The sequence below is a fragment of the Reichenbachiella sp. genome (assembly GCF_039969095.1).
Taxonomy (GTDB): domain Bacteria; phylum Bacteroidota; class Bacteroidia; order Cytophagales; family Cyclobacteriaceae; genus Reichenbachiella.
Genome location: NZ_JBDVOL010000010.1, coordinates 346028 through 403698 on the forward strand (window position 1 = coordinate 346028; position 57671 = coordinate 403698).

Below are 57671 nucleotides of genomic sequence, written 5' to 3' on the forward strand. Positions count from 1 at the left end.
TTGATTATCTCTGAGGATTTGGTGGAGGATTGAAAAAAGGCATTGATCCATGATGGGTCAATGCCTTTTTAATTAGCTAAACCGTATTTATCCTCTGAGTTTGAATGATACAGGCATGATCATTCTCACTTTTACTGGTTGGCCATCTTTTTGGCCTGGCGTCCATTTGGCTGCTGATTGCATGACTCTCACTGCTTCAGCATCACAACCGCCGCCTATACCTTTTATGGATTTTACTTCAGTAATGTCGCCAGTTTCATTGACGATAAACTGTACAAAAACTCTTCCTTCTATACCATCTTTTTTAGCTTGTGTTGGGTATTCCATCGTTGCTGCCACCCATTCATAAAAGGTAGTCATTCCGCCTTTAGGGCCAGGTTGCACGTCTACCATATCATACACTCCCTCAATGTTACCTATTTCATTTGCTATGGATTCCTGGTATTCAACAATGGTTTTGGCAGCCTCTTGATCGTTAAGACCACTAAGCTGTTCTGTGGCGTCTTCACATCCAAATACGATGACCAAGGCCAGTCCTAGAATGAAAGGTATGATTTGTTTGATTTTCATAATTTGATTGTTTTGTTGATTTAACATTTTAATTCTTTTTAGTGTGGATGAGTTATAAAAGGAGTGAGCCAATTCGAATCCATGCCTTGATAGGGTATGAGTCGCCAAGGTTTGTACATAGGTTTCCTTAGAGTATTTACACACTGCTTTGGCATCAGCCAAATATTCATGATTGGTTCTTACCCATTTTGTGATCAGGGGTAACATAGGATTAATCCAAAGGAAGGCACCTATAATTTCCAGCAATAATATATCTAGCGAGTGCAACCCCCGAGCGTGATTTTTTTCATGAGATAAGATCAGCTCTTTCTCTCTGTCTTTCAGTTGGTCGCCCAAATAAATCGTGTCTAAGAAAGTGTAAGCATCTAAACTTTCTTTGAGGTGATAGATTTTGTATCCCTTTATTGCAATTCCATCTTTCCGTTTAATGAGGAGGAAAACAATTTTGCGAGCCAATTTGATAAGAAGCAGGCCAACCACAATGCCATAAGCCCAAATCCAGTTGGAGACGGTAAAAAAGTTTGAGGTATTGGGGCTGGCACTAAGATCTGTGGTCTGCATCATGATGGTGCCCATCACAAAATCGGCAGGAACACTTTCCAGACTAAAATGAATTAGTGGTAGAAACAGAGACAAAACAACTGCACCTAACAGATAAAAGCGATTGAATACAAACGACTTTTCTTGTTTCAGAGCGAGTAAATAAAATAGACTGAAAGCGCCAAGTGCAAAACCTGATTCTAATAAGTAATTGAGAAAACTATTCATGGTCGTTTGGTTTTGAGTCTTGTTTGGCAATAGCTATCAATTCATTCAATTCATTAACATCCAAATTGTTCTCCTCGGCAAAAAAGGAAACCAAATTTTTAAAAGATCCACCAAAATAGCCGTCCATGAAGTTGGATAGGTAAAACTTAGAGTAGTCCTTTTTGGCAATGATTGGGAAGTACTCGTAGGTTTTGCCATAAGCTTTGTGCGAAACAAACTGTTTCGTTTCCAAAATTCTCACAATGGTGGAGACCGTATTATAGGCAGGCTTTGGCTCAGGCAGTTTGGCAATGATATCGTGCACTACGCCTCTTTCTATTTGCCAGAGTGCCTTCATTACTTGTTCTTCCGCTTTAGTCAGTTCTTTCATATTGTTCTAATTACATCACAATCTTATAACTAAATAATTAGTTATGAAACTAAAATAGTAAATATTTAACTAAATAATATTTAGATCATGTGCCGACGAGTGTACTATGGAGACCTCAGGAAATATTTCTATTCATGGCGAAGAGATTCTACTGGGTTCTTTGTTGAGACTTTGATTGTTTGCTGAATAATGCTAATAAGGCAAATGAAAGATGAAATAATAAGTGGAAGGAGAAAAAATTCTGCATTTAAACTTACTCGTAAGCTATAATTTTCCAGCCAGCTGCTAGCTACGAAATATAAAATAGGAATGGCCAGACAATAGGCGATACTGGTGAGTTTGAGATATTGAATAATAATCATCAACGATATATCCTTAGCCATGGCACCAAGGGATTTTCTAATTCCAAATTCTTTAGTCCGAATAGTGATAGCGAAAGATGATAAACCAAAAAGTCCCATTGCAGCAATCAGAATCGAAATGAATGAGAAAAATTTGAATAGTTTTCCAAACTTGATTTCTGATAGAAATTTTTGTTCAAACTCCGCGTCTAAGAATGTATAGTTGAATGAATTGCTTGGAAAACTTTCTTGCCAAAGATTTTCGATTTGAGCTATTTCTGATTGGACTACTTCTTGCGCGTTCTGACCTGAGTATTCCAACTTCACAATGAATTGTGTGCTGGCAAAACTGGCTGGAGTATACCTTCTTAGACTGAAAACCATTGGTGTGTTTTCATCCGTATAGGGTAATTGCTTGTGATCCGCTACAACGCCAATTATTTTTTTATCAAAATGATGATAGTTTGGTGAGTAGCGCCACCACATTGTTTTGTTCAGTATGTCATGAGGTTCATACCCCCACATTTTGGCCGCCGATTCGTTGATCACTAGCGTCGCACTATCTTGGAAAGTAGGGCTGAAAGACCTACCAGACAGAACCTTAAAGTCTAGTGCCTTTTCAAAGTCATACTCAACAAGGTTAACGGTCATATACTGAGTTTGAGTTGAATCTCCGTATACTTTAAAATTCGATTTCCAATAAATGTTATCTCCAGGTAGTAGCATTATGTTTGATACATTACTGATGTTTGGCGATTCCTCTAGCTTTTGTTTGAAGTAATCCTGTTTGAGGGACATATTAGATTCATTCACTCTTGGCCCACTTATGCTGAGCACTTTATCGACATTTACACCTATTTCTCGATTCATTAGGAAATTGGTTTGCTGATAAACAAGGACAGTTCCTCCGATCATGATTGGTGTAATGATAAATTGTAAGTACACTAATGCAGTTCTTAAATTTTTGCCTTTTTTAGAAATGTTAGGCCTTCCTTTGAGCACCTTAGCAGCCTTGAAATTGCTAACAATTAAGCTAGGGTATAAACCAATGAAAACACCTCCAAGAATTAATCCAATAAGAACTAGCCAAAATGAAGGGTCGATAATCCAAATAAAATCGAAACCAAGCCATATTGGGATTATTGGTAGCAAATTATGTAAGAGTAGGAGAGACAAGCCTAATGCGCACAAATTGGTAAACAGGAATTCCATTAGAAATTGATAGATAAGATTTGTCTTACTGGCTCCGAGTATTTTTCTTATACCTACTTCTTTTGTTCTTCCAAGAAATTTTGTTGTTGATAGATTTATGAAATTGATCCACGCAAGAATCAATGTCAACCACGAAGCTATACGAAGTGAAGTAAGCATACTGTGGTTTGTGCCTAGTTCCAATTCATTGAATGCTTCGGGGTGGGTGTGAATGGATCGAATAGGCTGAAGGTGAAAATTGAAATCGACATTTCGTTCTTTGTATAAATTGCCCCAAGTGTCCTGAGCTAGATGATTGATTTTTTCTTCTATTTCATCTCTTTTCTCACTAGGTATTTTGATATAAATAGGAAAGTCGTTCCATATCCAATTGGTTCTTACGGCCCAGTCAGGGTGAACAACATTCAAATAGGTATCAAATGAAAAAAGAAACTCAGGTTTGAAATGTGAATTGACAGGTGGATCAGCATATACTGCTGTGATTTGATAATTAACTTCTATTTGTCCAGTTGTTCTTAAAATTTTTCCAACTACATCTTCGGTTCCAAAATATTTGAGAGCAGACAATTGTGATATAGCGGCTTTTCTTGGTGCATCTAAGGCATGTATCTGGTCCCCTTTTATCACTTCAAATCCGAAAATTTCAAAGAAGTCTCTATCGGCGTAGTAAGCTTTTCCCTCTTCAAAAGCAGAGTTTGGGACTAATGGGTTTTGGACCGTAAAACTTCCATCATAATAAATCAAAGCATGCGAATTAAGGTCTCCGATGTGCTCTTCTATTAAAGGCATCAAAGGAGGCATTGCACCAATGTTTTTATGAAAGACTTCTCCATTTGCATATCTGGTAGTAGATACTCTGAAAATAGATTCACTATCCTGATGAAAATTGTCGAAACTATTTTCGAAAGCAATGTATCTATCGATTAATATGAAAATGAACATCCCTAATGCCAGCCCACAAATGTTGACTAGAACGATTAGTGGTTGCTTTTTGAAGTTTCGTAGAATTTGAATCCAATTTTTCATTATATAGAGGATTGTTTCTTAATGTTAACCACCTTTTATGATTGTTGAAACTCACTCAAGACAAACAGCAAATCGCTGACGACGTACGCACATTGTAGTACTGAAAAATTACTGTAGCGATTTTTATTTTGCCATTTTAATTAATGCAATTTTGTTGCATTAATGATTAATTTTACGACTATGGAAGCAACGAAAAGACAAGAGATTCTAAAAAAACACAGCCTGCGTATCACGGATTGTCGATTAGACGTGCTGGAGTTTTTTATCAATCAAAAGAGGGCTTTATCGCAAAAGGATTTAGAGGATACTCTGACAGACTATGATCGAGTCACACTTTATAGAACGCTACATAGTTTCATTGATAGCGGTGTATTACATAAAATCCCCAATGACAACGGAATTGCATCTTACGGGATTTGTTTTGATACCTGTAGCCCTGATTCACACCAGCATGATCATGTTCATTTTAAATGTACCACTTGTGGACAACTGGAGTGTATAGAGGAGCATATACAATTGCCAGCTTTCAAGCTTCCTAAGGACTATAGAGCACAGTCTGTTGACATTATTGTCAATGGTATTTGCCAAAAATGTGACCCTGCACCTAATTAGTCCACCACTTAAATGTCATTGATTGCCGCTCATCACAACCCATAAATTATTATTTGCAATAATGTTGCACATAATTTATTCAACTCTATATTTGCAACATCATTGCATTTAAAATTTCGACATGAATAAGCTTCTCTTATCTCTTTTACTATTTTATTCTTCTATCACATTTGGACAGGTCTTCAATGGGCAGGTCAAAAATGCTGACACAAATAAACCCATAGAATTTGCCAACATTTACATAGAAGAAACCCAAAGTGGAACCCGAACTAATGAGTCTGGTCATTTTAAGTTGGATGTTTCTATACTTACCAAAATGACCTTGCAAATTTCATACATGGGTTACAAGACATTGGTTCAGCATGTGGATATAAAACACTTGGACAATAATGTTTTTCAACTTGAACCTTCCCATTTGCAATTGGATGAAGTGGTGATAGCTGTGCCTGGCGGTAAGTTAGGAAGTGAAAATGTAGTGAGCATAGAACAACAATCTATGGTAGATTTGAATTTTAGTTCACCTCCCACTTTGGTGATGGCCATTACTCAGATTCCTGGTGTAGAGCAAATCAGCACCGGTTCTGGCATTGGAAAACCAGTGATTCGTGGTCTTACAGGTAATCGGATTGTGGTCTATTCACAAAATACACGTTTAGAAAATCAACAGTTCGGTGGAGAACATGGGTTGGGCGAAAATGCTTTAGGAATCGAAAGGGTAGAGGTAGTTAAAGGGCCTGCTTCTTTACTTTATGGTGCAGATGCGCTTGGTGGAGTATTGTACTTAGTAGATGAGCGATACACACAAGAGGATAAGATAGAAGGATTTGCTGCTTCGGGATATACGTCTAATACTAAGGGGTACAAAAGTAGCTTGGGTTTCAAAGTGAATAAAAACAGAATCAAGTGGAATTTATTTGGAGCCTATGGCAATCATGTAGATTATCAAATACCCAATGATCAGCGAGTGGTTAATACTAGGTTCAACGATATTTCCATAAAATCGGCCTTAGGTTATCATAGAAAAAACTGGGTAGGCAATATCCGTTACAGTTTTTTGAAAAACAACATTGGCATTCCTGAAGAAGCCTCATACTCTAGTGAAGTGGAACGCGAAATGGAGGCTCCTTATCAGGAGATCAGCCAACATATAATAAGTCTTGAAAACACTTTCTATTTGGGTGAAAATGAAATCAGCGCTATAGTGGGGTTTACAAGCAATCGTCGTAAAGAAATTGAAGAGCATCATGAGCATGAAGAGGAAGAAGGAGAACATGAAGAAGAAGAAGAAGAACACGATGAGCATGGAGAGGCTGAAGTAGCATTGGATATGTTGCTGAATACTTTTACTTACAATCTAAAGAGCAAGTTTGAACTGTCCTCTCACAAAACGTTTTTGACTACCGGTGTGCAAGGCATGTATCAAACCAATGAGAATTTTGGAGAAGAGATTCTTATTCCTGATGCGAGCACATTCGATTTTGGTATTTATTCAGTGGTCAATCACAGTTCTGAGAATGACTTTGAATGGCAAGGAGGATTTCGATTGGATATGAGAAAGTTGGACACTGAAACGACGGTAACGGAAGATGGCAGTATTCTAGCCTTCAACGAAACTTTCACAGGTTTCAATGGTTCCTTTGGTGTATCTAAAGCCTGGAATCAGTTGACATTGAAAACGAATGTTTCTTCAGGATTTCGTCCGCCAAATACGGCTGAACTACTTTCCGATGGCGTGCATCATGGCTCTCTTCGTTATGAGCGTGGCAATCGCAATTTGGAAAGTGAACGAGCGGCTCAAGCAGATCTGACATTTGAGTTGAATTCAGAGCATTTTCACATAGGTGTGAGTCCTTTCTTTAACTATATCAATAAGTATATTTATTTGCAACCAAGTACGGAAATAATTGAGGACTTTCCTGTTTTTGATTATGATCAAACCAATGCCAAACTGTATGGGGGAGAAGTGAGTTTACACTACCATCCACATCAGATTCATTGGCTACATATCGAAAGTAGTTTTAGTAGTGTAACGGCTGAAGATAAATATGGGGATCCTTTACCGCTTATTCCTGCCAACCGATTCAGCAGTAAAGTCAAAGCTGAATTCAACAATGAAGGTTGGGTAGAATTCAAAAATATTTTCATAGAGCATGTGTACAAAATGGATCAGGATCGGGTAGGTCTGGATGAAACACCTTCAGATAGTTACGGCTTGCTACATGCTGGAATCAACGTAGAAACCCCTTTCCAAAAAGGCGGATTAGTTTGGCAAATTGGGGTAAATAATATTTTAGACAACGAATACATAGATCACTTGTCCAGACTAAAAAGTGATGGAATTTTCAACCCAGGACGTAATTTCAGTTTCTCTATTCGATGGAATTGGAGCAGTTAAATGGTAATCTCAATCGTATTGCCTTCTGGGTCTGCCACTACGCTTTCGTAGTAGCCGTCTCCTGTGGTTCTTGGTTCTCCTAATATGGTATAGCCATCAGTTTTGAATTGATGAGTCAATTCGTCTACACGCTGCTTAGTTCCGACCGAGAAAGCTAAGTGTGCCATGCCATTGAATTTGACACCATTTTCTAGTTTCGGTAAATACTCAGGGTTGTGCATCAATTCAATTCGGGTTTTTCGATGATCAAACTTCAAGAAGTAGGAACTGAAGTTCTTAGCTGGGTTTTCATATTTAGAACCCTTTGTTGCTTGAAAGTATTTGGCATAAAACTCACTCATGCCTTCTAAATCTTTGACCCAGATGGCGGCATGTTCAATTTTGGTCTTGGGTTGGCGGGGACCGTTGTGTTTGAGTTTGAGTACAAGCAAGGCCAATTGCAAAGTGAAGACAATAGCATTCGTAATAATAATGGGTAAATCAATGATCAACACGCCATAAATCAGCCACGAACTAGACGAACAGACAAAAATGATCAAGGTCCAAAGTGACAAATCTTCCACTGATCTCGTTCTGAGCGACTGCCAAACCTGTGGAACAAAACTGGAGATGGTGAATACGACGGCTAGATAACCGAACAAGGGAGCATAAAAATCCATAAGTAAAATGATTAGACAGGGCAAATCTGATTGAAGAATTCATGAACCCATCAATTTTGCCAATATATTATTGATTAACCTTCAACTTCTACGCGAATTCCCTATTTTCGATGTTATGGATCGAAGAAGTTTTGTGAAAAAATCTGCTGTGGCCTCTGCGGCTTCCTTGCTCACCATCAATATGGCTAATGCCCAAACCAGTGAAGGTTTACAATTAATTAAACCCAAGGCCATAAAAAAAGGCGATACCATTGGTTTGATCACACCTGCTAGTGCAGTCACCAGACAAGCATTTGAAAAGGCAGTAGAGAATCTCGAGGCCATGGGCTTTGTAGTCAAGTACACGGACAACATGAGCGTGCGCAAAGGTTTCTTAGCTGGCACCGATCAGCAGCGTTTGGACGACTTGCATCAGATGTTCGGAGATTCCAATATCGACGGGATCGTTTGTGCGCGAGGAGGCTATGGTTCCGGTCGATTGTTACCCAATATCAACTATGACTTGATCAAAGCCAATCCGAAAGTATTGATCGGCTATAGCGACATCACTGCGTTACTTTATGGTATTCACCAAAAAACAGGTTTGGTGTGTTTTCATGGCCCCGTAGGCGCTTCGGAGTATTCGGAGTTTACCGAAAAGGGATTCGAACAAGTCTTGATGAAAGGCAAGGCTGCCAAATTTGAAAGACCGAAGGACTGGAAGGAGAATCAAGATCCAGCGTTCCAATCTTTGTCAATTGTAGAAGGTGTAGCCGAAGGTGCGCTGGTAGGGGGCAACTTAAGCCTGATGTGTTCCTTGATGGGCACGCCTTATGATATTGATTTTACGGATAAAATCGTGTTCATCGAAGATGTAGGGGAGTCGCCCTATCGCGTAGATCGTATGCTCACCCAATTACTCAACTCTGGCAAACTGGCGCAAGCCAAAGGCATCGCCATGGGCGTATTCAATGGTTGCGAAACCAAACCTGACGACCCTGATTTTGCTTTGTCCACCAGTTTGGAAAATGTTTTGAAAGATCGATTGGGTGATTTGAATGTGCCAGTGCTCTACGGCCTGCCCATCGGTCATATTGATGACAATGCTACTTTGCCTTTTGGAATACAAACTGAACTGGATGTGGAAAAGGGGAGTTTGAGCTTGTTAGAAGCAGGAGTGCTCTAGTCTAGGTGCCAGCTCTAAAATATGGAGGTGCATGGAGTTGTTTTCCTCCTTTGTAAAATGAAAATCTGTATAATTGATCTTCCATGATATTTAAATTCCCTAATAGGCATAAGCTCCTATCTTTTTCCTTACTCATCCTATTCTCATTTGGTGTTTATACGCCTCATGTTTCTGCCAACACAAAAATTTCACCTGATCAAAAGGAGTATCGGTCGATATACAAAAAAGGAATGTCAGAGTTGTCTAGTGGCAAGTATAAGAAGGGATACCAAGCGCTTGAAAAGGCTATCGAATTAGCGAGGCAAGATTGGCTCAAGAAGCCCTATGATTATTCTGAAGCCACGTATGAGCTGGCTTATAGACATTTTCGGAACAATGAGTTTGCACAGGCGACACTGCTGTATCAAGAATCTCTAAGGGTCTGGGAGGAAGCCAAAGGCAAGAATGAATCTGACAAGGTATACTATGCAGAGGGCTTATCAGACTGCTGTTTAGCCACTGGTAAATTTTCAGATGCTGAGCGATTGCTACTTTATTGCAAAGACTATTACCAAAAGCGGCTGCCTGAAGATGCACTGGAATACCTTCGGATTGGAGAGAATTTGGCTAGCGTATATCTGAAATTAGGAAATTACGAAAAAGCGATCGCTGAATACGAATCTCTGGAGAAGTCTGCGGAAGGTGGTATGGATCGGTCTCGACTCATGCAAGCGCAAGCTCATGTGTATTTAGCACTGCAAAAATATGACCTAGCTGAAAAACTGTACCAGCAAATACTGAATGATCTGCGGGATGAATTCTGGTCTGACAATTACTTTCATGCCTCTGCCTATATGGATATGGCTAGTTTTTATATCAGCCAAGGTAAATATGATCAGGCCGAAGAAAATAGCTTGAAGGCTATTGCGCTATATGAAGAAGGCTTTGCCAAAGGAAGTATTGAGCATGCAGGTGCCTTACTGCTACTCGCGGCTGTGCACGAATATCAAGAAAAGGAAGTGGAGGCGTTGCTGATCGAAGCGCTAGACATGGCCGAAAAGAGTATTGGTTCTGAGCATCGAGATTATGGTGTTTTTAGCACATTCCTTGCGGAATATTATGAATCTAATTCTCTTTTGGATCAAGCGATTGATTACTATTCGAAAGCTGAAAAGTGTTTGCGAGTGGCAGTAGGTACGAAGCACCCGGAGTATGCCATGGCCTTGCAAAATCTGGCACTGGTCCACGAAAAATCAGGAGATGTAGCAAAGGCCATCGAACTATTCGATGCAGCCATGCACATTTGGTTGGATCAGTTGGATGAAAACTTGAGCGGTTTGTCTGAGGCTGAATTGACCAAATTCTATGAATCGTTTACAATCAATTTCGAAATATTCCAGTCGTTCGTTTTGAGAAACCACCAGAAGCAGCCCGAACTGCTGGGATTGATGCTCAATCTGAGATTGGCCACCAAAGGATTTTTATTTCAAAATACACAAAAGATTGAAACAGCGGTGGTCAATAGTCAGGACAAACATTTGATAGCCAGTTATGCCCAATGGAAAGATCTGAAAAAGCGAATCTCACAGATTTATAACCTGTCACTAGATGAAAGAAAATCCTTAGCCGAGGAACTCCAAAGTTCGATCGAACTGGCCAATGAGCTAGAAAAGGAGCTGTCGCTGAAAGTACAGCCATTCAAGAAAAATAAATCCAACATGGATTGGCGATTACTGCAGGAGCAACTGCAGCCAAATGAAGCAGCTGCTGAATTGATCCGCTTGAATTATTACGAGAATCACCAATCGGATTCGGTTATTTATATAGGATTGGTGTATCAAAAGGATGGGCAGTTGCCAGCTCTTGTCGTGTGGCCTGATGGCGAGCGACTGGAAGGGGCATCATTGAAAAGATTTCAAGCTTCAATCCGATATAAGATGGAAGATGCGGAAAGTTATAAGACCTATTGGCAACCGCTCAAACAGAAAATGGGAGCCGCTGACAAATTGTACCTTTCAGCTGATGGGGTGTTTCATGTGCTCAGTTTGAGTGCCCTGTGGAATTCGAAAGATAAATCATATCTCTGCGATGAGCTGACTATCGAACTGGTGAATAACACGAATGTCCTTTTGGACGAGCAGGAGATAGCAACTGCTTCGGGCGCGGTATTGATGGGGTTTCCTGACTACGAGGACAATAGTGTGGGAGAACATAAATCCATTGCCAATGAGTATTTGGCCAGAGCCATCTATAGCGATACCACGATCAGGTTTCTCCAAAAAAATGGAAAAATCGCGCCGCTACCTGGAACAAAAAAAGAAATTGAGGAAATAGAAACCCTACTCCAAGAAGCAGTAGCTGATCTGGAAGTCTTTACTGCAACGAATGCTTCCGAACAAGTGATTAGGCAAGTGGCTAATCCTAGGATATTGCATATCGCCACGCATGGTTTTTTTCTAAAGGATCAGGATATTGAAAAGACGGCATCTTCTTATGGCTTGGATACAAAAGTCTATCAGCAAAATCCTTTGATGCGGTCAGGTTTGCTTTTGGCCAATGCTGAGCAAGCTTTGAAAGAAGGTGGTGATGGGGTTTTGACGGCTTATGAAGCGCAAAATTTGAATCTGGATCAAACCGAGTTGGTGGTGTTGTCAGCGTGCGAGACGGGTATTGGTGATATTAGAAATGGGGAAGGGGTGTATGGCCTGCATCGAGCCCTACAAGCAGCAGGAGCACGAGCCACAATCATGTCACTTTGGACGGTGTCTGATGCCGCTACGCAAAAGCTCATGACGCTTTTTTACCAATTTTGGATTCAAGAGCAAGTGCCAAAAAAGGAAGCCTTCCGTCGGGCACAAAACGAACTTCGAAACGAATATCCAGCCCCATACTTTTGGGCATCCTTTGTCCTGGTCGGTCGTTGAATTTAATTTAATATGGCTAGCTTTCATGGCTCTATTAGGAGGGTGAAAAAAACTATTGTGATTACAGACCTATTATATAAAATGAAAAATCAACTCTACTATTACCTGATTGCCGTATTTTCCATTTTTGTTGGGAGTCAAATGACAGAAGGGGTGCTACTCGTTCCGTATTGGCAATCCATGTCTTCGACTGAGTTTTACAGTTACTATCAGGAGTTCGGTCCTGCTATTAATCGATTCTATACGATACTGACGATTGTAGCCTTATTGATTCCGGTAGCACTTTCCGTTTACTTCTATAAAATCCAGTCTCAAGGATTTCGCTTTGCTTTAATTTCATCTGTATTTGCCATGTTGTTTGTCTTTTGTTTTTATGTCTACTTCAAAGAAACGAATCAAGCCTTCTTTCAATCTGCCTTTAGTGCAGCCGAATTGAAAAATGAACTAGTCACCTGGGCCAATTGGCATTGGGGGCGCGTGGTTCTGGAGTGCTTGTCTTTGGTTTTTTTAATCCTGGCTATTTCCAAAAAGGATTCTATTCCAAGATAACTTGCGTCAATTTCAATTTTCAAATCAATGGATTCGGTAACTCAAATAGTATTAGGCGCAGCTGTAGGTGAGGCTGTCTTGGGTAAGAAGGTAGGCAATAAAGCCATGCTCTATGGCGCTATAGCTGGTACCATTCCAGACCTGGACGTACTGGCCTCGCATGTGACAGATACGGTGACTGCGCTGGCCGTTCATCGTGGATTTACGCATTCGATTGTTTTCTCGGTACTATTTGCGCCCCTTTTTGGTTGGTTGGTGTCTCGGTATGAAAGCCTCAAAGATTTCAAAAGTTGGTCCTGGTTGTTTTTCTGGGCTTTTGTGACCCATCCGATTTTAGATGCACATACCACTTGGGGTACGCAGTTGTTTTGGCCTTTCGATCTGCGACTGGCCTTCAAAACCATATTCGTCATTGACCCGCTGTACACCTTGCCGTTTTTGGTGTTTCTGATTTTGGCGATGCTACAGAAACGCACGACAGAAAAGCGTCAGTTTTACAATCGCATGGGTTTGTATGTGAGCACCGCCTATTTGCTGCTTACCTTTCTACTGAAGTGGATCGCATTTGCGCAATTTGAATCTGCCTTGAAAACGCAAAATATCACCTATACTCAACTAGACACTCGACCGTCTCCTATGAATACCATCCTGTGGAGTGCGAATGTTGAAACTGAAAAGACTTATTTGCTGGGACATTATTCATTTTTTGATTCGCAACCCATCACTTTTGAAGCCTACCCGAAAAACCATGAGTTATTGGGAGACCTCAAAGAAAAAGCACCCGTGCAGCGTATGATCGCTATATCAGAAGGCTGGTACACGATCAGTTCTCAAGATGGAAAACTGTATTTCAATGATCTACGCTTTGGATTGTTGAGTTTGGACCCTCAGGCACAAGACTTTGTCTTTAAGTACCAAATCGAAGAAAACGATAACGGACAAGTCACCTTCACAGAAGTACCCAAAAACAAACGGGATGGTAAAAAACTACTTACCGAATTGTGGAGGCGTGTAAAGGGGAATTGATTTGATGATTTAGGCTAGGTTTTGCTAGTGCGGCAATCCCTATCGGGTTTTGCTGCTGTATCAGCCCGATGAGTACATAATTCCGCGCTTCGCTGCCAACTTGTGGGTGTTTTGTGCAGGGTGTTGAGAGCTTTATGCAGCCCTCCGAGACCTTCTTGCAATGCTCCGAGGGGTTATTGCAGCCCTCCGAGGGGTTTGTGCAGACTTCCGAGGGGTTCTTGCAGACCTCCGAGACCTCATTGCAGCGTTCAGAGGGGATGTTGCAGACCTCCGAGAGGTTATTGCAGCGCTTAGAGGGGATGTTGCAGTCTTCCGAGGGGTTATTGCAGAGGTCGGAGGGATTATGGTGTAGTCCTAAAAAAAAGTTGACAGGTTTTACACTATTATTGATGTTGCTCTATATTATATACAACCACGCCAAAACCCGTCATTCCGAAAACTTCTGGAACTCATCTTTTTCTTTATACCCACCATTTGAAGTTTGTGGGAATCCCTTGCTGGATCTGCGGTCGCTTGGGTAGGCGATGCCAGTATGTAGATTTGTCACTCACTGCAAGTGAGCGCCAGATGGAATTGTATTAACGACTCTGTATGGGTTTGTGCCCTTGGAGCCTCTTAAAAGTACTAAAGTAACCGATACGATCTACACAGCCAACCTCGGTCTTCTGGAATTCTGTTGATCCGAGAATGCTACGGATACAGTCTGCCAATTCCTCGGTATTCTACTGCTTCCGATCGGATCGGTGGAGCGTCTTCTGGCATTGATTCGGTAAGAGAGCATGGGCATAACCTATACAGCTTGTTAGCGATTTTTTAGAGTTTTTCTACTGAGCCAAAAACTACAAATAGAAGCTTGATTGACACTAATGTTCCAGCGAACATGGATACACTATACAGAACCCATAAAAGAATGCTTGGGATTTTACCTTTAGTTAGTCGATCAATATTTTCGAAACTAAATAGACCCGTTAAAGCCAAAATGAAGATTGGAATCAGAACTGTAAGCATCTCTTTACTTGTCGTTGTTCGACCAATTTGGAACTTACCGTATGTTGAATTCACCTTGGCTTCTAGGACAGTTTTCGAAAAATATCCAACGCCTAATACTGCAGAGTCACCTTTTAGGGTATTGTAGTATTGATTTTCATCAACTTCAATATGATCATTTTTGAAATATAGGAAATAGTCCCTTTTATATATTTTCTTTTCCTTGACTGCCACTTCTTTATATATTGGATTGATAAAGAATTCGCTAAAAATTAGTCCAATGCAGATTATTGGTATGATTGAGAAATAAGCTTCTTTTTGGAACATTGATGATGCTTGTGAATAATCGCTAACCTAGCTATGATGAGTGGGGATTAGAAAGCACTAACCTCTCGTCTCGTACATAGCCACGCCTTGATTTAAATTTATTACTTGTGGCGGACTTTCCAGACCCCACCAAAATATCCTGACCGATGAAACCCCATTCATTCATAGCATTTGTTACACACTTTTATCTGGCTGTTTCGTGCAATTTCGGTTCGGTAATTCCACGGTTGATCATGTTTTCTTTGTTCATCTCCCAATGACTTTCGGTCATTCTATTTAGATAGTCCACAAGAGGTTCTAATCCAACATCGGCTCTTCGTACATCTACATTCGCACTATCTTCTAAGGATTGGGGAATAGCTTGACCAAATCGATTATAAGTTACTTGTGTCCCGTAAATGAGTTTCTTTCCCATGTTCTTATTTACCCGATCGGTTAGATAAGCAAAGTTTCTTTTGTTGGCATTTTCCTTTGAGATTTGCGTTTCCATCGCTAATAGTACCTGTTTCTGAAATTCTGGGTCAAAGTCACAATGTTGAACGATTAACCAAAAATCGAATGAGCCTTGTTCGCCAACCAAATCAAATCCTGGATATCCATGTTCATTAAACATTTCTTCAGCTCTTTTCTTATTGGTTGTAAAAACACTGTCCTTGTAAGCTTGCCATTCTTCTCTACTATATTCTTTGAACCTTCCTTCTGGAATCCATGCGGCAGTTTGATCTACTTCGACCATTTGAGCCAGTTCGTTGGCTAATTCTTGATTGAACTCTACAATAGCTTTTTCTTTGTTCTGATCTTGATTTTTTGTGCAAGATCCAAAAAGGGCGATGATAGATAGTAAAATGATTCTTTGCATTCTTTGAGATATTGTGTACAACGCCACTGTATGTAGCGTCCGTTTTGATGAAGATAATGTTTCGAATTCAAAATAGCCAAAGCTGTGTTTTGGTCTATATCTTTTTTTGATTCACGATAGGCCAAAACGCAGTTTTGGTGGGGCTTCCAGAAACCAAAAAAACTCTCGTCTAGCAGATTTCAGGATGATATCATACAAATTGTTAGCGTTTCGATTCTAATAGTTATACTTCAAATTTATTTGCAGAGAATCAACTAAACTATCATTAACATAATACAATCCTAACCTTTTGGTTATATAACCCTCTGAATCAAATTCATAGTTAAATTTAATTGTAACCTTGTCTGTAACATCTTCAGATCGTAAATCAGGTGTTGGAAGTCCATAAAGATTTATTCTTCTCTGTTCAAAGTTCAATTTATTAGGTGTATTGGAATATTCTAATGTATGTTCGGTTTTTTGAGGTATTGAAAGGCTTGTATCATCATATTCTTGATAGAAATATTCGATATTACCTTTTTCATTTCGATCGTAGTAATAAATATAAGAGTGATTCTTACCAGTTATTTTTTCACTAAGTAACCTGTCATCAGGATAATAGAGATATTCAGAGTAAATAGTGTCCTGAGTTAGAAGGTTATACGAATAAGAATATTTCACGAACCCACTCTCATTTAATGACAACAAAGAAGTTTGTACTTTCTCATCATCTTTGCTATAAAAGTCTTCAGTCACGGCCATTTTTTCATACTGGTACAGGTAATATGCGCCATTTGGGTATGTTAAGCGTTGAAGTCTATTATTTTCATTATATGAATATTTGTAGGAAAGGTCCTCGATTTTGAACTCTAAAAGAAGTTTTTCTAAAGGATTAATTTCTGTTTCATTGCAACTGATCAGACTAAGAGCAGCTAAAATGATAAGAGAGTTCTTTATTTTCATTTCATTATTTATTTAGACGTGATCCATCAAAAATTAAGCCGAAAATGTATGGCACTGAACGCTAACGTAGTGATATAGTGACAAAGGTGACCATATATCTATTATGTATTTAGTTAAACGTTTAATAATATGCTTAATTTTTCTCAGAAGTGCTGCGGTTAGGCTTGTCTGCCGACAGGCATGGCCAACCCTTCGGCGGGCAAGGTCTAGCTGCTAAACAGACCAGTGTACAAAGTAGTGGATTTGCTAGAAAATTGCAAGGGGTTTGCAAGTGGGTGGCTTTTATTTCATCCGCCGTACCTATTCATAAACGACAGTTTGTCCCAGTACCCCCGCTGAAACTTGATCTTATCATCAATAACATGGAAAAAACCACAGCCCCTGAGCCCCATAGGGTCTTTCCACTCTAGGATGGCCCAGTCGCCATCTTCGAATAGATTCTCTGGAATGCAGGTCATGTCTGCCGCCTCAAACTCTGCGACAAACATAGCCTGAATGGCTGCTTTTCCTGCTACGGGTTCGTTGGCTACCTGATGGTTGATGGCATCCGTGTGATACAGCGCTGCGAGCTTTTCAGCATTTCCCTCATTGAAGGTTTCGATCCATTTGATGACTAGTTCTTTAGGTTTCATTTGACAGTGTTGGTTTGAAAACGCTTGAAAATCATGTACTGTAAATCTATAAAATCTTACCTTCAATGAAATAGATTTCTAGTTGTTGGCTAGCGCCATTTTCTTCTGTTTTTCGATCAATTTCCAAACCGCTTTGTTGTAGCCTTTTTGTGTGATGCCGGTGAGCTGCTCTAGTGCAGCATAGTAGTTGGCATTACCTTTTTCGAATGGTCCACAGTTCAGGAATTCCCAAACGCCTGCAAAGCCCTGGTCTTTTTCGATTTGCTGGACGAAGAGCGCATTCACCACGTAGTCGGCTATGAGATGCTCGGTTCGGGTTTCAGCGAAGTTTACCGGCTCTTCTTTGATTTGTGTCCAGTCCGTTTTTTTGTTGTTGGCTACTTTGTCGCAGAATTGATTGAAGATCTCTTCCCAGCTTAGTCCCCAGCTGCCAGCGTAGAGGTAGGCACAAGCTTCGTCGATGGGTTTGTTTACTTTCCTTCTAGAGATCTTTAGGCTTAGACGATCATGCCACAGATCATGCGCATCTGTATTTTGAAATGTTGCGTTGTCATTGCCCAAAAGGATAAGTTTTTTATCTCCCAGAGAAGAGCTGAAGTTTGCCTGACGAACACCATTGTAGTCCAATCGGTAATTCACGCCCATCAGTTGGAGTAGCGCCGTTAGGTTTTCAGTGCAGTAGAATTCGGTGATTTTGTTATCGACTTTGAGCTTTTCATCAAACGCTGCAGCCAATCGACCGAAGGTCTGCACATTTTCTTCGTTGATGGTTTTAGCGTAGTGAAAGATGTTGTTGTTCACTTTGGCCGTTTTCCAATCACGGGTGTTTCTTAAAAGGGGAGAGGAGAACAGAAAAGCATCGTCGGATTGGTGGGCGATAAGTTCGAAACTGGCTCTTAAATGGCTTTCATTGTCCTTGGTGCCTATGTAGGAAAGCTGGATAAGAAACTGACCTTTTTTGAGGGCAATCACATTATTGAGATAGGGTTGATAGAACTGATCATCCGCAAAAGCTTTGCTTTTCATGATGTCTTTGAATTCGTCGAGCAATATATGCGTTTCGATGCGTTGCGATGCTAGCACCCACTGGTTCTCTTCATTGGGTTTGGCAGCTGCAGCTAGAAAATCATTCAGTGCCTGGACTAGTTGCTGGCTGGTGAGGCTGTCTTGAGGCAATCGAATGTGCGGATGGATGGTCAATTCGCCCGTTTGAGCAAAAAGTAAAAAAGGTGCGAAGATTAAAAGGGTGATTAATTTGAGTTTCATGATTTGGTTTTTTATTGAAGCTCAAATAAAGCCAAGCCATGTCCCTTTGACTGTTAATATTTTCTTATCAATTGTTAATGAAAAGTTAAGAAGGTGGTTCCAATCTGGAAATCATCACATCAAAAAGCCAAGTATCAAATACATGATCAAAGTCACGCCACCTGCTGTCAAGGCATAAGGCAGCTGCGTGTTGACATGATCGACATGGTCACTCGCCGAGGCCATAGACGAGATAATCGTGGTATCTGAGATAGGAGAGCAGTGATCTCCAAATACACCGCCACCTATCGCTGCGGCGATAGCGAGATGTGGATCAGTGCCCATCGACTGAGCCATTGGTACAGCTATCGAAATCATAATCGCAAAGGTACCCCATGAAGTGCCTGTACTGAAGGCGATAAAACAACTCACTAAAAAAACAATAGCGGGCACTAGATTGGGCGAAAGCCAGGCCTTGGAAACCTCAGCTACGTACAGCCCTGTTTTGAGTTCCTTGCATAGACTACCCAGCGCAAAAGCAAAAACCATCAAGATGGCAAGAGATACCATACCTGACATGCCTTTGAGTGAAAGGTCTACCATTTCTTTGATCCCTAACAGGCGCTGTGCTTTATACAAAGCAATGGCTACTACAATTGAAGTGGTTACGGCTGTCAGTACAGAAGTAGAACCAGAGCCTTGTCCCATAGCTCGCAAAGCTAAATCTATGAAACCGCCCTCGGTAGATTCCAAACTGCCCCATCCAGTATAAACTAACATCACTGGCATCATCACGATCATAGTGACAATCGGAAGTATCATATTGAAGCTCCTATGAGCAATGCCTTCTTTTGCCTCTAACATTGAAACTTCATCTGAAATCATGGGAGTGGAGTCATCAGCGATCAGCTTGCCTTCTTCCTTTGCTCTTTTTTCTGCTTTTTTCATTGGACCGTAGTCCTTCCCAGAGTAGATGACATAACCCACAATGCCAAGCGCTAAAAATGGATAAAAGTTGTAAGGCAGAGAACTCATCATGGTGGCGAATGGTCGATCAAAACCTTGCATCACCAGCAGTCCCATAATGTACGCACCCCAAGCATTAAAAGGGAAGATGATGCAAGATGGAGCTGAACTGGAATCTGCCAGATACGCCAGTTTTTCTCTAGGTATTTTTAGATTGTCGAATATGGGTCTGTAGAGTGTGCCTACCGTGAGAATGGAGATGTTGGATTCTACGAAAATTACAATTCCTGTCAGGGAAGCAAAGAGTTGTACCAACTTCCGATTGTTTCTGTTTTTCTGTTCTTGTTTTTCAAGTATGTTCTTGACCGATTCGATGAAACCAGCTACACCGCCTGATCTTTGGATTAAGGCAATTAAAGCACCAATGAGTAGCGTGAATATGATGGTTCTGGTATTTCCCGCATCTTCGAATACCGCCACGAAGGCATTGAGTGTAGCAAACGATCCTGACAAGGGGTTGCCACCTTCAATAATCACCCATCCAATCCAAATGCCTAAAGTGAGTGAAAGAAAAACTTGTTTGGTTCTCAGCGCCAGACCAATGGCAACCAACGGAGGTACTAAAGACCAAAAACCATATTCACTCATATTAGTTTACTGCTCTTAGTGTCTTCAACATTCCTTCACTGTCCCATTTGACAGCGCCCGATATTTTTTGCGTTCGCTTGCCTTCCGTTGTGTAGATTTCTGTGGTAGGCAGCGATTGGATTTTGAGATCTTGTATTTTGCCATTCAGTTTAGCGAATGTGAGATTAAATCCTTTCTTCTTTTCGAAGTCTTTTATCTTTTCCATTTCTTGATCAGATACTAAAAAGAATACATAGTTTTCTTTTTCAAGAATTTCAGCTGCCGCTTGAATGTCTGGCATTTCAGCAATACAAGGCTTGCACCACGTGGCCCAGTAGTTGATGAATACTTTTTTTCCTTTGAGCTCCTCTAAATAATAATAAGTGCCATCAGTGGCCTGCATGTAATAATTGTCGTTTGGAGGAGGTGCAATTCCTGCAGTTTCATTGCTAGTTTCTGATTTGTTATTAGGGGTGGAGCACCCGATGGTGACTAAGGCAATGACACAGGATAAATAAGTGATCTTCATAAGCAAGCAGTGTTTATCAAATTCCAAACATACATATTTTTCATAGGTAATGTCTCTAAAAATGATTATATTCAATCAAACAAACATTAACCCAAAATGAGAAAAGCTTTTCTATTACTATTATCGATTTTTGTAGTTTATTCTGTTCAATCTCAAACCCGTTGGAAGGCCGATCCAGCACATTCCTCCATTCAGTTTGAGGTTTCACACATGACTATTTCTACGGTAACTGGGAAATTCACAGATTTCAGTTGCGAATTGGAGTCCAAAAAGAATTCATTCGATGGCGCAAAGGTAGAGGCGAAAGTAAAAGTAGAAAGCGTTTCAACGGAGAATTTAACCAGAGACAAGCATTTAAGAGAAGATGATTTTTTTAATGCCGCACAGTTCCCTCAAATGTCTTTTGTGAGCGAATCGTTTAAGAAAAAGGATGGAGATACGTACGAAGTAACTGGCACACTTACAATAAGAGATGTGAGCAAAAAAATAACTTTCCCTGCTACTTTTAGTGGTATGATTAATATGGGAAATCGAACTATTAGCGGATTCAAAGCCGCCTTCACCATCAACCGTTTTGATTATGAATTGAAATGGGATGACACTTTAGATACAGGTAGTCTGGTGGTAGGTGAAGATGTGGACGTTAAGTTGAATCTCGAACTCGTAAAAATTTGACGAGTAAATTAATTATTTGAATTGGTAGAGGTCTTCGAGAGAAGACCTCTTTTTTTGGTACTATTTTTCCTAATACTCCGCAGATATAACTATTCTTTTTTTCTGTCAGTTTTTTCCATAATATTGGCGAATCTTATAACTCCGATCTGTCTTCAATCAGATCGAATTTGACTGAACAACGACCAATTTATGACTCAAACAGATCAGTTTAGCAATCGATGGGGAATCGTACTTGCCTCCTTAGGTATGGCGATTGGAGCCGGCAATCTCTGGCGATTTCCGAGATTAGCTGGACAATATGGTGGCACCTTTATTATCCTTTGGATTTTATTTTTATTCATTTGGTCCATTCCTTTATTGCTTGCTGAGTTTTCTATTGGTAAGAAATTCAAAAAAGGTGTTATAGGTTCATATGCTCAATTGGCTGGTAAAAAGTATACGTGGATGGGCTTTTTTATAACCATCTGTACGTTAGGAATTGCCTTTTATTATTCCATAGTGACGGCCTGGGCATTGCGCTACTTAGGTTTTTCTATTGCTAATTTATTCTCAAGTCAGACCCTGGGTGAGAAGCTCGTCGAAAATCCAGAATACCTCAATCAATTTTGGAATTCAATTTCGAATGGCAATTGGATGACCATTGGACTCTATATTTTAAATGTACTTCTAGGCGTATTTGTATTGTCGAAAGGCATCCAAAAAGGATTGGAAAAAGCCAATCGCATTTTGATTCCTAGTTTGTTTGTGTTGCTCTTGATCATAGCAGCAATAGCCCTCAATATGGAAAATGGTGTTCTCGGATTGGAATACATGTTTTCGGTCAATTGGGATGATTTTTCAAATTCCAGAATTTGGATAGAAGCCCTGACGCAATCGGCATGGTCGACCGGAGCGGGCTGGGGTTTGATGATGACTTTGTCTTCCTACTCTAGAAAAAATGAAGAGGTCACATTAAATACTTTCATTAGTGCCTTTGGCAACAATACAGCTTCACTGGTGGCTGGAATAGCCATACTACCAGCAGTTTTTGCGCTCGCCCCTTCTTATGAAGGCGCGGTGTCTTATTTGCAATCTGGCAATCAGGCGTTGACTTTTACCATTATCCCTATGTTGTTTTCTACCTTTCAGGGCGGTGGTATTTTGGCGATAGTCTTTTTTACGGCTTTGTTTCTCGCAGCGTTTAGCTCGTTATTGCCCATGATTGAGTTGTTTACCCGCAATCTGAATGACCTGGGATTTTCTCGTAAAAGTGCGATGACGCGGGTAGTCATTTTCTTTATCATTTTCGGTTTTCCTTCAGCATATTCTCTTGACTTCTTTACTAATCAGGATTGGGTTTGGGGAGTGGGACTCATTGTGACTGGGCTATTCATTCTTTTCGCAGTAGTCAAATCAGGAGCCAAGAAATTCAAAGAAGAGTTGGTGGATGAAGATTCTGATTTCAAAGTTTCTACCAAATATTTTGTGATTTGTATGAGTGGAAACATCGCTCTGGCATTGTTTCTTATCTACTGGTGGTTGTCGCAGGGTTATAGTGAATATCCTTGGTTCGATGCCAATGGCCATTGGAATTTCTTTGATGTTTATAGCAATGCTTCTATCCTAACTCAATGGGGAGGGGTGATGCTGATTGGCTTCCTGATGAATAAATTTTTGTATAACAAATTCGCTTCTAAAAAATGAGTACTTCAGCAATAATCGGAATGATCGTGATCCTCGGGATTGTAATTGGCGGGTTTGTGTACTTCTTATCTCTAGCCATCCGAAACGAATCGAAAAAGAAAGAATAGATACTTTTCCACATTTTTTGGGATTTAGGTACTGAATGAAGAATTTCGAGTTTTCGATTTTTCAAAAGCAACAATCAATTTCATGGAAAAGATAGATTCACTCAATCAGGTAGCAGAGTTTCATAAAACTTTCAAACATCCTATAGTAGATGCCCCTGCTATTCCGGACGCCAAACGGTGTGCATTGAGAGTGGAATTGATCTCCGAAGAGTTGAAAGAACTACAAGAAGCCATCGACAACAATGACTTGGTAGAAGTAGCTGATGCCCTTTGCGACATTCAATATGTCTTGTCCGGTGCAGTTTTGGAGTTTGGTTTGGGAAACAAATTCGTTGAGCTATTCAACGAAGTACAGCGCTCGAATATGAGCAAAGCCTGCAAAACTAGGGAAGAGGCTGAAGCCACTGTAAAGCACTACAAAGAAAACAAAGACACCGACAGCTACATCAAAGAAGCGGATGGCTTGTTCCTCGTTTACCGAAAAGAAGATGACAAGACTTTGAAATCTGTAGCGTATTCCCCTGCTGATTTGAAAGGGATATTAGGGGAGTAGATTTCCAAAACGTACCATCATTCCGAACAAATCCAATAGCGCAGTGAAGCAATCTTAAGCTTAATTACAGAAGCAAACTTTGAGATCGCTTCGCATGGCTCGCGATGACGTTATTAAGTTTGTTTTTCCCCCATCACCATTTCATACACCTCAAACACCTGATTGGTGATATGCTCCCATTCGTAGGTTTTGGCTTCAGCAATTCCCCAGTCCGACATTTCTTTTCTGACGTCTTCGTTGAGGTAGAGTTTTTCGATTTTCTTGGTCAATGTATCTAAATCCCTCGGAGTAGGAAAGTACTCATCCCAGGGCGATTTGATGACATTCAGATAGCCTTCGTTACCGAAGCCTGCTACCGGTGTACCGCAAGCCATAGCTTCGAGTAAGACAATACCAAAGCTTTCGCCATAGATGGCAGTTGCGAGTAGCACATCAGCCGTTCGAATCAAATTGGCCTTGATTTCTTCGTCTATGAAGCCTAAGAAAACCACATCCTTCAGTTGGTTGTCAGCTACATAGTCCAGTGCCTCTTGCTTTTGTTCGCCATCTCCTGCGATAAGTAGACGGATATCTGGGTATTTGGATTTTAGTGTTTTAAATGCTTTGAGTGTATAGAATAGCCCCTTACGTTCTTCAAACCTACCAAGAAATAGGAGGTTGAATTTGCCATCTTTGTATTCCTCGATGGGTTCAAATGAAGTGTTGAATTGATCTGGGTTAATTCCATTCGGAATGATGGTAGGATCTTTGGCTAGAAAGGACTTCACATATCTGGCTTGTGACTCAGAAACAGAGATCATGTGATCAGCCACTTTCCAAACCAGACTGGCTGCCAGTGGCATCAATATAGGCCCTACGAATTTTTGCATTAAGAAATTATCGGCTGGTGTATCGTGAAAGGTACCAATGTGTTTTGCCTTAGAATAATACCGCACCTGATAAGTCATGAATGGCGTCCAGCCATTATGAAAATGAAGTAAGTCAAATTGCTCTGCTTTGAGATATCTTTTCAGTTCCTCTACTTCTTCGCCTTTGGCGATATTGATGTCAATCTCAGTGCCTCCCCATAGCGTAGTGCTTCTTCCTTTTCCGATCAATTTGACGTTTGGGTCGTTGATCTGATCAGCGTTTACATTCGGAGCTATGATTTTGACTTCATGTCCCATTTTTCTAAGATAGATGGCCAAATTTTCGATATGAGCTTTTACTCCACCGGGTCTGGACCAATCATACGGACATACTTGTGCGATCTTCATAGAAATGGGTACTTAGTTTGGACGCAAAAAAACAATATTTTAAAGAGTACCAAGCATGAGTTGGCATTTTTTAGCATTAGTCAGCTAATTTTGCAACTTTCAAATTCATTGATTGATACATGACAGGACAGGTATTGGTAGATTCGGATGCGTTCAAAAACCGATTTGAATCATTAGCCGCCAAGGCGCAAAAAAGTATTTATATCCAAGCCATGTCTTTCGAAGGGGATTCGGTAGGTGAATGGCTGATTGACACCTTGATTGCTTCGCCAGCCAATGACATTCAACTGTGCCTGGATTCTTATTCCAAATTTGTGATCAACGATCGCTTTATTTACAGCCTGGGTTATTTTAAGGACGAAGCTTTTCGTAAGGAAGTAAAGAATACCTCGGCTATCATTAAAAAGGCTCGTCAAAACGGCATCAAAGTCAAATACACAAATCCTTTGGGTTTTTTGTTCTTGAAATATCCACATCGAAACCATAAAAAAATGGTGGTGGTAGATGAGCAAATTTCTTTTATTGGTGGTCTCAATTTTTGTGAGCACAATTTCGAGTGGCACGATATGATGGTAGAAATGAATAGTACGGATATGGCTGATTCTCTATCCAATGACTTTCACAGATCAGTCGCCGAAAACGATCAATCTACAGTCGATGCTTTGGGTGACACCAAAATGTATTATTTGGATGGATATCGAAGTAAAGAGATTTACAAAGATGTCTTTAGAAATATTGATGAGGCTCAAGAGTCTATCCAAATCTTTTCACCTTATGTATCTGACCCCTTGTTGACCTACACCAGAAATCATAAGGGCAAAAACGTAAAACTTGATATTGTTTCTCCAGGGATCAATAATAAGAACATCTTCAAAGCCATTTTGACAAATGAACTGATGAAGGGTTATTTTAATTTTTATGAATACCAAGGCAGAATGTCGCACCTCAAGGCCATCCTTATAGATGGGAAAAAGTTAATCTGTGGGAGTAGCAATTTTGATTTTATCAGCTATTATTTCGAAGAGGAAGTGGTGATGATCACTGAAAATCAAGAAATAGTACAAGGTTTTATTGATAATATATCAAAACCAGACCTAGCTAACAGTATTCTTAAAAAAAGTTTGGGGGGTAAACGCAGCATCGTTGTCCCATTATTGTTCGCTGGGATCAGCAAGCTTTGTCATGTCGTGGCTACAATTATAAATTTGAAATATGTAGTTCGGAAAAATGTTTGATGAAGATTGTGTTAACAGGTTGTTAATTTAATTAATTAAATTTGCGGCCGAAAAATAGTCAGTGAGCGATTGACCTAAATTGACAATTAGATACGCATCAAATGATACGCAGTATAAAGAATCACTTCAGAAATCATCAGGCCGAAGTGCACTCCACTATCAAACTTATGGACATTGAGGAGAGATTCGATTTGGCATTCAGTCGATTCTTTGGGTTGTATTTTGCCAAAATCGGAAGATACTTTAATATGACTCCTACGCAAGTGTCGATTATAAGTCTCATAGTGGGAGTAGCTGGTGGATATATGCTATTTTATCAAGACAGTTGGGTAATCACAGTTTGGGCATCAGTGCTCATCACCTTGGCTGGAGTGTTAGATAGTGCAGATGGGCAGTTGGCTCGAATGACTGGACAATCAACTGAGTTGGGTCGATTCATTGACGGGTCTATTGATAGTTTGATTTTTATCGCTTGTTATTTGTCCGCATGTGCCTATTATGTACAGGGAGAAATGGGCTGGTCGATTTTTTTAATGGCTTTTCCAGCAGGAATTGTATCTCACATTTTCACTTCCCAGGTCTATGACTTTTATAAAAGTGAATTTTTATATTATGTAGCTGGATCTGAAGGATCAAAAGTGAAAAAAGTAGAAGAATTGCCTGAAGCGTCTCAGGAATCAGGTTTTTGGAACAAGATATTACGCGGTATCGAAATAGATTACACTAAAAGGCAATGGATGTTGGTCACTCGAACAGAGGAGATGAGGGATGTCTACGAACACTTCGCCTTCAATGATAATACCAAAGAAAAATTTGTTGAAAAATATCGAGCTACGTTCAACCCGATTATGTTTTGGTGGGCGTTAGTAGGAGGAACTAACACACACAGATCATTAATTATGCTCTTCAGTATTATGGGTAGATTTGATTTGTATCTCATCGTTTGCCTGCTGAAGTTGATTCCTATAGCCATTATTACACTGGCCCAGAAGTTTATGGACGAAGACTTTGTGAAACATTTGAAATATCAATTGTCAACTCAGAAGTCAGCCTAATTTCATTGCAGATTCAATAATAATTCGTTGATAATTCGTTAACATTGCGCATTCCTATCAATTGATTACAATCTCTCTATGGTCTGTGTAATTCTCGCCGCTGGCAAAAACCTACGTTTAAATTTAGGACTTCCAAAATCTGCTCTTACTGTTGGTGGTCAAAGCCTGATGGAGAGACATATTGATCAGTTTCAAAAAATTGGAGTGACTGATTTTGCTGTGATTACTGGCTTCCACAAGCCAGCTTTGGAAGAGATTTGTAAAGATCTACGCACAAAATATGATGCGAATATCACGACCATTTACAATGAAAAATATGAGCTAGAAAATGGTTACTCGTTGTATGCCGCTAAAGACTGGGTGCATGAATTGGGAGATGAAGAATTTTTCTTCACCATGGCGGATCATTATTATGAAGAAGCATTCCTGAATGACCTAAAAACCAAACTGGTTTTTGATAAGGGCGCTTACTTAAAATTGGCTGTGGATATTCCAGGTAATCACAATGAGCATATTGATCTGGATGATGTCACTAAAGTAGATGCAGACGATTATATCAAACGAATTGGTAAGGAGATCGAAGGGTACAATTATTATGATACAGGGTTGTTTTATGTGAAGAAAGATGTTTTTGACATTTTAGATCATATAGCAACGAATCAAAAACTCTCTATTTCCAATCTAGTTACACACCTATCTGAACAAAAGAAAGCGAGAGTAATAGAAGTTGTAGGTTACTACTGGAATGATATTGACACGCCAGAAGATTTTAAGAGTTCACAAGAGCACCTCGCTCAAAAGTCAGCTGACTAGACTAAAATTCTAAGGTCAATTGTAAGCCTTGATTATCCTTTTCATCCGTATTTAAATTAGAAAGACCCAATCCCAACAATCGTATTGGTTTTTCGATCAACGCTGGATCTAGTAATATTTCTTTCCAAAGTGGATCGTATTCATGGCTTTTTCCGAGCCATTGTTGAGCAGTTTTACTTCGCGTGACTTGTTCGAAATCACTGTATTTAATTTTAAGGTTGACCGTTTTACCTTGGATTTTACTTTTGGCTAATCGCTTTTCGAGAGATTTAGATAAGGATTGCAATTCATGATCTATTTCTAATGAATCTGAAAGGTCATAGTCATAAGTGTTTTCAATACTTACAGATTTTCTGATTCGGTTAGGATTGACGGGGCGATCATCTATTCCTCGACAAATATTAAAGTAATAAGCTCCACTTTTACCGAAATTCTTAGTGAGGAAACCCAGAGACTTATGCTTTAGATCCAGTCCATTATGAATGCCCATTCTTTTCATTTTCTCTGCAGTTACTTTCCCTACACCAAAAAAGTCTTTGACTTTTAAAGTTTCAATAAAAGCCAATGCTTCATCCGGTTTGATCAATTTCAAACCATTAGGTTTGTTGATGTCAGAGGCTGTTTTAGCTAAGAATTTATTGATAGAAATACCTGCCGAACAAGTCAAATTCGTAGCTTTAAAAATTTTTTCACGAATCTCTTCAGCTATCAAAGTAGCAGATGGAAGCCCAATTTTATTATTGGTTACATCCAGATAGGCTTCATCTAGAGAGAGTGGCTCCACCAAATCTGTATATTCAAAGAATATTTCCCTAATAATTTGAGAAACTTCTTTGTACACTTCGAAACGAGGCTTTACGAAAATAATATCAGGGCATTTGCGGAAAGCAGTCACAGAAGGCATAGCAGATCGCACGCCATACTTTCGTGCTTCATAGGATGCAGCAGCCACCACGCCTCGCGAACGACTTCCTCCAACGGCTACAGGTTTGCCTTTGAGCTCTGGATGGTCTCGTTGCTCTACAGATGCATAAAAAGCATCCATATCTATGTGAATGATTTTTCGTATGGCTAAATTGTCCGACAATCTTTAATTTATCATTTATTAATGTGAAATTTGCTTAGCTCAATATCTGGAGTTATACGAATTATAGAAGTTGATGAATAGGTCGAAAAAGATATTTTTTGTGGCAGTTTTTTTGTTTTTACTTGTACTGTTGTGGGTTGTAATTGATTTTGCAAAACATACTAAGTTTCGTGGCTCTACAAATATGATTAATATTATTCAGGTACTTTGATTGATTTTGCTATCTCCTTTACTCCCCAAAAATGAAAAAACTCGATAAGCTTATTCTTAAATCTTTTATCGGGCCTTTTATCATTACTTTTCTGGTAGCTGTATTCATACTTTTGCTGGTTTACATGATGAAATACTTTGATGATTTCATTGGTAAAAATATTGGAATTGCTACTCTTGGTGAATTGATGGGGTATTTCAGCATCAACCAAATGCCTATGGCATTGCCATTGGCTGTATTGATCTCATCACTAATGACCTATGGGAAGTTGGGAGAGCATTTTGAATTGACAGCCATCAAAGGCTCGGGTATTTCTCTATTACGGATCATTTTACCTGCATTTGTTTTTTGTGTCTCCTTAGCGATTGGTGCTTTTGTACTCAATGACCAAGTGGTACCAAAAGCAAATCTACGGGCATTTAGTTTGTTGTATGATATTAAGCAAACCAAGCCTGCGTTGGATTTGAGAGAAGGGCAGTTTTATAATGGGATACCTAAATACAGCATAAAAATTGATAAGAAATATCCTGACGGCATATCTATAAAAAACATAATTATTTATGACCATACAGATGGCAATGGGAATAAAAAGGTAATCATCGCAGATTCTTGTCGCATGTACTCCTTCATGGGAGATCGGTATTTGAAAATGGATCTGTTTAATGGTAATTATTACTTCGAAGAAGAAAAGAAATCAAAAAGGAGGAAAAAAGATGAAGTAGTGCAATTTGTCCGTACCAAGTTTGCCAATATGGATCTGGTTTTCAGTTTGGCATCTTTTGACTTGAATGATACGGATGAGAGCTTGTTTGCTGATAACCGTTACATGAAAGGAATTCAAGAATTGACTGAGAGTATAGATTCTATGGATCATTCAATGATCAATTCAAAATTTAAAATATTCGGAACAGTAGCAGGTTCATATAAATTTCATCTGGGCGGTTATTTGGAACCACCTGGTGAACTTACCAACAGGAAAGAGTTTTTAGATTCTTTGAAGGAATTAAAGAAATTAATGAAAGCCGATTCTGTATTAGAAATATTAGATGACGATTTGATTCCTGACACAAATGATAACCAAGTTGCAAAAAATGAGAAGAATTCTGATTCGATTAAAGTTTACAAACCTAAAATAAGAAAAAATATTGATGTTTCGGAGCAGCTAAATGATGGAACTAAAGGAATATCTAACAAGAGTTTAGTAAGAAAAAAAGAGAAAAAGCAGAAATATGACAGTTTGATAATTACTAATGATTCATTAGTGGCAATAGTCAAGTATAAAATGGATTCGATTTATCAAAAGGTAAGCGTGAAGGAACAGATTCTTTCAAGGGCAGTAGGGAATGCAAGAAACATCAAATCTTCTTTGAATAGTAGTGTACTTAGAATGAAAGGCTTGTCCGTTTCTTATGATTCACATGTAGTAGAAAAGTATAAGAAATTTGCACAGGCTTTTTCCTGTATTGTTATGTTTTTGATTGGTGCACCTTTAGGTGCCATAATCAAACGAGGTGGATTAGGATTTCCTGTAATCATTTCTATTTTCTTCTTTATCATTTTTTACGTGCTGACCAGTGTCGGTGACAAATGGGCAAAAAGTGGTGTAGTCGATGGGTTTTATGCTGCCTGGATGGCTAATTTTGTCCTATTCCCTATAGGCGTATTCTTTTTGAAGCAGGCTCGAAAGGATGCCAAGCTTTTTGATGCTGATTTCTATAGCGTTTGGATAGAAAATGCTAAAAATTGGTGGCAATCTAGAATGAAGAAAAAGCAAACCACATAAGGTTTTGTTTTAATAGAATGAATACCTAATTTTGCCGTTCGAAAAAATAATTAATTAAACTTTTTACTAAGCATGTATTTAGCAACAGATAAGAAAGAAGAAGTTTTCGCAAATCATGGTCGGTTGAAGTCTAAGAAGGATACAGGTTCTGCGGAATCTCAAATCGCTCTTTTTACTTACCGAATCAATCATTTGACAGATCACTTAAAGTCACACAAAAAAGATCACTCTTCTAGATTGGGTCTTTTGAAATTGGTAGGTAAGAGAAGAAGCCTTCTTGATTACCTTTACAAGAAGGATATCGAAAGATATAGAGCGATTATCGCTGAATTGAAATTAAGAAAATAAGAATATGCGCAAAAGGAAGTCTCTCACAGACTTCCTTTTTTGTTCTTTCTCACTCGTTAATAACAAATTTTGACATTCACTCACACTCAATTTTTTTTAGTCAAAATTTAAAAAATTACTTATGTCATTAAACGTAGTAACTAAGTCCGTTAAGTTGAAAGACGGCAGAGAGATTACTATCGAAACCGGAAAATTAGCCAAGCAGGCTGACGGTTCTGTAGTAGTCAAAATGGGTAAGACCATGTTGTTGGCCACAGTTGTGTCTAACAAAGACGCTAGAGAAGGAGTTGATTTCCTTCCAATGTCTGTTGATTACCAAGAGAAATTTGCTGCAGCTGGAAAAATCCCTGGTGGATTTTTGAAAAGAGAAGGCAGATTGTCTGACAACGAAGTATTGGTTTGCCGATTGGTAGATAGAGCTTTGAGACCATTGTTCCCAAGCGATTATCACGCAGAAACTCAAGTGATGATTTCTTTGATCTCATTAGGAGAAGGCGATCTTCCAGATGCACTAGCTGCATTGGCTGCCTCTTCTGCTTTGGCAGTGTCTGACATTCCTTTTGGAGGGCCGATATCTGAAGTAAGAGTTACGCAGAAAGATGGTGAATTCATCATCAACCCTACCAAAGAGCAATTGGAAGGAGCTGCACTAGACATGATTATCGCTGGTACCAAAGACGATATCATGATGGTAGAAGGTGAATTGCTAGAAGTTTCTGAGGAAACCATGATCGGCGCGATCAAGGCAGGTCATGAAGCCATTATCGAGCAATGTAAAGTTCAGATTGAACTGACTGAAGCAGTTGGTAAGACTGAAAAAAGAGAATACTCTCACGAAGAGGAGCCAGATGAAGAATTAAGAGCGGACATCAAGGCGAAGACTTTTGATGCTGTGTATGCAGTAGCGAAAGAAGGTAATCCAAACAAAAGCATCCGTAAGGAGAAATTTGCTGCGATTATCGAAGAATACAAGGCAGCGTTGCCTGAATTGCCAGAAGGCGAAGAATACAACGAAGGTTTGATCGGAAAGTACTACCACGACGTGGAAAAAGAAGCGATCAGACAGTGTGTCTTGGACACAAGAAAAAGATTGGATGGACGTGATCTTGATGAAATCAGACCCATCTGGTCTGAAGTTGACTACTTGCCATCTGCACACGGTTCTGCGATTTTCACCAGAGGTGAAACTCAGTCATTGACAAGTGTGACTTTAGGAACTAAGCTAGACGAGCAAATGGTAGACGGTGCAGTACACTCAGGCTACAACAAGTTCTTCTTGCACTACAACTTCCCTGCTTTCTCTACTGGAGAAGCTAGACCAAACAGAGGACCGGGACGTAGAGAAGTAGGTCATGGTAACCTAGCATGGAGAGCCATCAAGCCAATGCTTCCTGCTGATGATGAGAACCCATATACCATCAGAGTTGTTTCTGATATTTTGGAATCAAACGGTTCGTCTTCAATGGCGACTGTATGTGCTGGATCTTTGGCATTGATGGATGCGGGTATTCCGTTGAAATCTCCAGTGTCTGGTATCGCAATGGGAATGATCTCTGATCCTGAAACAGGAAAATATGCGATCCTTTCTGATATTTTAGGTGATGAAGATCACTTGGGAGACATGGACTTCAAAGTAACAGGAAACGACAATGGTATTACTGCCTGTCAGATGGATATCAAAGTGGACGGTTTGTCTTACGAAGTGCTGACAGAAGCATTGATGCAGGCAAAAGCAGGTAGAGCTCATATCCTTGGGGAAATGAGAAAGACCATGACTGAGTCTAGAGATGATATGAAATCTCATGCTCCAAGATCTACCATGTTGAAGATTGAAAAAGAAATGATCGGGCCGTTAATCGGACCAGGTGGTAAGATCATCCAAGAGATTCAGAAAGAATCTGGAGCAACTGTGACAGTAACTGAAGATGACAAAAACGGAATCGTAAACGTCTTTACAGCTGATGGAGACGCCATGAAAGAAGCCTTGAGAAGAATCAAGAACATCGTGGCTACGGCAGAAGTAGGAGAGACTTATGAAGGTAAAGTAAAGTCGATCATGCCATTTGGAGCATTTATTGAATTCATGCCTGGCAAAGACGGTTTGCTACACATTTCTGAGATCAAGTGGGAAAGAGTAGAAAACATGGATGGTGTGCTAGAAGTTGGAGAAGAGATCAAAGTGAAATTGATTGAAATCGACAAGAAAACTGGTAAATTCAGATTGTCTAGAAAGGCTCTTTTACCAAAACCAGAGAAAAAGGAAGATTAATTTAATCTTTGAAATTATAGATAAAGACCACGCCGAAACGCGTGGTTTTTTTGTTTAACCTTAAATTTCCAAGAGCGTTAACTCATACCTTTGAGGGCCTTGCGAGCAACAAATCTACAAGCGTCATTCAGCCCGAGCTATTGTCTATCAGGCCATAGATAAAGATTATCTGTCACTATAAACTTTTTTTGATATCAAATGTTTTATAGTCGATTAGCTTCATGCTAAATTGCAAAATCATTTTTAAATACAAGTATTGAAATAATGACTCAAGAGAAAGTAAAAGTATTAATCATTGGTTCAGGCCCTGCAGGCTATACTGCTGCCATTTATGCTGCAAGAGCTGGTCTAAAGCCAGTATTATATACAGGAGGAGAACCTGGAGGACAATTAACAACCACAAATGATGTTGAAAATTACCCAGGTTATCCTGAGGGTGTAAATGGTCCACAGATGATGACGGATTTTCAGAAACAAGCAGAGCGATTCGAAACCGATATTCGTTTTGGAATGGTAACTTCTGTTGATTTTTCTGGATACCCTCACAAAGTGATGGTCGATGAAAAGCACGAGATAATTGCAGAAGCGGTGATTATTTCCACAGGTGCTAGTGCAAAATATTTGGGGCTTGAATCAGAAAAAAGATTATTGAATGTAGGCGTGTCAGCTTGTGCTGTGTGTGACGGATTTTTCTACAAAGGAAAAGAAGTAGCCGTAGTAGGAGGAGGAGACACCGCCGCTGAAGAAGCTACATACTTAGCCAATATCTGCCCGAAGGTTTACCTTTTAGTGAGAAGAGATGAATTGCGTGCTTCTAAAATCATGCAACAGAGAGTATTAAATACGCCAAATATCGAAGTGCTTTGGAACACATCTACAGATGAAGTATTAGGTCAAGACGAAGTGGAAGGCATGCGAGTGGTAGATACTGTTACAGGTGAAAAGAGAGAGATTCCAATTAGTGGATTTTTTGTGGCAATCGGCCATAAACCTAATACGGATATTTTTAAAGACTTTCTTGACAGAGACGAAGCAGGATATCTGATCGTAGAGCCTGGGACATCCAAAACCAAGGTAGAAGGCGTGTTTGTCACAGGCGATGCTGCAGATAGAGTCTATCGTCAGGCGGTGACTGCGGCAGGGACTGGATGTATGGGTGCTCTGGATGCTGAGCGATTCTTAGCAGCCAAAGAATTTGAAAGTGTAGAACAGTAAGATTGATTTGATACTTAGAATAATTGTATTGATATGTGCTGTGTCATTGTGCACAGTATCAGAATCCTTCAGTCAGAATAAACTGAAGGATTTTTTTAAGTTTAAAAATAAGGAGATAATTCCCATCACTCCGGAGGATACCATCATTGATATCGACGAGGATATTTTTGTGATTGAGGACGCCTACTGGGATAGCTTAGCGATGGAAGAGGAGGTTTCGCTACAGCGTGAACTGAGCATGCTGCATGAGGATACAGCTGAGGTTGTTTTGGCTTATAACGTGCCCATTCAAGTGACGGAGCAGTTGATGATAGATTCCGTTTGGGTGACACTTCGAGAATACTATAGCACGTGGAGTACGACCAAAGTAAATCCTTATGAAATTGATGGGGAGAAATTTGCAGACACGCTCGCGCTGTCGCTCACTTTTGACAATCCTTCCTTAGATTGGTGTCTACCTATCCCAAATACAGAAGTGACGTCTCCTTTTGGGCTTCGTAGATGGCGTTGGCATTATGGAGATGACATTAGATTAAAAACTGGTGATTCGGTGAGAGTAGCTTTCGATGGGATAGTAAGATTGGCCAGATATGATAGATACGGTTATGGACATTACATATTGGTTAGGCATTATAACGGGCTAGAGACGCTCTACGGGCATTTGAGTAAACGACTGCTACAACCTGGTGATGTGGTAAAAGCAGGAGATGTGGTAGGTCTGGGTGGCAGTACTGGAAGAAGTAGTGGTCCACATTTGCATTTCGAAACCAGATATGAAGGTAATGCCTTCGATCCCAAAGAGATTTTCAATTTTGACATGGATACCATCCGCACTACCACCATGATCGTGACACCTGACACCTTTTCCTATTTGAAAGAAGCTAGGAAAATCAGATACCATCGTGTGAGGAGTGGAGATACCTTAGGTCACATTAGTTATCGCTATGGTGTATCCATTAATAAGATTTGCCGTTTGAATGGAATCAGAAGAAGTACTATATTGAGAGTTGGTCAGCGACTACGGATTACTTAATCTTCATTATGTCATTTCGACCAGAGGCGGTTCGCCGAAGCGGAGAAATCTCATTGAGGTTTGGTAGGCACGTTGAGATTTCTCATTATCATTCGAAATGACAATAATAGTGTTGAATGTTGCCATTAAATTAAGCTTATGAAACTAGACGTTCTTGTATTTGCCGCCCATCCAGATGATGCCGAATTGTCGTGTGGTGGCACTATTTTATCATTAATAGCTAGTGGCAAAAAAGTAGGGCTAGTTGATTTCACTCGAGGTGAAATGGGAACGCGTGGCACCCCTGAAATCCGTGATGCTGAATCTGCTGCTTCAAGCAAAATTCTAGGTTTGACCGTTCGTGAAAACCTGAAGTTTAAGGATGTCTTCTTCAAAAATGATGATGTGCACGTGCTTGAAGTTGTAAAGAAAATCAGACAATATCAGCCAGATGTAATATTGGCTAATGCCATAGCAGATAGGCATCCAGATCATGGTAAAGCTTCTCAAGTGGTGAAAAGAGCCGTTTTTCTAGCAGGCCTAAAGAATGTAAAAACAGATCTAGCAGGAAAGTCACAAGAGAATTGGTATATCAAAAATCTATTCCACTATATCCAAACCGACTTTCATCAACCTAATTTTGTGGTGGATGTTTCAGAATTTTGGGAAACCAGAATGGAAGCCGTTCGAGCTTTTAAATCTCAGTTTTTTGATCCCTCAGGAGAATCTTCTAATACCTTGATTTCTACCCCGGAATTCATGGAGCTAATCGAAGCGAGAGGCCGTGAGTTTGGTATGTCGATTCGTGTGAAATATGGAGAAGGATTCATTGCTGATAGAATGCTCGGCGTTTCTGATTTGACTTCTTTACTCTGAGGTCTAATCTCTTGAACATTAAATGGTTTGGGGCTAAATGAAATAATGAACACCCCAAGTGAGATCCATCCCAATACTTTCCTTTTCATATCCAAAGGTTGATTGACCATGACTGGTGGATGATATATTCCTAAAACTCTTCCCAACAAAAAAGCGAATAATAACCACCCTGAATACCCTTCCAATGTAGGATAGAAAAGATTCAATGCCATCTGTCCTGAGAATATGCCCAGCGCAAACATCAATTTGTCTCTGTTTTTTGTAGTGAACTTGGTAAAGCATATAAAGAGGAATCCTAAATAGATGAGCTCATTCAACAGGCCTTCTGATAAGTGGTGAGGATTAGCCATGCCGAGTCCTGCATAAAATAGCAATCCAATATATAATACTTGAGAGACCAAACGATGCTGTTTGTAACCGATGAGTCCATATAGAATATGTCCACCATCTAATTGGCCTATAGGCAATAGATTCAGGGAGGTGAAAAACAAAGCCAGAAACCCAGCGAAAAGCCAAGGGTAATGCGCCAATTCATACTTATTGGGGACTTGTTCAGGGTCCGACACAAATAGGTATTCAAAGAATGTAAACAACAGATTACCACCTAGAGAAGTAGAAGTGTAAGACGGCCAAGGCTCAAATGCCGGGTAGCCCCAGTTTTCGAAGTTTCCATGTTCTTCTACATGAGCTAAAGAATCTTGAGCTCGATCCTCCAAATAAAAACCGTGGTGCTGATTCATATAGTGCTCATAGGTATACACATGATCAGCATAGTCCAATCCGTACGCTTCGTAGCCCGGGTGAATTTTATAGATAGACTCTCTTTCTGGTAGATTCGTGAAAGCATAAACTAGCACTAAAAGGGCCACAACAAACCCAGCCAGTGGGCCAGCGATACCGATGTCAAAATACTTTTTGCGGCTGTCTATGATGTCTTGAATTTTGATAAAAGCACCCATAGACCCGAGAGAAGGAAAACCAGGCAAAAAACCCAACCAAAGAGGAATATAAAAGGGAAGAGTCACTTTTACCTTGTGATACTGAGCCATGAAGTAATGGCCGAATTCATGTACCGTCAGAATGAATAAGAAAGGAATGGAAAATTTCAATCCATTGAAGAGTTCAGTTTGGGTGATGGTGACTTCGCCATAAAATAGTGACTTGCCTGTCATCCACTCTGCACCAGCAAAAGTGGTGACGATTAATGTCACGATAAACAAACCGATTTGTATGACTTTGGTTTTCTCTTCTTTGTCTTTAAACATGTGCTGCTAAATTAAATATAAGATCTGGGTGAGTGATGTGCATCGTGCGAATACCTAGTTGGGCTGCGCCATCTAGATTGTGCTGTGTGTCATCCAGAAATAGACACTCTTCTGCTTTGAGGTTGGATTGATTGAGTAACTCCTCGTAAATCTCTAAATCAGGTTTTCTCATTTTCATTTCATGCGAGAAGTACACTTTATCAGCAAATGCATCTAGTGAATCTTCACCAGACACTTTTTTAATCGTTTGGTTAAAAGCTCTGACATGAATAGCGTTGGTGTTGCTGAGGACTAACACCTGATATTTATTTCGTAGTTCGTTCATGAAGTCAAGTCGAGCTTTAGGGACATGACCCAGCATGGCACACCAGGCTTCGTCAATTTGATTATCCGAGAGTTGAGTCCCAAACAAATCATTGATACCACTCCTTAATTCTTGATCAGTGACTAGACCCTTCTCGTAGTTTTGTAGCAAGCCTGGCTTGAAATACATTTCGAAGATGTCGTCGAATTTCCATCCCGTGAGTTGGCTAAATGCTTCTGGGGTGCGTTTGAAATCCAGATCGATAATGACACCGCCCAAATCAAAAATTATTGTTTTGATATTCACCTGTTTGTTTGTGTAATTTTGGGCAAATATGTAACATTGCACCTCCAAATTCAAGGCAGTCGTAGAGACTATTTTGAAGGGCCTATAACTCAGTTGGTTAGAGTATCTGACTCATAATCAGAAAGTCCCTGGTTCGAGCCCAGGTGGGCCCACTATCAATGCTCCGGCACAAAGTGTTGGAGCTTTTTTTATGTCAAATTTATTTCATAAGCACATCTGACTTATAATCAGAAAGTCTCTGGCGGTCCGTCGTACGGTCGAGCCCAGGTGGGCCCACAAACTAAACCTCCAATACGAAAGTGTTGGAGGTTTTTTTATCCAAAAACGTAAATTGAAAGACCAGTCATTCCGTAGCTCAGCGGAGGAATCTTGTCAGCTTAGGGCAGTCTGCTTTGTTCTAAGGAGATTTCTCCAATCAATCTCCTCACGTCGATTACTTTACGAAATGACTGCATGGTGTTAGTCACGGGTTGCAAATGCGCCAGTGGAGTATTATTCCTTTGGGTGTTGGAATTCAATATCTCCTATTACCTTAGCTTTTAATATTTCGTCAATTACTCTGCTTTTCCATACAATGCCCAGTTGAGCTTCATAGGCATTCTTAGAACCTATTCTACCTGAATAAATTCCTAATAACCCAGAAATAGTTCCTATTACATCTTTTCGTCTGTCTCCGTCTGGACTGGAATGAAGCCCTGTTCGCTTGTATATAACAGGTGATCCTGACATTCCCTCCCGAGTGGCCGTGTCAACTAATACCTTCGGAAGCTGATCAAAATCAATTCCTATTTCAGTTGCAATAGATGCTCTTTTCCAAATAGGGAGTTCCATACCCCCATTAATGTCTAAAGGGTAACCTAAAATAAAAGCATCATCAGAAACAGTCGGAGGAAAGTCATTATCTAATTCTGCACGATTTATTGGAAATAGTTTTATGTGCTTCGTTACCTCTTTTGTTCTTACAACAGGAATAGCTACTACATCTACACGATATCCAAATTGTGGATGTACATACCAATCTGGTTTCAAAAAATATTCATCATTGTATAACATAATAGTAATGGTTGTATCTGCGAGAGTATTTGAATCTCCAGATACTTTCCCTCTTATTTTTGTATCAATGGAAGTTGGAAATCCAGCATGCCGATTTGATAATCTTTTCCCAGTTTCGGGATGCACCCCGGTAATGTTGTGGCCATTTGTGATTAAGTAGATTTGCTTTTCAAATTCATATAAAAAACCAGAACCTGTACTCAATACAGTCGCGGTTTCTTGATTCTTCATTCGTAGATAATGAGAACATAATGATAAGCTTGTTAGGTTAATTCCATCCTTCCACATATTGTCAATTTAATTAATTCAGACTTTTTCAAAAAATTAATTTATTGAAGTTATTTTGAATCACCTTTATATCATTTAGTACGGTAGTGATATTAAAGTGTAGATACAATCTACACTTAGCATCTTTTGAGTTTCTAATTGATTGTATAATTATACGACTGGTTTTTTGCAATTCAAATTCCCAAAATGACTTTTTCAATTCCATATATTTAGTATTTTGGCGTTCATGTTTTCAGCAGTGAACTTTTCCAAATGGGCATAATCGCACTACTAATCATTATTGCCTTGTTGGTGATGCTCTTCTACGTCATGGGTGGATTCATATACAGCGTCTATCGAGACACCAAAATTCTACTCAACTACTTCTTTCGCCAGCACATCAATCGTTATCTGATTATCAGAAATCTGGATCCGCATTACAAAGAGATATTGGTTGGTACTTTCTATTACTATCACACACTCAATAATAAAAACAAAAGACTTTTTGAGAAGCGGGTACAGAAGTTTATCGATTCCAAAAATTTCATTCCTGCTGGAGAGTTGGAAGAGGTTACACCTCAGATGAAGGCATTGATTTCGGCTTCAGCTGTGCAGTTGACTTTTGGTTTGCCAGGCGTATATTTCAAGCATTTTGAAGACATTCATATCTATCCTGATTTTTACTTTTCTGAAGGCATGCAGCAGTTCAATGCCGGGGAGGTGCACAAGTCTGGCTTGATCATGCTGAGTTGGAAGGATTTTGTAGAAGGATATGTCGATCCAGAGAATGGGAGAAATCTCGGATTGCATGAAATGGCTCATGCTTTACGTTTAGAAAACATGATCAAAAATGAGGAGTATGGCTATTTTGATTGGGATCATATAGAGACCTTCAATAGATATACTGTGGAGGAGTCAAACAAAATCAAACAAGGCATGGAATCTATTTTCAGACCCTATGCGGCCACGCACTATCAGGAGTTTTTTGCTGTACTGATTGAAGTGTTTTTTGAGCAGCCTCAGGAGCTAAAAGACTACCATCCTCATCTTTACTGGGTGACGAGCCAGTTATTGAAACAAGACCCTATGCGACCGAATCTAAGAATATGAAATGGTCGGTTACTTTACAAAATGACTGTATTCTACAGGTTACAGATTACAAACCCGTACCAGAGAGGAAAATTATTCTTATATACCAACTTATAAGTATGACAAACTTATTTTCATCTATTGACTATTGAACTTGATAAGTTTTTCCTTCGATTCTATCTAGTAAAATGAAAATAAAGATGATTTGAGTTGTGTAAAATATTACCAATTTGAGAGTACCCTTCAAAAGCTACTAAGGAAACTCATAGCATAATTTTATATTTTTCATGTCAGTATATCGTAAGATTCATTGTGTCTTGTGTTCGCAACAACACCTTTATATCATTTTGTGTAGTAATGATATTGAAGTTTAGCTACTTGTGATTTGAGAAAATTTGCGTTTTCTGTTCTAAGAAATGAAAATTATAAACCAAAGGACAATAGATGGCCTTTGGTTTATTTAAAAGTTAAACTAGGCTACTGGCTATACTTTGAATGATGCTCTCTGGAGACCTATAATCACTGACAACATAAACAGTTGGTTTTTCATCAAGCATGTGATGCACATCCATTACTTTGTACACCTTCGGTTCACCAGTAGATTGAGAGATGACTATTTTGTCATTTAATCGTGGCAAATATTCAAAGTGATGTTTTTTTAAAGGTTCTATTTCACCCTCATAGTTTATTTCTAATATATTGATCATTATAGTATTATTTAAGACTTAAAATAAAGTACGATTACCTACCAATGAGATTTGTTGCAGGTATCGTTTTTTTAATGTGTACCAAAAAGGGAAAATTAAGCCTTAGGCGGGGGAGGGATGAACTCAGGACAAAATTGCTGTCTTAATTTCTTCGTATAGTCGCTGAATTTGCTTTTCAGCAGAAATTCAGAGATATATCTTGAATCCTTATCGAATTCTATACAAATAAAATCGAAGGATTTTTTGAATGTCATGGTACTTTCATCGGTATCTGGCTCATCATATTCAGGAATGGCGTCTTCTATTTCCATCCATTGTTCAAGTACGATTTCGATCACACTTTCCATATCATTTATAGTCAAATCTTCAGGCTGGAAGTCAGTCTGAAAATCCGCAGTGTCAACACTAAAGTTGAGCACATAAAGAGCCATAAAAAAACTGATAGAACGGACAACACTATGTTTTCGAAATATGAACACAATCAAAGTTATTAATGTTTTTTGATATATTGACTTACTCTTGATTATGTATTTTCTATGAGAATGACATTTAGATTCTAGCTTGGTCGCAATTGTATTGCAACTTTAATCTTTATTAACTTCTTTAGAAGGAAGGTAAAACTGGATAGCTACTAGCTGAAATTTTTTGCTGTACTGATTGAAGTGTTTTTTGAGCAGCCTCAGGAGCTAAAAGACTACCATCCACATTTGTATTGGGTGACGAGCCAGTTATTGAAACAGGACCCCATGCGACCGAACCTGAGAATTTAACTCTATGAATAAACTTTGACAGATGATTTGATGTTGCAATTGAAATGGACGCTCTACTAAACGAAATCAGAAACTGTGATTGCTGTGCTGTTCACCTGCCTCATGGCACCAGACCAGTCCTAGCTGCTCACTCTTCCAGTAAAATCGTAATCATCGGACAAGCCCCAGGAGCTAAAGTGCACAAAACAGGCGTGCCATGGGATGATAAGAGCGGAGAGAACTTAAGGTCCTGGCTAGGAGTGGATGAGCCGACATTTTATGATCCAGAAAAAATCGCTTTGCTTCCAATGGGATTTTGTTACCCAGGAAAGGGTAAATCTGGAGACTTACCGCCTAGACATGAATGCGCACCGCTGTGGCACGATAAGGTTTTGTCACAATTGAAGGAGGTGCAGTTAACTTTATTGATCGGGCAGTATGCTCAAAACTATTATTTAGGAAATAACGCTAAAAAGACCTTAACCGAGACCGTTCGAAATTTTCAAGAGTATTTACCAAATTACTTTGTCTTGCCGCACCCCTCTCCCCGAAATAATATCTGGCGAGCTAAAAATCTTTGGTTTGATGAAAAGGTGCTGCCTCAATTAAAACAAAAAGTAAAAACCATTTTGTAGAAAAGAGTAGCACATACCGGCTGCATGTGCTAGCTCTTAATTTACTTGATAATTAATCTTTGGATTTGTTGGTTATTGGCTTGTGACACGACTACTTGATATACGCCTATGTCCATTCTGGTGTTAGAGCGTATCTGATGATTAGAAATACCCAAGATGGCTTCAATCGTTTCACTATGAACTAAATGTCCCATCAAATCATAAATCAAGATTTGGATAGGGGTGTTTTCATCACCGCTGGCAATTCTCATATTGATATTGTATTCATCTGTTGGGTTGGGAAATAGCGTGAGTTCCATTCCTGATCTGAACTGATCATTGTCGATTGCAATTGGATTGTAGACCGTATATGTGCCGTCGTAATCCACTTGAACTAAGCGATAATAAGATACGCCAAAGTAAGGGTCTTCATCCAAATGGCTATAGCTCATTACTTCGTTGACTGTTCCATTTCCATCTATTTTCCCGATCACTTCGAAAGCAATTCCGTCGCCTGATCTTTCTAGTTCGAAATAATCATTGTTTAGCTCACTGGCGGTTTGCCAATGAATTTCAATTCCTGCATCTGTAAGTAATGCATCAAAACTCAATAGCTCTACAGGAGTAGCAATGGCAAGTGCTTCTCCTGTATGATCCGAGAAGGAATCGTGTCCCGCATAGGCCAACACATTGGTTGCTACCGTCACAGAACCGCCAATGGCATCTCCTGAAGCAGAGAACTTTCTGGCTTTCAATGCTAGCTCTGTCCCAACTACATCGACTTGCTGATAAGTATATGAAACGTCATAATCTAGTGTGCCAGTGATGTCCTCATTATTGAGTGACCAATAGCGTGTGATATAATCATCCTGTTCTATGTTGGTGTGTTTAGTATCCCTCATATTGATGGTCACATTGGATGAGCTTAAGGTACCCTGATTCAAGGTGAAAGTAAATGGAGCAAATTCATCAGTATCACCAATAGGGAAGGTGTAAGCTGTGCTTAAAGCCGTAATTGCATGTCGAAGCACTCCAATATTATCTGCTACTATATAACTTGTAGCATCACCTCCTGAGATCGTAGAAGTGCTTGTGATGTTCAAATCATTAATGCCTAAATCAATGTTTCCAGAAGTCAAAGTAACTGTTCCATTGGTAGTGATACTAGATTGAAGATCAACATCGCCAGTCGCTTTATTGATGATCAAATTATTATAGGTTTCACCTCCGTCTGTGTCAACAATTTGATCTGCAGTACCATCAAAAGTAACAGTACCAGACCGTGGCAAGAAAGTAATCTCACTCATCCAGTCGCCTGCAATCGTAATATCATAATCATTTGTAGTACTTAACTCACGGGCGTCGAAAGTCGCTGCTAATCCAGATGCGCTGGTTAAATTCATGTCTCCAAGTATGACAATATCACCTAATAAGTATTTAACAGATCCAGCTGTACCTTCTGTGAATATGTTGTTGTAAGTCATACTTGTGACACATTGCTCTATCACATTAGGGTTTACGTATCCAATAGAACTACCTGAGGTAGCGACATCTACAGATGCAGTACCTTCAAGTGTAATACAGCCTTCTGAAAATTCAAGTGTTTGACCACTTAGATCTAAGGAAGCCCCAGTTTCAATGGTCAAAGACCCAACTACAGCATCTGCCGACATGACCATTGGGTGACCACTGACGATGGTTGCATCTGTACCTTCAGTTGGAACGATTCCTGTAGTCCAGGCTATTGGGTTATTGAAATCAAAACTAGCACCGGTAGTTTCAAATTTCACAAGTGCAAAAGTAAAGTAGTCGCCTGTGTTCAAGTCTAATCCATTGATGTTGACAATATTACCTCCAATATTAGTCAGTGGGTATGAATTGTCCACTGTATTGAAATCACCGTCGCTGTCAACCATGAGTACCCAAGTCAATCCACTTTCTGGTGGAGTAGGGAGGGCAGAGTTATCTATTTCCAGCGTCACTGTACCTACTTCGTTGGTTTCATCCACACGCCATTCTCTAGCTATTCTTCTTGTGCTACCATTTGGAGTTTCTGTTGTGGTCCAGGCCGTGGCATCCGCATTATCGTTGGCGAATAGGAGATAATCTCCATCTTCAAGGCTATTTGGATTTTTGACTGTTAAATAATCTTCAGACGTTGCTTCGACATGAAGATTAGTTGCATCTTCTTGTCCAATACCAATTAAGTTTCCGGTGAAACCACCACCACCATCGTAAGAATATTGATCAAGCGCACCGATATTGATATTATATCTTGCCGACAGATAATTGGTTGTTATGATTCTTTGGGCATTGTTGAGCTTATTATTATAGACCAATACCTCTGCCATATCTCCAGTGAATCCATTAGCACTGGATGCTAGTGCTCCTAATGTTCTACTGCCGCTAATCGCCGTAGGTGTATAGGTCGTACTTGCTTGAGCTACCCCATTGACCGAGTATTCCGCATTGTTGCTGCCACTTTCAAGATTTAACTGGAGAATATTCGCGCCAGTGATGGCTAATTCGTTACCTGTCCAGCCATTTTGATCTAGAAATGCACCACTAGCATGATGATATCCAATAGCCAAATCTTCGGCTGCAGTTCCATCGGCGTGAAAGAGTACTTGATCTGTAGTTGTTGCCGAATTAGTCACGAAGAAAAAGTCGAAGTCATTGGCGCTTTCCGTCAAGGCATTGGCTGATAGATATTGGGAGCCATCAAAACTTACGGTAGCAAGACTATTAATATTGGTACTGGTACTTGGTGAAACCCCACCATTCAAGTCATTGTTATTTCCTGAAATATCAGTCCAAGTAGCTCCATCATACTGATCTCCTCTCAACCAAAGTACATTATTTGTCGAATTACCGACTCCACCAGGGCCAGTGCCGCCCGCTGCATCATTGTCAATGATAGTGATGGTATGTACCTGATTAGTGCCCAATGTGGCCCCACTAGGGTTACTAATAGTTACGGTTATGGTTTCTGCCGATTCAGATAAGATATCGTCAACCAATGTAACCAGAATATTTTCATCCATTTCACCTGCACTTATGACAAGTGTACCATCTGCCAGCGTATAGTCTATTCCATCCGTGGCTGTCCCAGCTGTGACGCTGTAGTCTATAGTAACATCGGCTACTGAAGTGGTACTCAACGATACTTCTATAGTAGCTGTTCCACTTGTCTCTGAAGCAAAAGAAGAAGTTTCTGTATAGGCCACAGTAGGAGCGGTGTCATCATCTGTAATGGTATAGGTGTAGCGATCATCTGTACCCAACTGTGCATTGTTAGGATTGGTCAAATCAATCGTAATAACCTCAGTATTTTCATAAAAGGTGTCATTCACAATATTGATATCAAAAGTAGCTGTTGATTGATTGGCAGGTATCGTTACTGTGGTTGTTGATAAAGTGAAATCATCAGTTTCAGTTGCTGTATTCCCAATAGCCACCAGTTCCAAATCCACGGTCGTCGGATTGGACGGGTCGACGACATCTACCTCCACAGTCACTGTTTTACTTGCTACTGATTCCAGCTGAGTATCGCTTAGTGGAGTAGAAAAAGAGATGGCTCTTGTATTGTCATTATCATGAATGGTGTAGGTATGTTCGGATATACTTCCAAGCGATACATTGGCCGATGGTGTAGTCAACGTGATTGTAATGGTTTCATCATTTTCCAATACGTTATCATCTATTACACCAGGAATAATGTTGGCACTCATCTGACCCTCAGGTATAGTCAGTGTTCCTGCTGTCAATAGATAATCTACATTATTGCCTTGCGCACTGCCACCAGTAGCTGCATAGTTTACAGTTACATCATTTCCCATGGTAAAATTCAGAGAAACTTGAATGTTAGGATTAGCAACATTCTCATTTCCATCTGAGCTACTCAGACTGAATTGTACTACAGTTTGACCCACGCCTAACGTAATAAATGTGCCGTCGGCTAGTGTGATCGGGTCTGTAACATGAAATCCAAAAATAGGTGAGTACTCCAATTGATAAGTAGTGGCTCCAGATCTAAAATCACCATCTGTATCGGTCCAAACCACATATTGGTCATAACCATTAGGAGGCACGGGCAATTGTGTCGTGTCTATTTTAACGATCACTGTGCCTGGAGTACCTGTCAAATCAGTTCTCCATTCTCTTGATATTCTTCTTACATTGGATCCGCTATTAGGTGCTTCTGTGGTAGTCCATGTCAGCTTGCTACCACCGTCGTGACCAGCGAAAACATAGTCTCCATCACCTAATGAGCTAGCCCCACTGAGCATTAGTAAACTATCAGACATGGCTTGCAAATGTTGACCATCAGCTTCTTGTCCTATGCCCACTACATCTGCGCCATAAGTGCCGTCATAACCATACAAATCCGTATTGACAGCTATTCCATATTTTGAGGATAGATAGTTTTCAACAATGTTTTGTTGAGCTGTATTAAGCGGTTTTTTATAGATAATAAACTCCGACAAATCTCCTTCAAAGTCCGCGGTAGATTCTCCAGTTGCTCTACTGGCAACACTAAAATCATTGCTAAGGCCCATGACCGCAAAATTATTGTCACTTGCAAGTGCAGTTCCATCGCGTCTCACTTGAGCATTTGGCGTGGCTTCAGCATCGAAGATCCATGTAGTTATGTCTATATCCGTACTAGAATTTCCTGCAAGGAAGTCCCCGCTATTTAAATAGTACAAACCATTGGTGCCTTGATTTAGACTGAAATTACCACTTGCTGCTGTTGTAGTTTCTGCCAAGTATTGACCACCAGTTTGTTGTGCAACAGTAAAGAAAGAATAATTTGACAGGGAGTTGCTAAAGTTGGCTGGAGCTCTGTATCCTTGGGTAGCATTCGAAATGGTAATTGTACCATTGCCATTGAGACCAGTAGCATCGTAAGTGGATGCAATACCTACTGCTGTAAAATCATAGTTGTTGCCAGATCGGTCTGTCCATGTAGTGATGGTAGCACCATCAGTTGGCCCGCTTACTCCGGTTCCATTAATATTTTCTGCATCAAGCCACAATTGATTGCTCTTCTTTCCACCCACACCACCAGGTCCATAGAACCCGTACTGCGCATCATTGTCTATTAAAGTGATGGTATGTTGGGTCTGAGCACCTAAAGTTGCTCCAGTTGGGGAGCTAATATCTATGATAATGGTTTCGGCGCTTTCCTCTTCTGTATCATCTGTTAAAGCAACATTGATGGATTTGATTTGATTACCAGGAGCAATGGAAAGTGTGCCATCCGCCAAGGCGTAGTCTGTACCAAACCCAATAGCAGTTCCGCCTGTTACAGCATAATCAACTGTCACAGTTTGTCCTGAAGGATTTGATAGTTCCACAACTATTTGAGCGATATTTCCTCCTTCATCTATGGTAGTAGCAGCATCTTGAAATTCTAGAGAAACAGGGCTGTCGTTGTCTTGAATGGTATAAGTATAGACTGCATTTGCACCTAAATTGGCATTCCCTGGACTAGTCAAACTGATTTCAATCGTTTCATCAGCTTCATCCAACACATCGTCCAATACACTAAAGTCAAAAGTCACGCTACTTTCTGTAGCTGCAATTCTTACCGTATCAGCAGTAAGCGTATAATCTGGGGCAGGCGAATCTTCAGCTGTTCCTCCTGTTACAGACAGGTAGGCTTTGGTTTCATTGACTGGGTCGGGATTATTCAGTTCAATGGTTAACTGAATATCTGTGACACTCTCATCGCCCGCGGATGCAGCTGCAGAAAATTGAATGTTTCGTCCATTGTCGTCGTCATTGATGGTGTAAGTATGAATGCTATCTGCACTGTATCTAAATCCTGAAGGGACATTCCTAAGCTTAATGATAATGGTCTCATCTGATTCCACCAGACCGTCATTATTAATTCCTAACGGAAGGGAAGTACTAGTTTGACCAGCCAAAAATTGCAATGTACCAGTGGCTGCTGTTGAATAATCTACATTTCCACCTGTGGCTGTACCACCAGTTATGGCATAATCAAAGTTGATATCCGTATTATAGGCATAATTTAGACTGATGGCTACATTTTCAGATGTACTTTCTAATCCATTTGAATTCGCTAAATTAAATTCAATGGTACGAATAATGATTCCCACAGAAACATAATCTCCAGATGCAATTGGAACTTCAGAAGCCTTGTATTGGCCATCAACTAATGTTGTTTGGTAAACAGTAGCTCCATCAGTGAAGTCACCATCAGCATCCACAAAAATCACATAATCTTCATAACCTGAGATGATTGTAGGTAGCAAATCAGTATCAAGCGCAATTGTAATTGTCCCCGGATCATTGTTTAGGTCGAATCTCCATTCTCTGGATACTCTTCGTATACTATCTCCTTCAGGTGTATCTGATGTTACCCAAGAAGCAATAGACGCATTGTCATGTCCGAATAGCACATAGTCATCGTCCGCTAATGTACTGGCATTACTTATTGTAATTACGCCTGCCTCTGCAGCCACATGCTGGTCAGTAGCAGAAGTCTGTCCAATTCCCGCTACTTCATTGCCATGGGTATTATCAAATACATATAAATCCGTAGCTACAGGAATGTCATATTTAGATGATAAATAGTTGTTGATGATGTTGACCTGTGTATTATTGACTGGTCTGGTAAACATGATCAACTCAGCTATATCTCCTTGAAATGGATTTGTTTCTTCTCTTCCAATATAAAAATTGTAATTGGAATGATTGGTAAAAGGGTTTGAATTGGTGGCTGTCTGACCAATAATTCCGTTATTTCTCCAAACGATTGAGCTATCAGAAGTGATTCGGTGAGCAAAGATGCTGTGATCACCATTGGCCCAAGCTGAAGGGTATGTGTTACTAATATTCACTCCTGAAATATCAAAGTCGTAATTTCCGGTGCCAGGTATATCTGCGGAAATATTGTTCGTACCTGTGGCGCCTGTAGCTGCTGTAGCTGTGGAATAGGCATTGGATTGTTGAGATAAATTATCTGTTCTCGTGACAATGAAGAAAGTAGCTTCATTGTATGGAAAAGTAGAAGCTGCCAAAGTGGAGTTAGAAATTAGCGCATCATTTACATTGGCAAAACTTATCTCTGCATGTCCGTTTACTGCATCTTCAATTTTTGAGGGGCTAGTTCCAACAGGGGTAAAGTCTAAGCCTGTAATAGTTGGAACGGCATTGTCCCAGTTAGTAACATCAGTGCCTGTAGTGGCAGCTGAATCTGCAGCCAACCATAATTTTAGCGTTTTTGAACCATCAAATTCACCAACTCCACCTGGTCCATTGTACCCCAAGTCATCATTGTCATTGATGGTCATGGTATGCTGTGTATTTGACCCTAGTGTTGCGTTCGTAGGGCTGCTGATATCCAAAATTATAGTTTCTAAAGCCTCCAAATCAATATCATCCACGATACTCAAAGTGATATTGGTATTCAAGTCTCCTGCAGTAATGGTTGCCGTACTAGAAGGAATAATAAAATCAACATTGTCTGTACCAGTGGAGCTGCCATTCAATCCATATTGCACTGTGACGTCATTTCCAGACTCCGCATTAAGTTGAAGCCCAATGGTTACGGTGGCGGTCCCTTCATTGATACTAGATTGTGTGTCAACAAAATCAATTTCCGGAACATTATCATCATCTTGAATAGTATAAGTAATGGTGCTGTTGCTTCCTATTTTTGCGTTTGAAGATGGGTTTGAAATGGTTAAAATGATAGTTTCATCTACCTCGTCCAGCAAGTCATTTGTTAATTCAATTTCAAAAGATGCACTGGTAGCACCTTGAGGAATGGTCACGGTTCCACTAGCCAAAGTATAATCTTCACCATTCACCGCTGTTCCACCTGTAGCTGTATATGTGGCAGTGGTTGTACTTGCATTATCAAATGGGTTAATAGACACAGTAGCAGAGAAAGTGCCATCATTTTCAGCAACAACACATCCTGTTCCTGCTACTTCTGTAAGTGGCAAATTATAAAATGTTGAGCTTTCTATTTGATTGTTGTATTCTGTTTGAATTCTTTCTGGAGATAACAATCCGTTATATACTCGGACTTCATCCACAATACCAGTGAATCGATTACCAGTTTCTCCTGAGAGTGTTTCACCACCAATGGCTGCACTACCGACATCTACACCCATTTGAGAGGTGTGTGAGACGTTGGCTGCTTCTTGTCCATTTACATAGATGATTCTGCTACCACCCGCATTGTAGTCAGCTACACCACTAACGAAATTCCAGGCTGCGGCTGTAGCAGCCTGACCTGCTCCACCGTCTACAGATATTGGATTGGTGCCTCTGCTATAAAATCGTACTCGTCCACTACCTGGATCACCAATGGATAATGCATACCCTTGGGTATTGTTATCATCGTCAATGAAAACCCTTGACCCTGCATTGACATTAGTAGGGTTGACCCAAGCCGTGATTGAAAAATCTTGCTGTAGATCTGGAAAAGATGCCAATTCGATAAAGTCTCCTACGCCGTCAAAATCACGTCCATTTCCAAATCGACCAGTTATCACATCAGTCCCGTTGTTTGTTCCATCGTATTCATTGGTAGTTGCATCTTCTTCATTGTCGTGCAAGTGCCACACACCTAGATATTCATCCCAAACCCTATTACTGGATGGGTCTGTGGTAATGTCTGAATTGCCATAATACATTTCGATGTTCGTGTCGTCATCAAAATCAAGTGTAGGCAAGAGTACCCAGGCAACAAAGTCACCGTTTCCAGAATTGAAATACTCAATGTCATGGTCAAGCCAGAAGGTACTGTCTTGATATTTGAAATAGATATCATAACCGTTTGCATTTTGGACATTGGCAGCGAGATCTGCATCTCCTGCAATATTCACGAGCAGAGGGAAATTGGTTAAGTCTGCTGATCCAATGACTTCGCCACTATTAATGGTCAAAACTTTGCTGAATCCAAACTCACAAGCAGCATTGAAAAAGATATCTCTGGTGTTGTCGTCATCAGAAATAGTGTAAGTGAAACTGGCTTGTGCACCCAACTGTACGTTGGCTGAAGGATTACTAAGTGTGATTATAATGGTTTCATCCCCTTCTTTAATGGATTCATCAATGATGCCTAAATCCAAAGTAGATGAAGCTTGTCCTTCCAGGATAGTAAAAGTTCCGGTTGTAGCCGTGGCATAGTCTACCCCTCCGGAAGTGGCTGTACCGGTAAGGGTGTAATCCATGGTGATGGTAGATCCGGCAGCATAATCTAGTTGTACTGTAACTAAGCCCTGATTTGATTCAGATGATATTATTCCCGAAGAACTAAATTCTGCCGTTCGTTTTAATAGTGCAAGTGTAACATAGTCTCCTTTTGTAACTGCTATAGATTCTGTGGTGTACTCACCAGAGATTAAAGTTGTAGGATATACGGCGGCTCCTGACGAAAAATCACCATCCGCATCTACCAAGATAACGTACTCATTGTACCCAGCTGGTTCAGTAATCACTAAGTCTGGATCAATTGAAATCGTAATTTCTCCTGGTGTCCCAGTAAGGTCAAATCTCCATTCACGATCTAATCTTTGGAAATCTCCAGCAGGAATATCAGTTGTCGACCAAGTAGTTATGTCTTCATTGTCATGACCAAAAAGTACATATTCATCATCATCCAAATTGGTTGGTGCACTGATGGTGATGGCTCCTGCTTTTGCAGCTACGTGAGATTCACCACTTGTCTGTCCGATACCAGCCACTTCGAAGGAATGAGTGGCTTGCCATACATAATAATCATTAGTGATAGGTAGGTCGTATTTTGCTGACAAATAGTTGTTGATAATAATGCGTTGTGCTTCATTGATTGGTTTGGTAAAGAGGAGAAATTCTACAATATCTCCTTGGAAATCATTTGTTTCTGTCTGACCAAGCTGGAAGAAATTTGAAGTATGATTAACAAATTCGCTTGTACCTGTATTTGAGCCAATCTGAGTATTGTTTCTCCAAGCTGTTTTCGTACCCCCCGCTGCAGCTTCTGCACGATAGGTGAAAATACCATACTCTCCAACCCAAGTTGGATCATAAGTTGCATTTAAACGACCGCCGTTATTCCAATTACCAATATCAAAATACCAAGTATTGTTCCATGGAAGGTGAGATCCAAATCGATTGACTGCTTGTCCTCCTGTTTGCGTAGTTGAAGTACCATAGCTATTTGCCTGCTGAGCCATGTTATCGTGTCTGGTTACGATAAATGAAGTTGCCTCATTGTATGGGAAAGTTGATGCACTCAGTACGCTATTGGTTGCTAAATTGTCTTGCGCATTATTAAAGCTGATTTCTGCATGGCCGTTGAGTGTTTCACTACCGTCGTAACTAACATAATCTGGATCTGCTGCCGGAGTAATCATGTCGTAGTCACTGTTGCCCACCAGATTTTTTAAGTCTGTTACTTTTCCACCTGATACTGTAGCAGAATCTGCCATATACCACATGGTCAAGGTTCCCGATCCATCCTTGTATCCAACCCCTCCAGGACCGTCATATCCTAAATTATCATTATCACTAATGGAAATAGTAATGACATCATTGGTTCCGAGTTGAGCATCGGGCGAAGGTTGTGGGTTCGATAGAGTGATTTCAATGGTCTCTAGCGTTTCAATAGTCCCATCATCAATGATATTGGCAATAAAACTATTAGTTAGGCTTCCCTCAGGTATGACAATTGTTCCGGAATTCAAAACAAAATCAGAATTAGCGGTAGCGCTTCCTCCTGTTACTGTATAGGTAGCCGATAGATCTTGGCCAGCTGCTGTGTTGAGCTGAACAGGAATGTTAAACTGCGAAGTTCCTTCATTTACAGTAGCGGCGGTGGAAGTGAATTCTATTTGAGGTGCTACATCATTGTCAATGATGGTCAGTGTAATGGTATTGTTTGTTCCTAAGTTCGCATTAGTGGGAGAAGAGAGCGAAATTGTAATAGTCTCATCTGATTCATAAATCAAATCATTCGTGATTGACAATTCAAAGTAATTGCTAGTTTCTCCGATATTAATATCCACAGTACCAGAGGCTAGTGTATAATCAGATCCATTGATCGCCGATCCAGCTGTTGCGGCATAATTTACCTGAGTAAGCGATCCACTCGCTGCATTGATGGCAACTGTCAGCGCTACTGTAGTGGTAGACTCAGAAATATCAAACCCCGTGACTACTTCCTCTACGGGGTCAATAGTGAGAAATGTGCTGGGATCATCTTGGTTGTTGAATTCTGTAGCGATCCATGCGGCACTTCTGACCACACTTGAAATTTTCACTTCATCAATTGAGCCATTGAAATACCTTGCGCCTTCTCCTCCTATAGAGGCTACGCCTGCATCTGTGCTCATAATTCCAATATCTGATAAGTCAGAGATACTAGAGTTGCCATTGGCATAGATGATTCGGTCTAAGTTTGGACGGTCTATTACAAAAGATACATATTTCCATGTACCTGCAGTATAGGTGTAAGTGTCGTCTATATTGGCAGGGCTAAAACCTGTTCCGCGTAGTGTTCCCCTGATTCGCTCATTTCCTGCTTGACCATAATTCAAGAAATAACCTGAATTGTTAGCATCATCTGAAAAAAGCATACCATCCTGAGACGCTGCTCCGGCATTAATCCACATGGATATGGTGAAGGCTCCATCAAGATTGGGAAATGTATTCAGGTTAATCTGGCTACTCCCATCAAAGGATTGGCTTCTACCTGTCTTTCCTACTGCATCTGCTGAACCTGAATTGGTTCCGTCATAACCATTGATCGTCGCATCTGCAAAATCATCTGCTCCCATGTGATAAACTGCATGATAATCTACCCAAGTGCTAGTTGAAGAGGGGTCGGTTACCACACTGGCGTTGCCATAATACATGTCGATTTCAGTATCCTGATTATAGCTCAAGGATGGAATTTTCACCCAGGCCACATATTCTCCTGTGGCTCCATTGTAATATTCCAAATCGTGATCCAACCAAACTACAGAGTTGGCCAATGTAAATCTGACATCATAACCGGAAGTGCTTTGAATTTTGCCTGCTGTGGTTTCAAAATCCGCATCTGTGAAAGAAATCATCACCGCAAAATCATCCAGGTTGGAAGAGCCAGATACCTCACTACTGTTTATGGTTATATTCTTTTTATAGCCATAGCTAAAAGGTGCGTCGAATTGTATGGTTTGAGTGTTGTCGTTGTCATTAATAGTATAGGTGTGGGTTGTATTACTCCCTAAAATGCCGAATTCTGGATTGGACAATTCTATAATAAAGGTTTCGTCAGATTCTACATCCCCATCTGCTACAATGGCAGCTGTAGTGATGTCCGCTGAAGTACTTCCCTCAGGGATGGTAATGGTGCCATCAGTAAAAGTGTATTCTGTGCTGATTACTGCTGTACCACCGATAATGGCGTAGTCGACATCAATATCAGCAGAAAGTACATAGTCTATATCTACAGAAAAGTCAGGAGAATTATTACCCTCTTCATCTCCAGCTGAATTAGATAGCGTAAATTGAATGTTTGGTCTGTATGCACCGACTGTAACATAATCCCCATCAGTGATTGTGATATTGTTGGATTCATAAACCCCTCCATTTAATGTCAACGGATATGGAATAGCACCACTGGAAAAATCACCATCATCATCAATCCAAAGAGTGTAAAAATCAAAATCTGTATTGAGAGCTGGTAAATTCGCTGGGTCAATAGAAATAGTAGTAGTACCTGGGGTATTGGTTACATCAAATCGCCATTCTCTGGCGATCCTCTCTAAGTTTGAATCTCCATTAATTTGCTCGGTTGTAGTCCAGCTAGAGGCATCTGCGCCATCATGACCAAACAATAACCAATCTCCGTCAGCTAGTGCTGATGGATTACTTATTCCAAGAATGTCACTCGAATAGGAGGAAGTATGCAAGTCTGCGCCGTTTTGACCAATGCCGGCAACATCTTCACCATGTGTATTTTCGAAAATATAAAAATCATTCGCTACGGATAATCTGTACTTAGCAGCAAGATAGTTTTCAATGAGAATTCGTTCTGCATTGTTTACCTTATACTGCCAGATGGCAAACTCTAAAATGTATCCATCCCATCCAGTTGTTCCACTATCTTTTGGGCCTCTACCAATGACAGCTTTTGATGCACCTGTCACAAGTCCGGATTGTATGGTGCCTTGATTTGTAGGAGCGTCTTGTGTCCCGTCAAGCCATAATTCGTTGAATTCTCCTTGCTGCCAAAGTCCAAGCATCAATTGGGGATCTACTGTGTGTGTATTATCTGCAGACTCATACTGATTTTGTCCTCCAGCCTCTATACCAAATTTGATCACATTATCACCTCCGCCATATGCTCCTGCATTATCATATCTCCAGGTAAACTCGTCATCAGCTCCATCAGGATCTTCCGAGTCGAAAATTCCCACATCGATGGTGGCTAATTCATCCGATTGGATTAGTGTTAATAAGGTATATCCAGTTTGATTGTTTATGTAATTTTCACCATCCGCGTCTTCAAATCTTGACGCGTCACCATGAAAAAGAACCCCTGATTTTCCATTGATTGAGGAAAGACTTAAGGTAGGTCTCAAGCCTCCATTTCCAGCTATAGACGTAAAGTCATTGCCATTTCCAGATCTATCTGGCCAAGTTGTGATTTCATTTCCATCACCTACTCCAATGTCTGAAGCTCTTAGCCAAACTGGGAGATTTGAAGAATTGCCGACTCCTCCAGGTCCGCTTTGGCCGTATGTACTCGCTCCATGGCAAACTGCTATGCAGATTGCAATAATTATTTTTTTGCTGCTCATTATTCTTCTCAAGTAAACTGAAGGCAAGCTATTCAACAATACGTTGATTTACATCCGTAAATTGCTTTAATTACAAAAAACGTGTATTCCCCTAATACCCTAGAGATTTTTCCTATGAATGACCCAAATTTTTCGATAAATTTTTTTTAAATTGGATTATTTCGTTAAAATGTATGGATAATTGAAGTAATTATTGCACTATAAGATTATAAAAAAACTGAAGAAAAATTGATTTAATCGTTGGGTATAGTAGAATGTCCTCAAAAATATGGGATGATTGATTCCCGTTTTTTGTCAGGCTTATAGTATGAATCAAGTCAAAATCACATTCAATTGAATAGCATTATTTAGGAACATTAGATTTGAGATTAAAAGCAGCATGTACCGGCTGTACATGCTAGCTTTTGATTTACTTGATAATTAATCTTTGGATTTGTTGATTATTGGCTTGTTGGATAGTCATCAGATAAATACCAGACTCTAAGCCTGATGGAAGGTTGAGTAAATGATCAGAAAGTCCCAGTCTAGGAGAAATTTCTTCGCTGTGGACGTAATTTCCGGATACATCGTATAGTATGACCCGGATCAATGAGTTTTCATCTCCACTTGCAATTC

At 40.0% G+C, this 57671-nt stretch carries 41 protein-coding genes, 1 tRNA gene and 1 pseudogene (2 of these 43 running past the window's edge); 23 read left to right on the forward strand and 20 right to left on the reverse strand.

The features are described 5' to 3' along the window. Window positions 1–33, forward strand: the final stretch of a protein-coding gene (locus ABJH98_RS04805; protein ID WP_348306494.1) for an N-formylglutamate amidohydrolase. It extends 675 nt beyond the left edge of the window; only the last 33 of its 708 coding nucleotides appear in the window; its start codon lies off the left edge, out of view; it ends in the stop codon at window positions 31–33. Between the two features lie 54 nt (window positions 34–87). Here ABJH98_RS04805 and ABJH98_RS04810 read toward each other — a convergent pair whose 3' ends face one another. The 3 genes from ABJH98_RS04810 to ABJH98_RS04820 all read right to left on the reverse strand — a co-directional run bounded on the left by ABJH98_RS04810 (window position 88) and on the right by ABJH98_RS04820 (window position 4287). Next, complete coding sequence (locus ABJH98_RS04810; protein WP_348306495.1) at window positions 88–1338, reverse strand: M56 family metallopeptidase; 1251 nt, start codon at window positions 1336–1338, stop codon at window positions 88–90. Beyond that, the gene (locus ABJH98_RS04815) at window positions 1331–1708 is read right to left on the reverse strand and encodes a BlaI/MecI/CopY family transcriptional regulator (RefSeq protein ID WP_348306496.1); all 378 of its coding nucleotides are present in this window, start codon (window positions 1706–1708) and stop codon (window positions 1331–1333) included. Before ABJH98_RS04815 ends, ABJH98_RS04810 begins: the two co-directional genes overlap by 8 nt. 128 nt (window positions 1709–1836) lie before the next feature. Beyond that, entirely contained in the window at window positions 1837–4287 is a 2451-nt protein-coding gene (locus ABJH98_RS04820) for an FtsX-like permease family protein (protein WP_348306497.1), read from the reverse strand. Window positions 4288–4467: 180 nt separating this feature from the next. Here ABJH98_RS04820 and ABJH98_RS04825 point away from each other — a divergent pair, with 180 nt between their 5' ends. Both ABJH98_RS04825 and ABJH98_RS04830 read left to right on the forward strand, forming a co-directional pair. Then, complete coding sequence (locus ABJH98_RS04825) at window positions 4468–4899, forward strand: transcriptional repressor (protein WP_348306498.1); 432 nt, start codon at window positions 4468–4470, stop codon at window positions 4897–4899. Between the two features lie 121 nt (window positions 4900–5020). Further along, window positions 5021–7294 (forward strand): TonB-dependent receptor, encoded by a 2274-nt coding sequence (locus ABJH98_RS04830; RefSeq protein ID WP_348306499.1) that lies wholly within the window; start codon window positions 5021–5023, stop codon window positions 7292–7294. Here ABJH98_RS04830 and ABJH98_RS04835 read toward each other — a convergent pair. Then, window positions 7291–7953 (reverse strand): SemiSWEET family transporter, encoded by a 663-nt coding sequence (locus ABJH98_RS04835; RefSeq protein ID WP_348306500.1) that lies wholly within the window; start codon window positions 7951–7953, stop codon window positions 7291–7293. The two genes, ABJH98_RS04830 and ABJH98_RS04835, sit on opposite strands and share 4 nt — an antisense overlap. Window positions 7954–8068: 115 nt before the next feature. On the opposite strand from ABJH98_RS04835, the gene ABJH98_RS04840 reads away from it, so the two are divergent. From ABJH98_RS04840 to ABJH98_RS04855, 4 genes are all read left to right on the forward strand, one after another. Then, window positions 8069–9118, forward strand: coding sequence for an LD-carboxypeptidase (locus ABJH98_RS04840; protein WP_348306501.1), 1050 nt, complete (start codon window positions 8069–8071; stop codon window positions 9116–9118). Between the two features lie 83 nt (window positions 9119–9201). Further along, window positions 9202–12021 (forward strand): CHAT domain-containing protein, encoded by a 2820-nt coding sequence (locus ABJH98_RS04845; RefSeq protein ID WP_348306502.1) that lies wholly within the window; start codon window positions 9202–9204, stop codon window positions 12019–12021. 81 nt (window positions 12022–12102) lie between these two features. Beyond that, window positions 12103–12570, forward strand: a complete 468-nt coding sequence (locus ABJH98_RS04850; protein WP_348306503.1) for a hypothetical protein — start codon at window positions 12103–12105, stop codon at window positions 12568–12570. 27 nt (window positions 12571–12597) lie between these two features. Beyond that, window positions 12598–13596, forward strand: a complete 999-nt coding sequence (locus ABJH98_RS04855; protein WP_348306504.1) for a metal-dependent hydrolase — start codon at window positions 12598–12600, stop codon at window positions 13594–13596. 813 nt (window positions 13597–14409) lie between these two features. Here ABJH98_RS04855 and ABJH98_RS04860 read toward each other — a convergent pair. The 7 genes from ABJH98_RS04860 to ABJH98_RS04890 form a co-directional block, all read right to left on the reverse strand. After that, window positions 14410–14910: a hypothetical protein gene (locus ABJH98_RS04860; RefSeq protein ID WP_348306505.1), complete on the reverse strand. Its 501-nt coding sequence runs from the start codon at window positions 14908–14910 to the stop codon at window positions 14410–14412. Window positions 14911–15094: 184 nt separating this feature from the next. Next, the gene (locus ABJH98_RS04865) at window positions 15095–15769 is read right to left on the reverse strand and encodes a DUF6624 domain-containing protein (RefSeq protein WP_348306506.1); all 675 of its coding nucleotides are present in this window, start codon (window positions 15767–15769) and stop codon (window positions 15095–15097) included. 216 nt (window positions 15770–15985) lie between these two features. Continuing rightward, window positions 15986–16711 carry a hypothetical protein gene (locus ABJH98_RS04870; RefSeq protein WP_348306507.1) on the reverse strand — a complete coding sequence of 242 codons (726 nt, stop codon included), beginning with the start codon at window positions 16709–16711 and terminating at the stop codon, window positions 15986–15988. Between the two features lie 287 nt (window positions 16712–16998). Continuing rightward, window positions 16999–17343, reverse strand: coding sequence for a nuclear transport factor 2 family protein (locus tag ABJH98_RS04875; protein ID WP_348306508.1), 345 nt, complete (start codon window positions 17341–17343; stop codon window positions 16999–17001). Window positions 17344–17421: 78 nt separating this feature from the next. Further along, window positions 17422–18609 (reverse strand): hypothetical protein, encoded by a 1188-nt coding sequence (locus ABJH98_RS04880; RefSeq protein ID WP_348306509.1) that lies wholly within the window; start codon window positions 18607–18609, stop codon window positions 17422–17424. Window positions 18610–18723: 114 nt separating this feature from the next. After that, the gene (locus ABJH98_RS04885) at window positions 18724–20202 is read right to left on the reverse strand and encodes a Na+/H+ antiporter NhaC family protein (RefSeq protein WP_348306510.1); all 1479 of its coding nucleotides are present in this window, start codon (window positions 20200–20202) and stop codon (window positions 18724–18726) included. 1 nt (window position 20203) lies between these two features. Beyond that, window positions 20204–20710, reverse strand: a complete 507-nt coding sequence (locus tag ABJH98_RS04890) for a TlpA disulfide reductase family protein (RefSeq protein ID WP_348306511.1) — start codon at window positions 20708–20710, stop codon at window positions 20204–20206. A gap of 96 nt (window positions 20711–20806) precedes the next feature. Between ABJH98_RS04890 and ABJH98_RS04895 the strand changes: the two genes are divergently transcribed. The 4 genes from ABJH98_RS04895 to ABJH98_RS04910 all read left to right on the forward strand — a co-directional run bounded on the left by ABJH98_RS04895 (window position 20807) and on the right by ABJH98_RS04910 (window position 23728). Then, window positions 20807–21385, forward strand: a complete 579-nt coding sequence (locus tag ABJH98_RS04895) for a YceI family protein (protein WP_348306512.1) — start codon at window positions 20807–20809, stop codon at window positions 21383–21385. Window positions 21386–21574: 189 nt separating this feature from the next. Then, on the forward strand, window positions 21575–23068 hold the full coding sequence (locus ABJH98_RS04900) for a sodium-dependent transporter (protein WP_348306513.1): 1494 nt from the start codon (window positions 21575–21577) through the stop codon (window positions 23066–23068). Beyond that, window positions 23065–23175 (forward strand): MetS family NSS transporter small subunit, encoded by a 111-nt coding sequence (locus tag ABJH98_RS04905; RefSeq protein ID WP_348306514.1) that lies wholly within the window; start codon window positions 23065–23067, stop codon window positions 23173–23175. The genes ABJH98_RS04900 and ABJH98_RS04905 overlap by 4 nt, the downstream gene beginning before the upstream one ends. A gap of 82 nt (window positions 23176–23257) precedes the next feature. Further along, entirely contained in the window at window positions 23258–23728 is a 471-nt protein-coding gene (locus ABJH98_RS04910; protein WP_348306515.1) for a nucleoside triphosphate pyrophosphohydrolase family protein, read from the forward strand. A 113-nt stretch (window positions 23729–23841) separates the two neighbouring features. On the opposite strand, the gene ABJH98_RS04915 is transcribed toward ABJH98_RS04910, so the two are convergent. After that, window positions 23842–24984, reverse strand: coding sequence for a glycosyltransferase family 4 protein (locus tag ABJH98_RS04915; RefSeq protein WP_348306516.1), 1143 nt, complete (start codon window positions 24982–24984; stop codon window positions 23842–23844). Window positions 24985–25103: 119 nt separating this feature from the next. Here ABJH98_RS04915 and ABJH98_RS04920 point away from each other — a divergent pair, with 119 nt between their 5' ends. The 3 genes from ABJH98_RS04920 (at window position 25104) to ABJH98_RS04930 (ending at window position 28087) form a co-directional block, all read left to right on the forward strand. Further along, complete coding sequence (locus ABJH98_RS04920; RefSeq protein ID WP_348306517.1) at window positions 25104–26219, forward strand: phosphatidylserine/phosphatidylglycerophosphate/cardiolipin synthase family protein; 1116 nt, start codon at window positions 25104–25106, stop codon at window positions 26217–26219. Window positions 26220–26320: 101 nt separating this feature from the next. Then, window positions 26321–27274 carry a CDP-alcohol phosphatidyltransferase family protein gene (locus ABJH98_RS04925; protein WP_348306518.1) on the forward strand — a complete coding sequence of 318 codons (954 nt, stop codon included), beginning with the start codon at window positions 26321–26323 and terminating at the stop codon, window positions 27272–27274. 78 nt (window positions 27275–27352) lie between these two features. Further along, window positions 27353–28087: an NTP transferase domain-containing protein gene (locus ABJH98_RS04930; RefSeq protein ID WP_348306519.1), complete on the forward strand. Its 735-nt coding sequence runs from the start codon at window positions 27353–27355 to the stop codon at window positions 28085–28087. A gap of 1 nt (window position 28088) precedes the next feature. Here the strand turns inward: ABJH98_RS04930 and dinB are convergent, their stop codons facing one another. Next, window positions 28089–29174, reverse strand: a complete 1086-nt coding sequence (dinB, locus tag ABJH98_RS04935; RefSeq protein ID WP_348306520.1) for a DNA polymerase IV — start codon at window positions 29172–29174, stop codon at window positions 28089–28091. Window positions 29175–29416: 242 nt separating this feature from the next. On the opposite strand from dinB, the gene ABJH98_RS04940 reads away from it, so the two are divergent. The 6 genes from ABJH98_RS04940 to bshB1 all read left to right on the forward strand — a co-directional run bounded on the left by ABJH98_RS04940 (window position 29417) and on the right by bshB1 (window position 36888). Then, window positions 29417–31168: an LptF/LptG family permease gene (locus ABJH98_RS04940; RefSeq protein WP_348306521.1), complete on the forward strand. Its 1752-nt coding sequence runs from the start codon at window positions 29417–29419 to the stop codon at window positions 31166–31168. 72 nt (window positions 31169–31240) lie between these two features. Continuing rightward, the gene (gene rpsO / locus ABJH98_RS04945) at window positions 31241–31516 is read left to right on the forward strand and encodes a 30S ribosomal protein S15 (protein WP_348306522.1); all 276 of its coding nucleotides are present in this window, start codon (window positions 31241–31243) and stop codon (window positions 31514–31516) included. 121 nt (window positions 31517–31637) lie between these two features. Further along, a complete protein-coding gene (gene pnp, locus ABJH98_RS04950; protein ID WP_348306523.1) occupies window positions 31638–33785 on the forward strand; it encodes a polyribonucleotide nucleotidyltransferase in 2148 nt (715 codons plus the stop codon). Window positions 33786–34049: 264 nt separating this feature from the next. Then, window positions 34050–35000, forward strand: a complete 951-nt coding sequence (gene trxB, locus ABJH98_RS04955; protein ID WP_348306524.1) for a thioredoxin-disulfide reductase — start codon at window positions 34050–34052, stop codon at window positions 34998–35000. Window positions 35001–35040: 40 nt separating this feature from the next. Continuing rightward, window positions 35041–36033 (forward strand): M23 family metallopeptidase, encoded by a 993-nt coding sequence (locus tag ABJH98_RS04960; RefSeq protein ID WP_348306525.1) that lies wholly within the window; start codon window positions 35041–35043, stop codon window positions 36031–36033. A 138-nt stretch (window positions 36034–36171) separates the two neighbouring features. Further along, on the forward strand, window positions 36172–36888 hold the full coding sequence (gene bshB1, locus ABJH98_RS04965; protein WP_348306526.1) for a bacillithiol biosynthesis deacetylase BshB1: 717 nt from the start codon (window positions 36172–36174) through the stop codon (window positions 36886–36888). 380 nt (window positions 36889–37268) lie between these two features. Here bshB1 and ABJH98_RS04970 read toward each other — a convergent pair. Together ABJH98_RS04970 and ABJH98_RS04975 are read right to left on the reverse strand one after the other, a co-directional pair. Further along, window positions 37269–38153 (reverse strand): annotated as a pseudogene (locus ABJH98_RS04970) (site-2 protease family protein); the annotation flags it as partial. Continuing rightward, complete coding sequence (locus ABJH98_RS04975; RefSeq protein WP_348306527.1) at window positions 38146–38763, reverse strand: HAD family phosphatase; 618 nt, start codon at window positions 38761–38763, stop codon at window positions 38146–38148. The pseudogene ABJH98_RS04970 and the gene ABJH98_RS04975, both read right to left, overlap by 8 nt. 78 nt (window positions 38764–38841) lie before the next feature. Here ABJH98_RS04975 and ABJH98_RS04980 point away from each other — a divergent pair. After that, window positions 38842–38915 (forward strand) — tRNA-Ile (locus tag ABJH98_RS04980). A gap of 340 nt (window positions 38916–39255) precedes the next feature. Here ABJH98_RS04980 and ABJH98_RS04985 read toward each other — a convergent pair. Then, complete coding sequence (locus ABJH98_RS04985; protein ID WP_348306528.1) at window positions 39256–40047, reverse strand: hypothetical protein; 792 nt, start codon at window positions 40045–40047, stop codon at window positions 39256–39258. A gap of 309 nt (window positions 40048–40356) precedes the next feature. On the opposite strand from ABJH98_RS04985, the gene ABJH98_RS04990 reads away from it, so the two are divergent. Further along, window positions 40357–41193 (forward strand): zinc-dependent peptidase, encoded by an 837-nt coding sequence (locus tag ABJH98_RS04990; protein WP_348306529.1) that lies wholly within the window; start codon window positions 40357–40359, stop codon window positions 41191–41193. A gap of 446 nt (window positions 41194–41639) precedes the next feature. Here ABJH98_RS04990 and ABJH98_RS04995 read toward each other — a convergent pair whose 3' ends face one another. Together ABJH98_RS04995 and ABJH98_RS05000 are read right to left on the reverse strand one after the other, a co-directional pair. Further along, on the reverse strand, window positions 41640–41879 hold the full coding sequence (locus ABJH98_RS04995) for a hypothetical protein (protein ID WP_348306530.1): 240 nt from the start codon (window positions 41877–41879) through the stop codon (window positions 41640–41642). 95 nt (window positions 41880–41974) lie between these two features. Continuing rightward, on the reverse strand, window positions 41975–42310 hold the full coding sequence (locus tag ABJH98_RS05000; RefSeq protein ID WP_348306531.1) for a hypothetical protein: 336 nt from the start codon (window positions 42308–42310) through the stop codon (window positions 41975–41977). Window positions 42311–42693: 383 nt separating this feature from the next. Between ABJH98_RS05000 and ABJH98_RS05005 the strand changes: the two genes are divergently transcribed. Beyond that, window positions 42694–43263: a uracil-DNA glycosylase family protein gene (locus tag ABJH98_RS05005; RefSeq protein ID WP_348306532.1), complete on the forward strand. Its 570-nt coding sequence runs from the start codon at window positions 42694–42696 to the stop codon at window positions 43261–43263. Window positions 43264–43304: 41 nt separating this feature from the next. Here ABJH98_RS05005 and ABJH98_RS05010 read toward each other — a convergent pair whose 3' ends face one another. Both ABJH98_RS05010 and ABJH98_RS05015 read right to left on the reverse strand, forming a co-directional pair. Then, window positions 43305–57056 carry a DUF2341 domain-containing protein gene (locus tag ABJH98_RS05010; RefSeq protein WP_348306533.1) on the reverse strand — a complete coding sequence of 4584 codons (13752 nt, stop codon included), beginning with the start codon at window positions 57054–57056 and terminating at the stop codon, window positions 43305–43307. Between the two features lie 409 nt (window positions 57057–57465). Further along, a protein-coding gene (locus ABJH98_RS05015) for a T9SS type A sorting domain-containing protein (RefSeq protein ID WP_348306534.1) crosses the window boundary here: on the reverse strand, window positions 57466–57671 show its 3' end. The gene runs 9394 nt beyond the window's last position; only the last 206 of its 9600 coding nucleotides appear in the window; its start codon lies off the right edge, out of view — the gene reads right to left on this strand; the stop codon is at window positions 57466–57468.

Coding starts and splice junctions, on each gene's coding strand:
- ABJH98_RS04810 (WP_348306495.1), bottom strand. CDS start 1,338: ATGAATAGTTTTCTCAATTACTTATTAGAATCAGGTTTTGCACTTGGC.
- ABJH98_RS04815 (WP_348306496.1), bottom strand. CDS start 1,708: ATGAAAGAACTGACTAAAGCGGAAGAACAAGTAATGAAGGCACTCTGG.
- ABJH98_RS04820 (WP_348306497.1), bottom strand. CDS start 4,287: ATGAAAAATTGGATTCAAATTCTACGAAACTTCAAAAAGCAACCACTA.
- ABJH98_RS04825 (WP_348306498.1), top strand. CDS start 4,468: ATGGAAGCAACGAAAAGACAAGAGATTCTAAAAAAACACAGCCTGCGT.
- ABJH98_RS04830 (WP_348306499.1), top strand. CDS start 5,021: ATGAATAAGCTTCTCTTATCTCTTTTACTATTTTATTCTTCTATCACA.
- ABJH98_RS04835 (WP_348306500.1), bottom strand. CDS start 7,953: ATGGATTTTTATGCTCCCTTGTTCGGTTATCTAGCCGTCGTATTCACC.
- ABJH98_RS04840 (WP_348306501.1), top strand. CDS start 8,069: ATGGATCGAAGAAGTTTTGTGAAAAAATCTGCTGTGGCCTCTGCGGCT.
- ABJH98_RS04845 (WP_348306502.1), top strand. CDS start 9,202: ATGATATTTAAATTCCCTAATAGGCATAAGCTCCTATCTTTTTCCTTA.
- ABJH98_RS04850 (WP_348306503.1), top strand. CDS start 12,103: ATGAAAAATCAACTCTACTATTACCTGATTGCCGTATTTTCCATTTTT.
- ABJH98_RS04855 (WP_348306504.1), top strand. CDS start 12,598: ATGGATTCGGTAACTCAAATAGTATTAGGCGCAGCTGTAGGTGAGGCT.
- ABJH98_RS04860 (WP_348306505.1), bottom strand. CDS start 14,910: ATGTTCCAAAAAGAAGCTTATTTCTCAATCATACCAATAATCTGCATT.
- ABJH98_RS04865 (WP_348306506.1), bottom strand. CDS start 15,769: ATGCAAAGAATCATTTTACTATCTATCATCGCCCTTTTTGGATCTTGC.
- ABJH98_RS04870 (WP_348306507.1), bottom strand. CDS start 16,711: ATGAAAATAAAGAACTCTCTTATCATTTTAGCTGCTCTTAGTCTGATC.
- ABJH98_RS04875 (WP_348306508.1), bottom strand. CDS start 17,343: ATGAAACCTAAAGAACTAGTCATCAAATGGATCGAAACCTTCAATGAG.
- ABJH98_RS04880 (WP_348306509.1), bottom strand. CDS start 18,609: ATGAAACTCAAATTAATCACCCTTTTAATCTTCGCACCTTTTTTACTT.
- ABJH98_RS04885 (WP_348306510.1), bottom strand. CDS start 20,202: ATGAGTGAATATGGTTTTTGGTCTTTAGTACCTCCGTTGGTTGCCATT.
- ABJH98_RS04890 (WP_348306511.1), bottom strand. CDS start 20,710: ATGAAGATCACTTATTTATCCTGTGTCATTGCCTTAGTCACCATCGGG.
- ABJH98_RS04895 (WP_348306512.1), top strand. CDS start 20,807: ATGAGAAAAGCTTTTCTATTACTATTATCGATTTTTGTAGTTTATTCT.
- ABJH98_RS04900 (WP_348306513.1), top strand. CDS start 21,575: ATGACTCAAACAGATCAGTTTAGCAATCGATGGGGAATCGTACTTGCC.
- ABJH98_RS04905 (WP_348306514.1), top strand. CDS start 23,065: ATGAGTACTTCAGCAATAATCGGAATGATCGTGATCCTCGGGATTGTA.
- ABJH98_RS04910 (WP_348306515.1), top strand. CDS start 23,258: ATGGAAAAGATAGATTCACTCAATCAGGTAGCAGAGTTTCATAAAACT.
- ABJH98_RS04915 (WP_348306516.1), bottom strand. CDS start 24,984: ATGAAGATCGCACAAGTATGTCCGTATGATTGGTCCAGACCCGGTGGA.
- ABJH98_RS04920 (WP_348306517.1), top strand. CDS start 25,104: ATGACAGGACAGGTATTGGTAGATTCGGATGCGTTCAAAAACCGATTT.
- ABJH98_RS04925 (WP_348306518.1), top strand. CDS start 26,321: ATGATACGCAGTATAAAGAATCACTTCAGAAATCATCAGGCCGAAGTG.
- ABJH98_RS04930 (WP_348306519.1), top strand. CDS start 27,353: ATGGTCTGTGTAATTCTCGCCGCTGGCAAAAACCTACGTTTAAATTTA.
- ABJH98_RS04940 (WP_348306521.1), top strand. CDS start 29,417: ATGAAAAAACTCGATAAGCTTATTCTTAAATCTTTTATCGGGCCTTTT.
- rpsO (WP_348306522.1), top strand. CDS start 31,241: ATGTATTTAGCAACAGATAAGAAAGAAGAAGTTTTCGCAAATCATGGT.
- pnp (WP_348306523.1), top strand. CDS start 31,638: ATGTCATTAAACGTAGTAACTAAGTCCGTTAAGTTGAAAGACGGCAGA.
- trxB (WP_348306524.1), top strand. CDS start 34,050: ATGACTCAAGAGAAAGTAAAAGTATTAATCATTGGTTCAGGCCCTGCA.
- bshB1 (WP_348306526.1), top strand. CDS start 36,172: ATGAAACTAGACGTTCTTGTATTTGCCGCCCATCCAGATGATGCCGAA.
- ABJH98_RS04985 (WP_348306528.1), bottom strand. CDS start 40,047: ATGAAGAATCAAGAAACCGCGACTGTATTGAGTACAGGTTCTGGTTTT.
- ABJH98_RS04990 (WP_348306529.1), top strand. CDS start 40,357: ATGGGCATAATCGCACTACTAATCATTATTGCCTTGTTGGTGATGCTC.
- ABJH98_RS04995 (WP_348306530.1), bottom strand. CDS start 41,879: ATGATCAATATATTAGAAATAAACTATGAGGGTGAAATAGAACCTTTA.
- ABJH98_RS05000 (WP_348306531.1), bottom strand. CDS start 42,310: ATGGCTCTTTATGTGCTCAACTTTAGTGTTGACACTGCGGATTTTCAG.
- ABJH98_RS05005 (WP_348306532.1), top strand. CDS start 42,694: ATGGACGCTCTACTAAACGAAATCAGAAACTGTGATTGCTGTGCTGTT.
- ABJH98_RS05010 (WP_348306533.1), bottom strand. CDS start 57,056: ATGAGCAGCAAAAAAATAATTATTGCAATCTGCATAGCAGTTTGCCAT.